The 55,714-nt window shown below is 71.6% G+C and carries 54 protein-coding genes and 1 pseudogene (1 of these 55 cut by a window edge); 29 read left to right on the top strand and 26 right to left on the bottom strand.

The window, feature by feature from the left end; all coding sequences use genetic code 11:
- Positions 1-202, bottom strand: partial view of an acyl-CoA dehydrogenase family protein gene (locus tag ABZU53_RS16835; RefSeq protein WP_354855561.1) — the beginning only. Its footprint begins 959 nt before the window's first position; 202 of the gene's 1,161 nt are visible here — the first part of the coding sequence; it begins with the start codon at positions 200-202; its stop codon lies beyond the left edge, outside the window.
- A 32-nt stretch (positions 203-234) separates the two neighbouring features.
- Entirely contained in the window at positions 235-1,107 is an 873-nt protein-coding gene (locus ABZU53_RS16830; RefSeq protein ID WP_355066644.1) for an alpha/beta fold hydrolase, read from the bottom strand.
- 60 nt (positions 1,108-1,167) lie between these two features.
- On the opposite strand from ABZU53_RS16830, the gene ABZU53_RS16825 reads away from it, so the two are divergent.
- On the top strand, positions 1,168-1,482 hold the full coding sequence (locus tag ABZU53_RS16825; protein WP_355066643.1) for a hypothetical protein: 315 nt from the start codon (positions 1,168-1,170) through the stop codon (positions 1,480-1,482).
- A 51-nt stretch (positions 1,483-1,533) separates the two neighbouring features.
- On the opposite strand, the gene ABZU53_RS16820 is transcribed toward ABZU53_RS16825, so the two are convergent.
- Positions 1,534-1,752, bottom strand: coding sequence for a hypothetical protein (locus tag ABZU53_RS16820; protein WP_354855564.1), 219 nt, complete (start codon positions 1,750-1,752; stop codon positions 1,534-1,536).
- 113 nt (positions 1,753-1,865) lie between these two features.
- Here ABZU53_RS16820 and ABZU53_RS16815 point away from each other — a divergent pair, with 113 nt between their 5' ends.
- A complete protein-coding gene (locus ABZU53_RS16815; protein WP_355066642.1) occupies positions 1,866-2,123 on the top strand; it encodes a hypothetical protein in 258 nt (85 codons plus the stop codon).
- Positions 2,124-2,201: 78 nt separating this feature from the next.
- Here ABZU53_RS16815 and ABZU53_RS16810 read toward each other — a convergent pair whose 3' ends face one another.
- Positions 2,202-3,158 (bottom strand): YafY family protein, encoded by a 957-nt coding sequence (locus ABZU53_RS16810; protein WP_355066641.1) that lies wholly within the window; start codon positions 3,156-3,158, stop codon positions 2,202-2,204.
- 120 nt (positions 3,159-3,278) lie between these two features.
- Between ABZU53_RS16810 and ABZU53_RS16805 the strand changes: the two genes are divergently transcribed.
- Complete coding sequence (locus ABZU53_RS16805) at positions 3,279-3,677, top strand: VOC family protein (RefSeq protein WP_355066640.1); 399 nt, start codon at positions 3,279-3,281, stop codon at positions 3,675-3,677.
- Between the two features lie 95 nt (positions 3,678-3,772).
- Positions 3,773-4,405 carry a TetR/AcrR family transcriptional regulator gene (locus ABZU53_RS16800; protein WP_355066639.1) on the top strand — a complete coding sequence of 211 codons (633 nt, stop codon included), beginning with the start codon at positions 3,773-3,775 and terminating at the stop codon, positions 4,403-4,405.
- Positions 4,406-4,425: 20 nt separating this feature from the next.
- Here the strand turns inward: ABZU53_RS16800 and ABZU53_RS16795 are convergent, their stop codons facing one another.
- On the bottom strand, positions 4,426-4,935 hold the full coding sequence (locus tag ABZU53_RS16795) for a pyridoxamine 5'-phosphate oxidase family protein (RefSeq protein ID WP_355066638.1): 510 nt from the start codon (positions 4,933-4,935) through the stop codon (positions 4,426-4,428).
- A gap of 137 nt (positions 4,936-5,072) precedes the next feature.
- On the opposite strand from ABZU53_RS16795, the gene ABZU53_RS16790 reads away from it, so the two are divergent.
- Positions 5,073-6,551, top strand: coding sequence for an NAD(P)/FAD-dependent oxidoreductase (locus tag ABZU53_RS16790; RefSeq protein WP_355066637.1), 1,479 nt, complete (start codon positions 5,073-5,075; stop codon positions 6,549-6,551).
- 7 nt (positions 6,552-6,558) lie between these two features.
- Here ABZU53_RS16790 and ABZU53_RS16785 read toward each other — a convergent pair whose 3' ends face one another.
- Positions 6,559-7,380: a zf-HC2 domain-containing protein gene (locus ABZU53_RS16785; RefSeq protein ID WP_355066678.1), complete on the bottom strand. Its 822-nt coding sequence runs from the start codon at positions 7,378-7,380 to the stop codon at positions 6,559-6,561.
- Positions 7,381-7,452: 72 nt separating this feature from the next.
- On the opposite strand from ABZU53_RS16785, the gene ABZU53_RS16780 reads away from it, so the two are divergent.
- From ABZU53_RS16780 to ABZU53_RS16745, 8 genes are all read left to right on the top strand, one after another.
- Entirely contained in the window at positions 7,453-8,493 is a 1,041-nt protein-coding gene (locus ABZU53_RS16780; protein ID WP_355066636.1) for an SAM-dependent methyltransferase, read from the top strand.
- Between the two features lie 382 nt (positions 8,494-8,875).
- On the top strand, positions 8,876-8,965 hold the full coding sequence (kdpF, locus tag ABZU53_RS16775; RefSeq protein WP_036390805.1) for a K(+)-transporting ATPase subunit F: 90 nt from the start codon (positions 8,876-8,878) through the stop codon (positions 8,963-8,965).
- Positions 8,965-10,620, top strand: coding sequence for a potassium-transporting ATPase subunit KdpA (gene kdpA, locus ABZU53_RS16770; protein ID WP_355066635.1), 1,656 nt, complete (start codon positions 8,965-8,967; stop codon positions 10,618-10,620). Before kdpF ends, kdpA begins: the two co-directional genes overlap by 1 nt.
- Positions 10,621-10,640: 20 nt before the next feature.
- Positions 10,641-12,836, top strand: coding sequence for a potassium-transporting ATPase subunit KdpB (gene kdpB / locus ABZU53_RS16765; RefSeq protein ID WP_355066634.1), 2,196 nt, complete (start codon positions 10,641-10,643; stop codon positions 12,834-12,836).
- Positions 12,836-13,717: a potassium-transporting ATPase subunit C gene (locus ABZU53_RS16760; protein ID WP_355066633.1), complete on the top strand. Its 882-nt coding sequence runs from the start codon at positions 12,836-12,838 to the stop codon at positions 13,715-13,717. The genes kdpB and ABZU53_RS16760 overlap by 1 nt, the downstream gene beginning before the upstream one ends.
- Positions 13,718-13,790: 73 nt before the next feature.
- Positions 13,791-16,343 (top strand): DUF4118 domain-containing protein, encoded by a 2,553-nt coding sequence (locus ABZU53_RS16755; protein WP_355066632.1) that lies wholly within the window; start codon positions 13,791-13,793, stop codon positions 16,341-16,343.
- Positions 16,340-17,020, top strand: a complete 681-nt coding sequence (locus ABZU53_RS16750; protein ID WP_354855575.1) for a response regulator — start codon at positions 16,340-16,342, stop codon at positions 17,018-17,020. The genes ABZU53_RS16755 and ABZU53_RS16750 overlap by 4 nt, the downstream gene beginning before the upstream one ends.
- A 100-nt stretch (positions 17,021-17,120) precedes the next feature.
- Positions 17,121-17,396: an FAD-dependent oxidoreductase gene (locus ABZU53_RS16745; RefSeq protein ID WP_355066631.1), complete on the top strand. Its 276-nt coding sequence runs from the start codon at positions 17,121-17,123 to the stop codon at positions 17,394-17,396.
- 279 nt (positions 17,397-17,675) lie between these two features.
- Here ABZU53_RS16745 and ABZU53_RS16740 read toward each other — a convergent pair whose 3' ends face one another.
- Positions 17,676-18,110 (bottom strand): universal stress protein, encoded by a 435-nt coding sequence (locus tag ABZU53_RS16740; RefSeq protein ID WP_355066630.1) that lies wholly within the window; start codon positions 18,108-18,110, stop codon positions 17,676-17,678.
- Positions 18,107-18,541: a hypothetical protein gene (locus ABZU53_RS16735; RefSeq protein ID WP_355066629.1), complete on the bottom strand. Its 435-nt coding sequence runs from the start codon at positions 18,539-18,541 to the stop codon at positions 18,107-18,109. Before ABZU53_RS16735 ends, ABZU53_RS16740 begins: the two co-directional genes overlap by 4 nt.
- Positions 18,542-18,739: 198 nt before the next feature.
- On the opposite strand from ABZU53_RS16735, the gene ABZU53_RS16730 reads away from it, so the two are divergent.
- On the top strand, positions 18,740-19,495 hold the full coding sequence (locus ABZU53_RS16730) for a dienelactone hydrolase family protein (protein WP_354855580.1): 756 nt from the start codon (positions 18,740-18,742) through the stop codon (positions 19,493-19,495).
- Positions 19,496-19,526: 31 nt separating this feature from the next.
- On the opposite strand, the gene ABZU53_RS16725 is transcribed toward ABZU53_RS16730, so the two are convergent.
- Together ABZU53_RS16725 and ABZU53_RS16720 are read right to left on the bottom strand one after the other, a co-directional pair.
- Positions 19,527-20,633 (bottom strand): L-dopachrome tautomerase-related protein, encoded by a 1,107-nt coding sequence (locus tag ABZU53_RS16725; protein ID WP_355066628.1) that lies wholly within the window; start codon positions 20,631-20,633, stop codon positions 19,527-19,529.
- Between the two features lie 100 nt (positions 20,634-20,733).
- Entirely contained in the window at positions 20,734-21,615 is an 882-nt protein-coding gene (locus tag ABZU53_RS16720) for an SMP-30/gluconolactonase/LRE family protein (protein WP_355066627.1), read from the bottom strand.
- A 141-nt stretch (positions 21,616-21,756) separates the two neighbouring features.
- On the opposite strand from ABZU53_RS16720, the gene ABZU53_RS16715 reads away from it, so the two are divergent.
- Complete coding sequence (locus ABZU53_RS16715; RefSeq protein ID WP_355066626.1) at positions 21,757-22,287, top strand: GNAT family N-acetyltransferase; 531 nt, start codon at positions 21,757-21,759, stop codon at positions 22,285-22,287.
- A 57-nt stretch (positions 22,288-22,344) separates the two neighbouring features.
- On the opposite strand, the gene ABZU53_RS16710 is transcribed toward ABZU53_RS16715, so the two are convergent.
- From ABZU53_RS16710 to ABZU53_RS16700, 3 genes are all read right to left on the bottom strand, one after another.
- On the bottom strand, positions 22,345-22,824 hold the full coding sequence (locus ABZU53_RS16710) for a helix-turn-helix domain-containing protein (protein ID WP_355066625.1): 480 nt from the start codon (positions 22,822-22,824) through the stop codon (positions 22,345-22,347).
- A gap of 150 nt (positions 22,825-22,974) precedes the next feature.
- Positions 22,975-23,382 carry a RidA family protein gene (locus ABZU53_RS16705; protein ID WP_355066624.1) on the bottom strand — a complete coding sequence of 136 codons (408 nt, stop codon included), beginning with the start codon at positions 23,380-23,382 and terminating at the stop codon, positions 22,975-22,977.
- On the bottom strand, positions 23,379-24,260 hold the full coding sequence (locus ABZU53_RS16700; protein WP_355066677.1) for an NAD(P)-dependent oxidoreductase: 882 nt from the start codon (positions 24,258-24,260) through the stop codon (positions 23,379-23,381). Before ABZU53_RS16700 ends, ABZU53_RS16705 begins: the two co-directional genes overlap by 4 nt.
- A gap of 28 nt (positions 24,261-24,288) precedes the next feature.
- Here ABZU53_RS16700 and ABZU53_RS16695 point away from each other — a divergent pair, with 28 nt between their 5' ends.
- Positions 24,289-25,200, top strand: a complete 912-nt coding sequence (locus tag ABZU53_RS16695) for a LysR substrate-binding domain-containing protein (protein ID WP_354855587.1) — start codon at positions 24,289-24,291, stop codon at positions 25,198-25,200.
- Between the two features lie 33 nt (positions 25,201-25,233).
- Here the strand turns inward: ABZU53_RS16695 and ABZU53_RS16690 are convergent.
- Positions 25,234-25,740, bottom strand: a pseudogene (locus tag ABZU53_RS16690) (aldo/keto reductase); the annotation flags it as partial.
- A gap of 20 nt (positions 25,741-25,760) precedes the next feature.
- On the opposite strand from ABZU53_RS16690, the gene ABZU53_RS16685 reads away from it, so the two are divergent.
- The 3 genes from ABZU53_RS16685 to ABZU53_RS16675 all read left to right on the top strand — a co-directional run bounded on the left by ABZU53_RS16685 (position 25,761) and on the right by ABZU53_RS16675 (position 27,566).
- Positions 25,761-25,985: a hypothetical protein gene (locus tag ABZU53_RS16685; RefSeq protein WP_355066623.1), complete on the top strand. Its 225-nt coding sequence runs from the start codon at positions 25,761-25,763 to the stop codon at positions 25,983-25,985.
- Positions 25,986-26,078: 93 nt separating this feature from the next.
- Positions 26,079-27,110: a medium chain dehydrogenase/reductase family protein gene (locus tag ABZU53_RS16680; protein WP_355066622.1), complete on the top strand. Its 1,032-nt coding sequence runs from the start codon at positions 26,079-26,081 to the stop codon at positions 27,108-27,110.
- Between the two features lie 282 nt (positions 27,111-27,392).
- Positions 27,393-27,566 carry a hypothetical protein gene (locus ABZU53_RS16675; protein ID WP_354855591.1) on the top strand — a complete coding sequence of 58 codons (174 nt, stop codon included), beginning with the start codon at positions 27,393-27,395 and terminating at the stop codon, positions 27,564-27,566.
- Between the two features lie 72 nt (positions 27,567-27,638).
- Here the strand turns inward: ABZU53_RS16675 and ABZU53_RS16670 are convergent, their stop codons facing one another.
- Both ABZU53_RS16670 and ABZU53_RS16665 read right to left on the bottom strand, forming a co-directional pair.
- Positions 27,639-28,439: an RNA polymerase sigma factor SigF gene (locus ABZU53_RS16670; protein ID WP_354855592.1), complete on the bottom strand. Its 801-nt coding sequence runs from the start codon at positions 28,437-28,439 to the stop codon at positions 27,639-27,641.
- 244 nt (positions 28,440-28,683) lie between these two features.
- Positions 28,684-29,727 (bottom strand): ice-binding family protein, encoded by a 1,044-nt coding sequence (locus tag ABZU53_RS16665; RefSeq protein ID WP_355066621.1) that lies wholly within the window; start codon positions 29,725-29,727, stop codon positions 28,684-28,686.
- Between the two features lie 313 nt (positions 29,728-30,040).
- On the opposite strand from ABZU53_RS16665, the gene ABZU53_RS16660 reads away from it, so the two are divergent.
- Both ABZU53_RS16660 and ABZU53_RS16655 read left to right on the top strand, forming a co-directional pair.
- On the top strand, positions 30,041-31,255 hold the full coding sequence (locus ABZU53_RS16660; RefSeq protein WP_354855594.1) for a PP2C family protein-serine/threonine phosphatase: 1,215 nt from the start codon (positions 30,041-30,043) through the stop codon (positions 31,253-31,255).
- A gap of 68 nt (positions 31,256-31,323) precedes the next feature.
- Positions 31,324-32,391 carry a DUF2855 family protein gene (locus tag ABZU53_RS16655; RefSeq protein ID WP_355066620.1) on the top strand — a complete coding sequence of 356 codons (1,068 nt, stop codon included), beginning with the start codon at positions 31,324-31,326 and terminating at the stop codon, positions 32,389-32,391.
- Between the two features lie 8 nt (positions 32,392-32,399).
- On the opposite strand, the gene ABZU53_RS16650 is transcribed toward ABZU53_RS16655, so the two are convergent.
- A complete protein-coding gene (locus ABZU53_RS16650; RefSeq protein ID WP_355066619.1) occupies positions 32,400-33,200 on the bottom strand; it encodes an SDR family oxidoreductase in 801 nt (266 codons plus the stop codon).
- 317 nt (positions 33,201-33,517) lie between these two features.
- Between ABZU53_RS16650 and ABZU53_RS16645 the strand changes: the two genes are divergently transcribed.
- The 3 genes from ABZU53_RS16645 (at position 33,518) to ABZU53_RS16635 (ending at position 36,237) form a co-directional block, all read left to right on the top strand.
- Positions 33,518-33,700, top strand: a complete 183-nt coding sequence (locus ABZU53_RS16645; protein ID WP_354855611.1) for a hypothetical protein — start codon at positions 33,518-33,520, stop codon at positions 33,698-33,700.
- 81 nt (positions 33,701-33,781) lie between these two features.
- Positions 33,782-35,617, top strand: a complete 1,836-nt coding sequence (locus ABZU53_RS16640) for a sigma-70 family RNA polymerase sigma factor (protein WP_355066618.1) — start codon at positions 33,782-33,784, stop codon at positions 35,615-35,617.
- Positions 35,614-36,237, top strand: coding sequence for a DUF305 domain-containing protein (locus ABZU53_RS16635; RefSeq protein WP_355066617.1), 624 nt, complete (start codon positions 35,614-35,616; stop codon positions 36,235-36,237). Before ABZU53_RS16640 ends, ABZU53_RS16635 begins: the two co-directional genes overlap by 4 nt.
- 4 nt (positions 36,238-36,241) lie before the next feature.
- Here ABZU53_RS16635 and ABZU53_RS16630 read toward each other — a convergent pair whose 3' ends face one another.
- Genes ABZU53_RS16630 through ABZU53_RS16620 form a run of 3 tightly spaced genes read right to left on the bottom strand, consistent with a single transcriptional unit; the run spans position 36,242 to position 41,884 of the window.
- Positions 36,242-39,109, bottom strand: coding sequence for an FAD-binding and (Fe-S)-binding domain-containing protein (locus ABZU53_RS16630; RefSeq protein ID WP_355066616.1), 2,868 nt, complete (start codon positions 39,107-39,109; stop codon positions 36,242-36,244).
- 25 nt (positions 39,110-39,134) lie between these two features.
- Entirely contained in the window at positions 39,135-40,307 is a 1,173-nt protein-coding gene (locus ABZU53_RS16625; RefSeq protein WP_355066615.1) for an anhydro-N-acetylmuramic acid kinase, read from the bottom strand.
- 11 nt (positions 40,308-40,318) lie between these two features.
- The gene (locus ABZU53_RS16620) at positions 40,319-41,884 is read right to left on the bottom strand and encodes a sodium:solute symporter (RefSeq protein WP_355066614.1); all 1,566 of its coding nucleotides are present in this window, start codon (positions 41,882-41,884) and stop codon (positions 40,319-40,321) included.
- 188 nt (positions 41,885-42,072) lie between these two features.
- Here ABZU53_RS16620 and murQ point away from each other — a divergent pair, with 188 nt between their 5' ends.
- Positions 42,073-42,966: an N-acetylmuramic acid 6-phosphate etherase gene (murQ, locus tag ABZU53_RS16615; RefSeq protein WP_355066613.1), complete on the top strand. Its 894-nt coding sequence runs from the start codon at positions 42,073-42,075 to the stop codon at positions 42,964-42,966.
- A gap of 40 nt (positions 42,967-43,006) precedes the next feature.
- On the opposite strand, the gene ABZU53_RS16610 is transcribed toward murQ, so the two are convergent.
- The 5 genes from ABZU53_RS16610 to ABZU53_RS16590 all read right to left on the bottom strand — a co-directional run bounded on the left by ABZU53_RS16610 (position 43,007) and on the right by ABZU53_RS16590 (position 49,359).
- Entirely contained in the window at positions 43,007-44,257 is a 1,251-nt protein-coding gene (locus ABZU53_RS16610) for a GAF domain-containing protein (RefSeq protein WP_354855603.1), read from the bottom strand.
- Positions 44,258-44,439: 182 nt separating this feature from the next.
- Positions 44,440-44,646 (bottom strand): hypothetical protein, encoded by a 207-nt coding sequence (locus ABZU53_RS16605; RefSeq protein WP_355066612.1) that lies wholly within the window; start codon positions 44,644-44,646, stop codon positions 44,440-44,442.
- On the bottom strand, positions 44,604-45,005 hold the full coding sequence (locus ABZU53_RS16600) for a YbaB/EbfC family nucleoid-associated protein (protein WP_355066611.1): 402 nt from the start codon (positions 45,003-45,005) through the stop codon (positions 44,604-44,606). Before ABZU53_RS16600 ends, ABZU53_RS16605 begins: the two co-directional genes overlap by 43 nt.
- A gap of 190 nt (positions 45,006-45,195) precedes the next feature.
- Positions 45,196-47,652: a ricin-type beta-trefoil lectin domain protein gene (locus ABZU53_RS16595; RefSeq protein ID WP_355066610.1), complete on the bottom strand. Its 2,457-nt coding sequence runs from the start codon at positions 47,650-47,652 to the stop codon at positions 45,196-45,198.
- A 336-nt stretch (positions 47,653-47,988) separates the two neighbouring features.
- Positions 47,989-49,359: a lectin gene (locus tag ABZU53_RS16590; protein WP_355066609.1), complete on the bottom strand. Its 1,371-nt coding sequence runs from the start codon at positions 49,357-49,359 to the stop codon at positions 47,989-47,991.
- 554 nt (positions 49,360-49,913) lie between these two features.
- On the opposite strand from ABZU53_RS16590, the gene ABZU53_RS16585 reads away from it, so the two are divergent.
- Entirely contained in the window at positions 49,914-50,276 is a 363-nt protein-coding gene (locus ABZU53_RS16585) for an STAS domain-containing protein (protein ID WP_355066608.1), read from the top strand.
- A gap of 1 nt (position 50,277) precedes the next feature.
- Here ABZU53_RS16585 and ABZU53_RS16580 read toward each other — a convergent pair whose 3' ends face one another.
- Positions 50,278-51,201: a PP2C family protein-serine/threonine phosphatase gene (locus ABZU53_RS16580; protein WP_355066607.1), complete on the bottom strand. Its 924-nt coding sequence runs from the start codon at positions 51,199-51,201 to the stop codon at positions 50,278-50,280.
- 168 nt (positions 51,202-51,369) lie between these two features.
- Here ABZU53_RS16580 and ABZU53_RS16575 point away from each other — a divergent pair, with 168 nt between their 5' ends.
- The 3 genes from ABZU53_RS16575 (at position 51,370) to ABZU53_RS16565 (ending at position 54,841) form a co-directional block, all read left to right on the top strand.
- Positions 51,370-51,903, top strand: coding sequence for a SigE family RNA polymerase sigma factor (locus ABZU53_RS16575; RefSeq protein WP_354863016.1), 534 nt, complete (start codon positions 51,370-51,372; stop codon positions 51,901-51,903).
- On the top strand, positions 51,890-53,125 hold the full coding sequence (locus ABZU53_RS16570) for a hypothetical protein (protein ID WP_355066606.1): 1,236 nt from the start codon (positions 51,890-51,892) through the stop codon (positions 53,123-53,125). The genes ABZU53_RS16575 and ABZU53_RS16570 overlap by 14 nt, the downstream gene beginning before the upstream one ends.
- Before the next feature lie 312 nt (positions 53,126-53,437).
- Positions 53,438-54,841, top strand: a complete 1,404-nt coding sequence (locus tag ABZU53_RS16565) for a glycoside hydrolase family 6 protein (protein WP_355066605.1) — start codon at positions 53,438-53,440, stop codon at positions 54,839-54,841.
- Positions 54,842-55,714: the final 873 nt, after the last annotated feature.

The raw sequence follows: 55,714 nt of genomic DNA, 5'->3' as shown, positions 1-55,714 counted from the left end.
CGCCGTACTCCTCGGGGACCGACAGGCCGAGCAACCCCAGCTCACCGGCACGCCGGTAGTGCTCGCGGTCCGGGTGCCCCTGGGCCAGCAGGCGGTCCGTGTGCGGCAGCACCTCCTTGGTGAAGAAGGTGCGGGCCAGGTCGGCGAGGTCGTCGTGCTCAGGTTCGCGCCAGGGCGAGGGGGAGCCATCGAGCGTCGGCATGTGCACCACCCTCGCGCGCTGTTGGCGGCATGTCAATAAGTCTGGATCAGCAGCCGGGCACAGGCTTCCGGGTCGTCCGCGAAGGGCAGATGTCCGCAGCCCGCCAGCGGCACGTGCCGGGCCGCCGGCAGCGCCGCGCGGGCCCGCCGGGCCTGACTGGGGTACGGCAACACGAGATCGCGCGTACCCCAGGCGACCGTCACGGGGATGTCGTCGAGCGCGCCGGCCGTCCCTCGACGGAGCTGCCATCCGGCGAACGCGGCGCGGGCCACCGCGAAGCCGGGCGCGTCAGCCAGTGCCGCCGCCGAGTCGACGCACTCGTCGGGGTCGAGGTGACCCGGGTGGCCGTAGAACAGGCCGCAGAACGCCACCCGCCCGGCCCGGCTCGCCAGCAGCCGGGGCAGTGCCGGCCGCAGCCCGCCAGCCGCCGACCGGGCCCCGCCGACCGCCAGTTGACACCAGCGTCGCCCGACCGGCCCCCAGAACCCGATGGGCGAGAACGCGGTCACCGAGTGGGCCAGCCCGCGTCGCCCCAACTCCAACGCGATGCCGCCACCGAGCGAGTTGCCGGCAACGGCGGGCCGGCGCACGCCCAGCGCGTCCAGGAACGCGGCGACCCGATCGGCCAGGTGCTCCACCGACCCGGGGGCCGCCTGCGCCAGCGGCTCGGGTGGCGTCGGCGGCTTCGGCGGCTTTGATGGCTCCGACGGCTTCGGTGGCTCGGGCCACGGTGGTGAGGCGCCGAAGCCGGGCAGGTCCAGCGCGATCACGTCGCGGTGTCGGGCCACCTCGTCGAGCACCGGTTCCCACACCTGCCACCGACTACCGATGCCGTGGATGAGCACCAGCGGCGGTCCATCACCATGCCGCGAGTGAGCGAGCCAGTCCGGGTCCCCACGGTGCATCCACCCACCCTCACACGCCGGGCTCACATTCAACTCCTGCCGATGGGCGAGGATCGTGCCATGAGTGCCACACCGCCGGCTCTGCTCGACGGAGCCCGGGTCACGATGTTCGCCAATCTGGGACGAGAGCAGTCGCCGACCGGTGCGACGCGCCACTCCGTCGGCAACTTTGCTGACGTGGTTGTACGCCTCGCGATCGCCGGCTACGACGGCGATACCGACCGCTACCTCTTCTACTGCAACCGGAAGTGGGAGGTTGTGGCAGACACGTGTCATCCGACGGAGAGGGAGGCCGTCGCCCAGGCGGAGTTCGAGTTCCGGGGCGTGACGTTTCTGCGAGTGCCGCCGAGCGAACCTGGTGACCCGACGGCGTGAGGCGGCCGTCCCGAGCAGATCCGCGGGTGCGTGAAGGTGGCGCCGCGTGACCTACTCCGGCTCGTCGCCATCGGTAGGGCGCGGTGGGCGGTGCTCGGCGATCCACGCCTCCACGTCGGCGCGCAGCCAGACCGTGGTGCCATGCAGCCGTTGAAACGGCGCGGGGAAGGTCGGATAGCGGATGAGCTGACGCATCCGGGTCCGGCTCACGCCGCCGAGCAACTCCTGTAGCTCGTGCGGGCCGACCAGCGGACCCGGGACCTCACCCATCACTCGACGGTAGGGCGATCAGGAATGCCGAATTGCGTCTACCTACTTGCGCAGCCCGTTCGAGTGGGCGAGGGTAGAGCCACGACAAGAAAGATGACGAGAGGGGCCGGCCGATGGATCAGGCGACGGAGTTGGCATGGCTTCGGGAGCGGGTCGGGGGATTGGAGACGGCGCTGCACTGCGCACGGAGAGAGTTGTTCGATCTCCGTTGTCGGCTGACGTTGATCGGCCGGGTCGTCCAGGACATCGACCGGGTGCAGCGAGCCCCGGGCGTCGCAGTGGGTGCGATCAACGCAGCCCTGTACTCCGAGACGTCCAACCTGCGGCATCTCGGCCGGCACCTGATCCGGCGTCAGCGCGGAATTCAGTGATCAGTTGATGCTCAGCAGCTCAGGAACGGCGCTGATAACTGGTGAGCATCAAGTGATCAAGGTGAGGGTGGCGGCTTGCTAGTTGCGGGCCGACTCACGTCGTGCCGAGGCCGCCAGCCGCTCGGCGAGTGCGACGACGCGGTCGCGGAGCTCGTCCGGGCGTTCGATGACGAACGGCAGGTCGAGCGCGGCGAGCACGCCGGGCAACCAGTCGAGGCTCTCTGCCCGGATCCCCACGTCCTGCCAGCCTTCGTCCGCACCCTCTCGCACCTCGGCGATGCTGGCCGGTAGTCGTCTGCGGATCTGCTCGACTGTTCCTTGTATCCGCAGCGACACCGCATGCTGGTACGGCGCTTGTGCCATCGAGGTGAGAAGGCGCCCGGCCGGATCGTTTCCGGCGGGCGGCTCGAACGAGCCCGGCAGCGGTCTCGCGTCCGCGATGCGGTCGAGTCGAAGGGTGCGGTCCTCGCCGATCTCCGGATCGACCCCGGTGACATACCACCGGCCGGCATGGTTGACCAGCCCGAACGGATGCAGCACGCGGACGCTACGCCTGCCGTCGCCCGAGGTGTAGTGCAGCGAGATCGGCCGGTGATGGCGGACCGCCTCGGCGACGGCGAGTAGTACCTCGGTCTGCGGTGCAGGGAAGTCACCGGGTTCGGCGGTGAAGGCAAGGGACTGGAGTGCGGCGTCCAGCCGGTCCGCGGTCCGCGACGGTAGGACGCGGCGGATCTTCGCGGCGGCTGTTTCGCCCGCCGCGCCTGTTGCCGTCGCCAACCCGGCACGGCGGCCGGCGATCAGGCCGAGTAGGACGGCCAAGGCTTCGTCGTCGCTGAGCATCAGCGGCGGCAGTCGATAGCCGGCGGCGAGCCGATACCCGCCGTAGCGACCGCGCACCGACTCCACCGGCAGGTCCAGGTCGACCAGATGACTCACGTAGCGCCGCACCGTGCGCGGTTCGACACCAAGGCGCTCGGCAAGCTCGGCCATCGTCCGGACGCCGCCGGACTGCAGGAGCTCCAGCAGTGCGAGCACCTGGGCTGTCGGTCGTGCCACGGTCCGAACTTTATCAAAATACTGGACCAAATCTGTCCAGTATTTGCCCTAGCGTGATCTCCACAGACCGGTACCGACCGTACTGAGCAGGGAGAAGACATGGACTTCGTCTCCATCCGCATCATCACCGACGAGATCAACCGCCTGGTCGGCTTCTACGAGAAGATCACCGGCGTGCAGGCGGCCTGGGGCAACGAGGACTTCGCCGAGTTGCGCACCGCCCACGGCACGCTGGCGATCGGCAGCACCCGCACGGTCCCACTGTTCGCGCCAGGCTCCGCCCGCCCGGCCGACAACCACAGCGTCATCATCGAGTTCCTCGTGGAAGACGTGGACGCGCTCTACGAGAGACTGAAAAGCGTGGTGGAGGACTTCGTGAACGAGCCCACGACCATGCCCTGGGGTAACCGAGCCCTGCTCTTCCGCGACCCCGACGGCAACCTGGTTAACTTCTTCACTCCGGTGACCCCCGAGGCGATCGAGAGGTTCCGCCGTTGATCGGTCGGCGCGGCCTCGAGGCCGGCGGCTCCGACAAGACATGGGGGACGTCGATGCCGAAGCTGGCGGCGTGAGCTGCCGATAGGGTCGGGCAGATGAGTGTCGAGACGGCTCCGCGCCGCCGCAGGTTGGAGCCGGACGCCCGGCGCGGGCAGATCCTGGCCTGCGCGGTCCGGCTGTTCGGCGAGCGGCCGTACGCGGACGTGTCGACCACCGACGTCGCCCGGGAGGCGGGTGTCGCCCGGGGCCTGGTCAACCACTACTTCGGCACCAAGAAGGACCTTTACCTGGAGGTCGTCCGGGTCATGGTGACCATCCCCGAGGTTGCCCTGGAACGACTGCCCAAGGGTGACCTGCGGACCCGGGTGGATGCCAGCGTCGCGTGGTTCCTCGACGTGGTGTCGCGGCACAGCACCTCGTGGCTGGCGGCGGTCACCGCCCGGGGGATGGGCGGCGACGCCGACGTGGAACGGGTGCTCGCCGAGGCCGAGGAGGTCGCCGCCGACCGGATGCTCGTCGCCGTCGGGCTGGCCGAGGAGGCCGAGGACCACGAGGAGTTGCGGGGGATGGTCCGGGCGTACTGCGGGCTGGCGACGTCCACCGCCCGGGAGTGGCTCCAGCGCGGGGCGTTGACCCGGCCGCAGGTCCACCTGCTGCTCACCACCACCCTGCTGACCATCGTCGAACAGGTCGTCCCACAGGTCATCGCGGCCAGCGACCCGTCCTGACCGCAGCCGGCGAAGGCTTTTCAGCGACGCCAGAACTGGCGGGGCGCGAACCCGTCCCGTCGCAGCCAGTGCTCGGTATAGACGATCCGTTCCGCCTCGATGACCACGAGGGTGTCCTCGGGCGGCTCGGACAGCGGTCGCCCCCGCTCGGCGTGCTCGTTCTCCCAGCGGAACGCCGACCAGTAGTGCGCACGGTCCGGATCCTCCGGGCCGAGCACCCTGGCCGTTCCGAACAGTTGAGCTCCGCGGCTGCTGGCCAGCCCGACGAGCGGCGCGAAGATGCCGACGGACACGCGCGGGTCGGCAGCGATGTTGCGCATCTTCGGCGAACGCGGCGCGGCGGTGAAGAGCACCGCGAAGCCGAGCGGGTAGTACCGCACCGGCGTGGCCAGCGGCCCGTCCGGACCCGTGGTGGCGAGCACGCACATGTTCTGCGACGACAGTAGGTTGTGAATGCGCTCTTCAAGTCGTTCACGGTCGAGCCGCTTCGCCGGCGTGGGTCCAGCCAGCCACGGATTCGTCAACGGCATGAAACCCTCGCGACCATGGCGAGCACCCGACCCACGTGGCCCCGCCGGGCGGCCACAGGATCGGCGGGGTGCGCTCGCATCGTTGGCGAGCCGCCAACAAGCTGTTACGGTCGGCCGCACCGCCGAGGGAGCCCGCCATGACCGAAAGCGCAGCGACCGCCCGACGTCCCGGTCGGGTGCGGGTGGCGATCATCGGCTCCGGGTTCGGCGGGGTGGCGGTGGCCGCCGCGCTGCGCCGCACCGGCGACGCGGATGTGGTGCTGCTGGAGCGGGCCGACCGGATCGGCGGCGTCTGGCGCGACAACACCTACCCGGGCTGCGCCTGCGACATCCCGGCGCCGCTCTACTCGTACTCCTTCGCGCTGAACCCGGACTGGTCGCGGCGCTTCCCGCCGCACTCGGAGATCCTGGATTACCTGCACCGCTGCGTGACCGAGCTGGGGCTTACCGACAGCGTGCGGTTGCGTACCGAGGTCACCGACGCGTCGTGGGACGAGGCCGGCGCGTGCTGGCGGCTGCGTACCGCCGATGGCGCCGAACTGACGGCGGACGTACTGGTCCCGGCGGTCGGGCAGCTCTCGCGGCCGGTGGTGCCGACGCTCCCGGGCGCGCAGCGGTTCGCCGGGCCGGCGATGCACACGGCCCGGTGGGACCCGACGGTACGACTGGACGGCGCCCGGGTGGCGGTGATCGGCACCGGCGCCAGCGCGGTGCAGTTGGTGCCGGCCATCGCGGGCCGGGCGGCCCGGGTCACCGTCTTTCAGCGCACTCCGCCCTGGACGCTGCCCAAGCCGGACCGCCGGCACGGGCGGCTGGGCCGGGCGCTCTACCGGCGGGTGCCGGCGCTGATGCGGGTGCCCCGGGCGGCGTTCTGGTCGGTCACCGTGCTCACCGGGCTGGCGGTGACCGGCAACCGGGTCGCCGCGGCGGTGCTGCGGGGTGTCTCGCGGGCGCAGCGGTGGTGGCAGGTACGCGACCCGCAGCTGCGCGCCCGCGTCACGCCGGTCGAGCCGATGGGCTGCAAGCGGGTGTTGTTCACCAACGACTGGCTGCCCGCCCTCGGTCGGGACGACGTCGAGCTGGTCACCGAGGCGATCGTCGAGGTGACCGAGGACGGCATCCGCACCGCCGACGGCCGGGTCCACCCCTGCGACGTGCTGGTCTACGGCACCGGCTTCGCGGCCACCGACTTCCTGGTGCCGATCCGGGTCACCGGACGCGCCGGCCGTCAGCTCGGCGAGGAGTGGCGCGACGGCGCGTACGCGTACCTCGGGATGGCCGTGCCCGGCTTTCCCAACCTCTTCCTCATGTACGGCCCGAACACGAACACCGGCAACACGTCGGTGATCTACTTCCATGAGGCGCAGGCCCGGCACATCGCGCAGGCGGTCAGCCTGCTCGCCGCCGGTGGCGAACCTCTGGAGGTACGCCCCGAGGTGGCCGCCGACTACGACGCGGAGCTGCAACGCCGGCTCGCCGCAAGCGTGTGGACCGCCTGCCGGAGCTGGTACCGCACGGCCACCGGCCGGATCGTCACCAACTGGCCGGGGATGGCCGCCGAGTACCGCCGCCGTACCGCCCGGCTGGATCCGGCCGACTACGGCCGCGTGACGTGATCGATGCTCAGGCGGCGCGGCGGCCGGTCTGCGCGGCCGGGGCGGCGTAGCGGTCGGCGGCCTGCGCGGGGTACGCCCCGGAGTGCACCACCCGCAGTGGCCGTTCGGTCTCGTCCGCGCCGAACCTCCAGCGCGACGGCGTCGGCTGACGCTGTGGCGCGGGTCCGCCGGGGCGCAGCCCGGGCCGGGACAGCAGGGCGGTGATCAGGTAGCCGACCACCAGGAACCCGTGGCTGACCAGGCGTTCCCCCTCCACCGAGCCGGTGGCGAGGTCGTTGACCGAGAGCAGCAGGAGCGTGCCGACGAACGCGCTGAGCATCGGCAGGAGACCCGCCGGAGGGCTGCGGCGTACCGCCACGAAGAGGAAGCCGGCCCCGACCGCCACGTTCCAGGCGGCCGACTCGTGCCACAGGTGCTGGCCGGCGGCGTGCACGTGGTCCGCGCTCGCTCCCCGGCCCACCTGGGCCAGGCCGAGCACGAGCTGGACCGCGCCGAGCAGCCCGAGCGCCGCGCGCAGCCCGACGACCAACCCGGCGCGGCCGGGCAGGCGGGGTCGCCAGCGCGACCGGCCAGCCGGCGTGTCACCGGCGTCGGCAACCGCGTCGCCAGCGGCGCTGCCACCGACGGCGGCCAGGATCGCGTCGGTCCGGTCGGGCACCTCGGTGACCAATCGGGTACGAACGCGGCGCGTCACCGCGACCGCCGCCGCGAACCAGGCCCGGCACTGGGCGCACTCGTCCAGGTGCCCCTGCGCCGCCGCCCCTTCGGCGGCGGTCTCCTCCCCGTCCAACTGCGCGGACAGGACCTCCCGCCACTGCTCACACCCCATGTGTGGGTAGTCGGTCCGCAGGCCGCTCCGGTTCCCGGCGACCGTCACGCGTTGTGGAATACTCGCCGGATCATGACGCGCTACGGCCTGCTGATCCTGCCCGCCACCAACCGGGTGTACGCCCGCTCCGCCATCGACCTCACCCGGGCCGAGCTGGAGATCTTCGGCCGGTCGGCGCTCGACGGCCGGATCGGCGAGCTGGACACGGAGGTCGTCGGCGGGGCGACCTACGTCACGTTCAGCGGTGACGGGCTGACCGAACGGGACCTGGCCGTCCTGGGCAACCTCTCCGCCGGGTACGCGCTGTTCGAGATCGTCGGCGACCTGCTGCGCCCGGTCGAGTGGAGCCGGCTGGACCGCTACGACGACGATCTGCTCACCATCCAGAAGTACCCCGGCAAGACCAACGAGCAGTTCACCAAGCTGCTGCTCAACGTCACCCTGCTCGCGTCGGACTGGGCCGGCGAGCTGACCAGCCGCCGGTTCCGGGTGCTCGACCCGCTCTGCGGTCGCGGCACCACCCTCAACCAGGCGCTGATGTACGGCTTCGACGCCGCCGGGATCGAGCGCGACCAGAAGGACGTCGAGGCGTACCGCGCGTTCGTCACGACCTGGCTGAAGCAGAAGCGGGTCAAGCACCGGGTGCTGGAGTCGGGGCCGGTGCGGCGGGAGCGCAAGGTGGTCGGCCGGCGGGTGCGCATCGAGTTGGCGCCGACCCGCGAGGAGCACAAGGCGGGCCGTACGCAGTTGCTCGACGTCGTCAACGCCGACACCACCCGCGCGGGGGAGTTCTTCCGACCGGAGACCGTCGACCTGGTGGTCGCCGACGCGCCGTACGGCGTGCAGCACGGCAGCCGTACCGCCGATCAGGGTCTGACGCGTGACCCGCTGGCGCTGCTCGCGGACGCCGCGCCGGTCTGGGCCCGGCTGCTGCGCCCCGGCGGGGCGCTGGGCATCTCGTGGAACACCCACGTCGCCAGCCGCGACGACGCGGCGGCGGCCCTGGCCGACGCCGGTCTGACCGTTGTCGACGCGGAGCCCTACCGCGCGCTGCGGCACCGGGTGGACCAGTCGATCATGCGCGACGTGCTGGTGGCCCGCCGCCCGGCCTGACTGGCGCCCATCCCCTTCGGGCCCTTTGCTCTGCTTCAACCGGCGCAACAGTGTCGGTGCCTCGCTGTCGCCTCCGTTGAAGCAGAGCAAAGGGTGGACAGCCACCCCTCGTCTCCCCGGCTGACGCGCCTCTGTGCCGCATTTCACCTGTTCATGGGCAGGTGTGAAAACCGCGTCAAGAAAAGGTTCGCCGCCGTCATGGTCGCGTTATGACCCCTGCCGTCCGGCGGGTGGTGGGGCTTTGATTGCCCGGCGCGACCGGAAGGCGGTCGCGACGAACCTTTCCGGTTAGAGGAGTCAGCGTGTCTGACGTGGTGTTCGTGGTCCTCACGGTGGCGCTGTTCGCAGTGCTCGCCCTGGTGGTCCGGGCGGTGGAGAAGCTGTGAACGCCGTCAACGCCGTTGGTCTGGTGCTCGCGATCGTCCTGGGCGCGTTCCTGGTGTTCGCCCTGCTGTTTCCGGAGCGCTTCTGATGACCATGACAACAGCGGGCGTCATCTTCGTGCTGACGCTGGTGGCGGCCCTGGTCGCCGTCTACAAGCCGTTCGGTGACTACATGTTCCGGGCGGTCTCCGGGACGAAGCAGTCGCGAATCGAGCGGGGGATCTACCGCCTGGTCGGGGTCAACCCGGCCGCCGAGCAGACCTGGGGCGTGTACGCCCGCAGCGTGCTCGCGTTCTCCGCGGTCTCGATCCTGTTCCTGTACCTGTTCCAGCGGGTGCAGAACCACCTGTGGCTGTCGCTGGGCTTCGACCCGGTGGTGCCGCACGGCGCGTGGAACACGGCCGTGTCGTTCGTGACCAACACCAACTGGCAGTCGTACTCGGGTGAGTCGACGATGGGCCACCTGGTGCAGATGGCCGGTCTCGCCGTGCAGAACTTCGCCTCGGCGGCGGTCGGCATCGCGGTGGCGGTCGCGCTGGTACGCGGCTTCGCCCGCAGCCGCACCGGGCAACTCGGCAACTTCTGGGTCGACCTGACGCGGATCGTGCTGCGCATCCTGGTGCCGATCGCGGTCCTCGGGGCCATCGTATTGATGATCGGCGGGGTGGTGCAGAACCTCTCCGGCGGCACCGACGTGAGCACGCTGACCGGCGGCACCCAGACCATCACCGGAGGCCCGGTCGCGAGCCAGGAAGTGATCAAGGAGCTGGGCACCAACGGTGGCGGCTTCTACAACGTCAACAGCGCCCACCCGTTCGAGAACCCCACGACCTGGACGAACTGGTTGCAGATCTTCCTGATCCTGCTGATCCCGTTCAGCCTGCCCCGGGTGTTCGGCCGGATGGTCGGGCAGAACCGGCAGGGTTACGCCATCGCCGCGGTGATGGGCATCCTCGCGTTCCTCAGCGTCGCCATCACCAACATCTTCGAGCTGGCCGGCCATGGCACGGTCCCGCAGGCGGTCGGTGCGGCGATGGAGGGCAAGGAGGTGCGGTTCGACGTGTCGAACTCGGCCACCTTCGCCGCCGCCACCACGCTCACCTCGACCGGAGCGGTCAACTCGTTCCACGACTCGTTCACCTCGCTCGGCGGCATGATGACGATGGTCAACATGATGCTTGGCGAGGTCGCGCCCGGCGGCACCGGTTCGGGCCTCTACGGCCTGCTGATCCTCGCGGTGATCACGGTGTTCATCGCCGGCCTGATGGTCGGCCGCACCCCCGAGTACCTGGGCAAGAAGATCGGGTCGCGGGAGATCAAGTTCGCCTCGCTGTACTTCCTGATCACGCCGATCCTGGTGCTGGTCGGCACGGCGGCGGCGTTCGCCACCGGCAACAACTCGACGGCGCTCAACGTCGGCCCGCACGGCCTCTCCGAGGTGCTGTACGCGTTCACCTCGGCCAGCAACAACAACGGTTCCGCCTTCGCCGGCATCACGGTGAACACCACCTGGTGGGACACCGCGTTGGGGCTGTGCATGCTGCTGGGCCGGTTCCTGCCGCTCATCTTCGTGCTCGCGCTGGCCGGCTCGCTGGCCCGCCAGGCACCCACCCCCGCGTCCGAGGGCACCCTGCCGACCCATCGACCGCTGTTCATCGGCATGGTCGTCGGCGTCACGGTGGTTCTCGTCGCGCTGACCTTCCTGCCCGCGCTCGCGCTCGGCCCGCTGGCAGAAGGGCTCTGACCATCATGAGGAACGAGGACATGTCCGTCACGTCCGCCCCGACAGAGCAACTGCCAGGCACCCCGGCAACGCAGGGCAACCGGGTCGGCGGGGGCCTGCTCGACCCCCAGCAACTCATCCGGTCCCTGCCGGACGCCGTACGCAAGCTCAACCCGACCACCCTGTGGCGCAACCCGGTGATGCTGATCGTGGAGATCGGCGCGGCCTTCACCACCGTCCTGGCGGTGACCGACCCGTCGGTGTTCGCCTGGGCGATCACCATCTGGCTCTGGCTGACCGTGATCTTCGCCAACCTGGCCGAGGCGGTCGCCGAGGGCCGGGGCAAGGCCCAGGCCGCCGCGTTGCGACAGGCCAAGCAGGACACCATCGCCAACCGGCTGGTCGACTGGAAGCCGGGCGCGCGGGCCAACACCTACCGCGACGAGGCGGTGCCCGCGCCGCAGCTGCGCCAGGGCGACATCGTGCTGGTCGAGGCGGGCGGCATCATTCCCGGCGACGGCGACATCGTGGAGGGCATCGCGAGCGTCGACGAGTCGGCCATCACCGGCGAGTCGGCCCCGGTCATCCGGGAGTCCGGCGGGGACCGCAGCGCGGTCACCGGTGGCACGAAGGTGCTCTCCGACCGGATCATCGTGAAGATCACCCAGAAGCCGGGGGAGAGCTTCATCGACCGGATGATCGCCCTGGTCGAGGGCGCCAACCGGCAGAAGACGCCGAACGAGATCGCGCTGAACATCCTGCTCGCCGCGCTCACGATCATCTTCCTGCTGGCCGTGGTCACCCTTCAGCCGCTGGCGATCTTCTCCAAGGCGTACCAGGCGGCCGCGCCGGACAGCGGGGCGATCACCGGTTCCGGTGTCACCGGTGTCGTGCTGGTCTCGCTGCTGGTCTGCCTGATCCCCACCACCATCGGCGCGCTGCTGTCGGCCATCGGCATCGCCGGTATGGACCGGCTGGTGCAGCGCAACGTGCTGGCCATGAGCGGCCGGGCCGTCGAGGCGGCCGGCGACGTCAACACCCTGCTGCTGGACAAGACCGGCACCATCACGCTGGGCAACCGGCAGGCCGCCGAGTTCGTCCCGGTCGAGGGGGTCGACGCGGCGTCCCTGGCCGACGCCGCGCAACTGTCCAGCCTGGCCGACGAGACCCCGGAGGGGCGCTCGGTCGTCGTCCTGGCGAAGAACGAGTTCGGGCTGCGCGAGCGCGAGCCGGGCGTGATGCCGCACGCCACGTTCGTGCCGTTCACCGCGCAGACCCGGATGAGCGGCGTCGACCTGACCCCGGACGCCAGCGTCGACGGCGGCGCGTCGGGCACGGCCCGCCGGGTCCGCAAGGGCGCCGCCGCCGCGGTCATGAAGTGGGTACGGGAGAACGGCGGCCACCCGACCGAGCAGGTCGGCGAGATCGTGGACGGAATCAGCAGCACCGGCGGTACGCCGCTGGTCGTCGCCGAGCACGTCGACGGTGAGCCGGCCCGCGCCCTGGGCGTCATCCACCTCAAGGACGTCGTCAAGTCCGGCATGCGGGAGCGGTTCGACGAGATGCGCCGGATGGGCATCCGTACCGTGATGATCACCGGCGACAACCCGCGTACCGCGAAGGCCATCGCCGACGAGGCCGGGGTGGACGACTTCCTGGCCGAGGCGACGCCGGAGGACAAGCTCGCGTTGATCAAGCGGGAGCAGGAGGGTGGCCGGCTGGTCGCGATGACCGGTGACGGCACCAACGACGCGCCGGCGCTCGCGCAGGCCGACGTCGGGGTGGCCATGAACACCGGCACGTCGGCCGCCAAGGAGGCCGGCAACATGGTCGACCTCGACTCCGACCCGACCAAGCTGATCGAGATCGTGGAGATCGGCAAGCAGTTGCTGATCACGCGTGGGGCGCTGACCACGTTCAGCATCTCCAACGACATCGCGAAGTACTTCGCGATCATCCCGGCCATGTTCGCCGGCCTCTACCCGAGCCTGGACGCCCTGAACATCATGCGGCTGGCCAGCCCGGAGTCGGCGATCCTGTCCGCGGTCATCTTCAACGCCCTGGTGATCATCGCGCTGATCCCGCTCGCCCTGCGCGGCGTGCGGTACCGGCCGGCCGCCGCGTCGAAGCTGCTCAGCCGCAACCTGCTGGTGTACGGGCTGGGCGGCATCATCGTGCCGTTCATCGGGATCAAGCTCATCGACCTGCTCATCCAGTTCATTCCGGGGATTTCGTGATGCGCCTACCCACCTGGCTCGCCCAACACCTCGCCGCCCTGCGTGCCCTGCTCGTCTTCACGGTGCTGCTCGGGCTGGTCTACCCGCTGGCCCTGGTCGCGCTCGGTCAGCTGCCCGGCCTCAACCACAAGGCCGACGGCTCGCTGATCACCGTGGGCGGCAACACCGTCGGCAGCTCGCTGATCGGCCAGTCCTTCACCGACGCGGACGGCAACCCCGTCCCGCGCTACTTCCAGTCTCGCCCGTCGGCCGCCGGTGACGGCTACGACCCGACGTCCACCTCGGCCAGCAACCTCGGCCCGGAGAGCGTGGTCGACACCGTGGCCACCGACCCGGAGGAGTCCAGCGAGAGCCTGCTTACCCAGGTCTGCGGGCGCAGCAAGGCCGTCGGCGAGCTGAACGGCGTCGACGGCCGCCGCCCCTACTGCACCGACGACGGGGTGGGCGCGGTGCTCGCGGTGTTCCGTGCCGACGGTCTGACCGGCCCGGTCACCCGGGTGGTAAGCGTCAACCAGGTCGCCCCGGCCACACCGTTCGTCACCTCGTACCAGGGGGTGACAGTGGAGCTGGCCCAGCCCGGCGAGGACTACATCGCGATCGGCGGGGTCATCACCCCGATCCGGGGCGACGCGCCGGCCGACCCGGCGGTGCCCGCCGACGCGGTCACCGCCAGCGGCAGCGGCCTCGACCCGCAGATGAGTCCCGCGTACGCCGAGCTGCAGGTGAACCGGGTCGCGCGGGAGCGCGGCGCGGACCCGGCGGCGGTCCGCAAGCTGGTCGAGGAGCACACCGACGGGCGTGGGCTCGGGTTCATGGGTGAGCCCGGAGTCAACGTGCTGGAGCTCAACATCGCCCTCGACCGGCAGTTCGCCGCGCGCTGAGCACCCCCGCGGGCGGGGCCGTGCCGACCGGGCACGGCCCCGCCCGCGACTTTGACCAGGGAGGATGGTTCTCGTGCCACGCGGAGAACTACGCATCTATCTGGGGGCCGCTCCCGGCGTCGGCAAGACGTACGCCATGTTGGAGGAGGCCCAGCGGCGGGCCGCGCGGGGCTCCGACGTGGTGATCGGTTTCGTGGAGACCCACGGCCGCCCGCACACCGCCGCGATGCTCGGCGATTTGGAGCAGGTGCCCCGCCGCGCGATGACCTACCGGGGCGCCGAGTTCACCGAGATGGACGTGGACGCCGTGCTGGCCCGCCGGCCGGAGATCGCGGTGGTCGACGAGCTGGCGCACACCAACGTGCCCGGTTCCCGCCACGGCAAGCGCTGGCAGGACGTCCAGGAGCTGCTCGACGCGGGGATCGACGTGCTGTCCACGGTCAACGTGCAGCACCTGGAATCGGTGAACGACGTCGTCGCGCAGATCACCGGCACCACCCAGCGGGAGACCGTGCCCGACGAGATCGTCCGCGCCGCCGAGCAGGTCGAACTGGTCGACATGACCCCGGAGGCGCTGCGCCGCCGGATGGCGCACGGCAACATCTACCGCCCCGACAAGATCGACGCGGCGCTCGGCAACTACTTCCGGGTCGGCAACCTCACCGCGCTGCGCGAGCTGGCGCTGCTCTGGCTGGCCGACAAGGTCGACGAGCAGCTCGACCGCTACCGCAGCCAGCAGGGCATCGCCGCCACCTGGGAGGCCCGCGAACGCGTCGTGGTGGCGCTGACCGGCGGCCCGGAGGGCGAGACGCTGATCCGCCGGGCGGCCCGGGTCGCGGCCCGCAGCAAGGGCGCCGACCTGCTCGCCGTGCACGTGGCCCGCAGCGACGGTCTGGCCGGCGCCGATCCGGCCCAGCTGGCCCGCCAACGGGTGCTCGTCGAGAGCCTCGGCGGCACGTACCACCAGGTGCTCGGCACCGACGTGCCGGCCGCGCTGCTCGACTTCGCCCAGGGCGTGAACGCCACCCAGCTGGTGCTCGGGGCCAGCCGGCGGGGCCGCCTCGCGCAGATCTTCGCCCGGGGCGTCGGGGTGACCACCACCGCGCTCTCCGGCTCGATCGACGTGCACCTGGTCACCCACAAGCAGGCTGGCAAGGGCCGTCGGGCGGCGGCCGTGCCGGCGGCGCTGTCCCGCCGCCGCCGGCTGCTCGGCTTCGGCCTGGCCGTGCTCGGCATGCCGCTGCTCACCCTGCTGCTTGAGGCCCTGCCCGACCTGACGCTGACCAACGACATTCTGCTGTTCCTCGCCGGGGTCGTCGGGGTCGCGCTGGTCGGCGGGGTGTGGCCGGCGCTGATCGCCGCGCTCGGTGGGTCGCTGCTGCTCAACTGGTTCTTCACCCCGCCGTACCGCACGCTGACCATCGCCGAGGCCGACAACCTGCTCGCCCTGGCCGTCTTCGTCGGTGTGGCGCTTGCCGTGAGCTGGATCGTCGACGTGGCCGCCCGGCGTACGCGGGAGGCCGCGCGGGCTGCCGCCGACGCGCAGACCCTCGCCGCCGTCGCCAGTGGCGTGCTGCGCGGCGAGCGCCCCCTGCCCGCCCTGCTGGACCAGCTCCGGGAGACCTTCGGGCTGCGCGCGGTGAGCGTGCTGGAGCTGGCCGAGGAGGCGAACGGCCGTCCCGACCGGTCCCGCGAGGAGCACGCCTGGTGCGTCGTCGCCAGCGTCGGCGACCAGCCCGCCTGCACGCCCGACGCCGGCGAGACGGCAGTACCCGTCGACGACCGGATCACCGTCGTGCTCAGCGGCCGGCGCCTGGAGGCCGCCGACCGGCGGATCGTCGAGGCGTTCGCCGCCCAGGCCGCCGTCGCGCTGCGCCAGGAACGGCTCGCCGAGGAGGCCGCCACCGCGCGGCCGCTCGCCGCCGCCGACCGGATGCGCACCGCGCTGCTCGCCGCGGTGAGCCACGACCTGCGTACGCCGCTGGCCTCGGCGAAGGCGGCCGTGACCAGCCTGCGCAGCCACGACATCGAGTTCGACGAGGCCGACCGCGAGGAGCTGCTGGAGACCGCGGAGGAGTCGCTGGACCGGCTCGCCCGGCTGGTCGGCAACCTGCTGGACATGAGCCGCCTCCAGGCCGGCGTGCTGGGCATCTCCGCCACCGCGATCGGCCTGGAGGACGCCGTACCCCTGGCGTTGGACGAACTTGGCCCGTCGGCCGCGACTGTCGCCACGGACATCCCGGCCGACCTGCCCGCGGCCACCGCCGACCCGGGCCTGCTGGAACGGGTGCTCGTCAACGTCATCGCCAACGCGCTGCGCTACAGCCCGCCCGACCAGCCGCCCACCGTCACCGCGAGCGCGCACGCCGGCCAGGTGGAGCTGCGGGTCATCGACCGGGGGCCGGGCATCCCGGAGGACCAGTGGGAGCACGTCTTCCTGCCGTTCCAACGCCTCGGCGACCGGGACAACCAGACCGGCGTCGGCCTCGGGCTCGCCCTGTCCCGGGGGCTGGCCGAGGCGATGGGTGGCAGCATCACCCCCGAGACCACGCCCGGCGGTGGGCTCACCATGGTGCTGCGGCTGCCCGCCGCCGCGCAGAGCAGCTCGGAGGAGCCGCAGGAATGACGCGCATCCTGGTCGTCGACGACGAACCGCAGATCCTGCGGGCCCTGCGGATCAACCTGCGTGCCCGCCGGTACGACGTGGACGTCGCCGCGACCGGGGCCGCCGCGTTGAAGGCCGCCGCGAGCCACCCGCCCGACCTCGTGGTCCTCGACCTCGGCCTGCCCGACATCGACGGCGTCGAGGTGATCCGCGGCCTGCGCGGCTGGACCGCCGTGCCGATCATCGTGCTCTCCGGCCGGGCCGGCAGCGAGGACAAGGTCGCCGCGCTCGACGCGGGCGCGGACGACTACGTCACCAAGCCGTTCGGGGTGGAGGAGCTGCTGGCCCGCATCCGCGCGGTGACCCGGCGGCTCGGCGCGCCCAGCGAGGCCGTGCCGGCGCTGCGGATCGGCCGGCACACCGTCGACCTGGCCGACCACCGCGTGTGGCGCGACGACGACACCGAGGTCAAACTCACCCCCACGCAGTGGAGCGTGCTGGAGAAGCTGCTGCGCCACCCCGGCAAACTGGTCAGCCAGCGCCAGCTCCTCCAGGACGTGTGGGGGCCGGAATACCAGAACGAGACCAACTACCTGCGGCAGTACCTGGCCCAGCTGCGCCGCAAGCTGGAGGACGACCCCGCTCGGCCCCGCCACCTCATCACCGAGCCGGGGATGGGCTACCGCTACCGCCCCTGACCCGTTGACACCCGCCGGCAGAGATTGAAGAATTTCGTTCGCAGCGGCAGCGGCGTGCTTCTGTAACCGTCCCCCTCCGGTTACCCCTCGGGAGCCTGCCGTGTCCCTGCCCCTGTCCCGTCGCCGGCTGCTGACCACCGGCGGCGCCGGCCTCGTCCTGGCCGGTCTCACCGACCCGTTCCGCGCCGGCCCCGCACGAGCCGCCGTCACCACCGCCGACCTGGTCGTCTACGGCGCCACCTCCGGCGGGCTGGCCGCCGCGATCACCATGCGCCGGCTCGGCCGCACCGCAGTGGTGGTGGAGCCCACCAGCCACGTCGGCGGGCTGAGCACCGCCGGGCTGGGCGCCACCGACACCGGCGTCCAGCCGGGGTGAGCTTCACCGTCGGGCGCGAGTCCAACGACACGTACGGCGAGACGATCAACAGGGTGCAGTCCGGCAACACCCACCAGTTCGCCTACCCCGTCGACCCGTACGTGACGGCCGGCTCGCCCGCGAGCGGCCTGTTGCCGGGCATCTCCGCCGCGCCGCTCGCCCCGCGGGGCAGCGCCGACGACCGGATCCAGGCGTACTGCTTCCGGATGTGCCTGACCCAGGCGGCCAACCGGATCCCGTTCGGCTGGGAGGACGACCCCGCTCGGCCCCGCCACCTCATCACCGAGCCGGGGATGGGCTACCGGCACGTCGTACGCAGTACCGGGTCACGTGTCCGCGTGACCGGCCGAACCGGCCGCGGCCGGGGCTGCCGACGACGAGCAGGTCGGACTCCCGGTCCGCGTGGTCGATGAGCACCTGTCCGGCGTACCCCTGGGTGGTCACCAGTCGAACCGTGACGTCCCGAGGGATGCCGCCCATCGTCGCGTCGAAGACGCCGCGCAGGTAGACCAGGGCGGCCCGGTCGCATTCGTCCTGCCAGCGCCAGGTCAGCGTGCCGGGCCGCCACGTGGGTGCGAAGACCCACGCGCGTACGGCGTCCACCTGCGCGCCCTCGCGGCGGGCGAGCTGGACGGCCCGACGCAGCGCCTGCATTCCGGCGAACGACCGGTCGACGCCGACGACGATCCGGTGGGCAACGGCGGGGCGGCTCATGCGGCGGGCACCGCCCACACCGGGGCGTCGTCGTGCCGGTCGGCCGGCGCGGACAGGTCGAGCGCGCGGAGGATGTAGTTGGCCTCGGCCACCTCCACTCCGGCACGCAGGCGCAGGTCGGCCACGGCCCGGTGCAGCACGGTCATGCTCTCCGCGGAGAGCCGCACCACGGCGTCGACGTCGGCGGCGATCCACCAGGCGTCGACGGCACACGGCTCGTGCCGCAGGTACTCCACCAGGTGGCTGCCGGGCGCGGACGGGCCGAGCCGGACGCTGACCAGCGCCTCGTGCCGGCGTTCGGGCGCGCCCGCGGCGGCGGCTGCCCGGCCGGCCGCGATGGACGCGGGTTTCGGGCCCGGGGCCGGCTCGATCGGGTCGGTGTCGGGTGGCAGGTTCCCGCGTTCCCAGCGTGTCATCCGCCAAGGACTCATGGACCCATCGTCACCGCCCGTCGGCCGCCCAGCGCCCGTCGATACGCCGTTTCGACGGGCCAGCGCCGATTCTTGACGCGCCGTTCGCGCGGTGTCCCGGCCTGGAGTGCCGGTCCCCGACTGGCGGACCGGTGTCGGGCACGCCGGCGCGGCGAGTAACGTGCCAGACGGACCAAGATCGGCGTACGAGGAGGCTCGGTGCAGACGACGACGGTGGACATCCCGACCGGCGATGGGATCGCGGACGCAAGCCTCACCCGCCCGGACGGGGACGGCCCGTTTCCGGCGGTGCTGCTATTCATGGACGCCTTCGGGCCTCGGCCCCGCCTCGTGGAGATGGCGGAGCGGATCGCCGAACGCGGCTACCTGGTGCTGACGCCGCACCTGTTCTACCGGGCCGGCCGGGCGCCGCTGTTCGACCTGTCCCGACTCGGTGAGGCGGACCAGCGCGGCGCGCTCTTCGAGAAGATCATGCCGCTGGTCGGCGCGTTGACCCCCGACGTGATCAGCCGGGACAGCGCCGCGTACCTCGACTACCTGGCCGCCCGCGACGACGTCCGGCCGGGCCCGGTCGCCATCACCGGCTACTGCATGGGCGGCACCAACGCGCTCCGGGCCATCGAGGCGCACCCGGACCGGATCACCGCGATGGCGAGCTTCCACGGCGGGCGGATCGTCACCGACGCGCCGGACAGCCCACACCTGGGCGTCGGCTCGATCACCGGCGAGGTGTACTTCGGCCACGCCGACGCCGACCAGTCCATGACGCCCGAGCAGATCGCCACGCTGGAGAAGGCGCTCGACGCCGCCGGGGTGCGCTACCGCTCCGAGGTGTACGCGGGCGCGCACCACGGCTACACCATGGCCGACACCCCGGCGTACGACGAGCAGGCCACCGAGCGGCACTGGGCGGCCCTGTTCGACCTGCTGGACCGCACCCTGCCGGCGAGCTGACGCGGCCTACCCGCCGCCCGGGTGGGCATGCCTACCCGCGGCGCAGCAGCACCGGGCCGGCGTCGATGCGGGTGCGGAACAGCGCGTACGGCTTGCGTCGCAGGTCCTGGCCCCGCTGGTACCGCGGCTGCCGGTGCAGTTGGTTGGCGGTCACGTAGAGGTGCCCGTCGGCGGCCACCGACATGGTGTCCGGCCAGAGCAGCCGCGGGTCGTGCACCAGCGTCTCGTACTCGCCGTCCGGCAGTCGACGCAGCACCGCGTTGTGCTCGTACGCGGTGAGGTAGAGCCGCCCGGCGTCGTCGCTCTCCAACCCGTCCGACGCGGTGCCCTTGTCGCCCTCGTCGACCACGGTCGCGGCGACCGCCTCCTGGGTGGCCGACGGGTCGGCCAGCGCCTCGGTGGAGACGCTGTGCAGGCGTCGGGACGCCAGCGGGCAGTAGTAGAGCCGGGTGCCGTCGGCGGAGATGGCGATGCCGTCGGAGCCCATGCCCACCGGCTTCGGCGGCCCGTCGGCCGGCCGTTCCAGGAACGGCCGGCCCTCGACCACCGGACGGAACGACGTCAGTGGCTCCGCCTTGGTGGACGGGTGGTCGTGCAGCCGCCGCCAGGAGGCCCCGCTGGCCAGGTCCACCACGATGATCCCGTTCGGCCCGGCGAACGCGGAGTCGGTGATGTAGGCGACCCCCGACTCGCCCCGCCGCAGGTCGAAACGGATGTCGTTGAGGTACGTCGTCGGCAGCGCCACGTCCGCCGGAAAGGTGATCACCTGAGCGACCGTGTCGGTGTCCAGGTCGATCCGGACCAGCTTCGGGCCGCCCGGCTTTGTGGGCTGGAACATCGGGCTGCCGGTGTCCAGCACCCAGAGCCGGTCGGCCGGGTCCACCACGATGCTCTGCACCGACACGAACGCGCCCGCGTCGTCGTCGCCGGACGGGTCGTTCCACGCCTGGTCGGGGTAGGGCACCTCCCGACCGTCGCGCACCTCGACGACGGTGGCCGGCACCTCGTCACCCCACTTGGGGAAGTTGACGAAGATCCGGCCCCGGTGCGAGACGCTCACCCCGGTCGGCATCGGCCCGGTGAACGTGTGTACCAGCTCCAGCTCGCCAAGCGGCTCGTCGCCGACCGGCCCGTTCATGACATCCACCCCACGGTGCTCATCGGCTCGCTCCCCACCGGTCGGCTGTCACCGCACTCGGGTGCGGTTGTTCCCGCCCGGGCGTCCGACATGCCTCCGATCAGCTCACTGGTGCGCCGGCCCTCGCGGCGGGCAGACCGGGCACCGGGACGTCCACCGCGAGCAGCGCGCCGTCCTGCGGGCCCGCCGCGTCCAGCCCCACCCGGGCGGTGCCGATGAAGAGTCGCCGCAGGTCGGGGCCGCCCAGGCAGATGCCGGCCGGTTGCCTGGCCGGCAGTCGGATCTCCCGGTCGAGGGTGCCGTCGGGCCGGTAGCGGCGTACCGCGGAGCCGCCCCACAGCGCGATCCAGAGGTGGCCGGCCGCGTCGAGCGTCATGCCGTCCGGGCCGCCGTCGGCGGGGGACAGCCGCAGGAACGGCTCCCGCCCGTGCAGGGCACCGGTGGCGGGGTCGACGGTGAACCGGTCGATCTCGCCGCGGGGCGTGTCGGCCAGGTACATGGTGGTGCCGGTCGCGTCGAACGCCGGCCCGTTCGGGATGGTCAGCCCGGTCACCGCGGGGACCGGCTCGGCGCCCGGGGTGAGGCGGAACAACGTGCCGCCGCCCGGCGCCATCGCGTACGTCATGCTGCCGGCCCAGAAGCGGCCGTGCGGGTCGGCGACCGCGTCGTTCATCCGGGTCGGCTCGGGCGCGTCGTCGACCAGCTCGGCGACCGGTCGGGGATCGCCGGTGACGGGGAGCAGGGTGACGCCGGTCCCGGCGGCGGCCAGCCATTCGCCCGGTCGGTCGACCACCGGGGCGACCGCGCCGAGCGGCACGTCCAGGCGGCGCAGCTCCCGCAGCGGGGTCGGGGCGTCGCCGTCGGTCTCCAACAGTCGCCCGGCGAGCAGGTCGACCAGGACCAGCCGGTCGTCGACCCAGCGCAGGCCCTCACCCAACTCCAGCCGGTCGGTGCTCCAGACGGTCGGCTCGGTCAGCTCCATGGTGCTCCTTAAAAGGATCGTCAGCGGACCGTACCGCCGGGGCCGTGGTCGAGCAGCGCCAACTCAGCCCGGTCGGGCAGACCCTCCCAGTCGCCCCGGGCGGCGACCGCCGGCGGCCACCCCCACGATTACAGTTCCGCCATGGACGACACCACTCGCGGCATACGGATCAGACGCGGTGGCCCGGCTGACGCAGCCGCCGTACTGACCATGCTCGACTCCGCGGTGACCTGGATGAACGCGCGGGGCAACACCGAGCAGTGGGGCACGACACCGTTCTCGGAGAAGCGCGGCGGGGTCGAGCTGGTCGATCGGTACCTGACCGAGAACCTTCCGTACATCGCGGAACTGGACGGAACGCCAGCCGGCGCTCTGGTGTTGGATTCCGGGCCTCATCCGCAGACACCGATCACTCCCGCGGAAGAGCCCGAGCGGTACGTCCGTCTCCTGGTCTCCGACCGACGATTCGCCGGGCGACACCTCGGGTCGGCCCTGCTGGCGCACGCCGTGCAGGAAACCCGGCGCGCCGGCGTGCGGTTGCTCCGGGTCGACTGCTGGGCGGGCGGCGGCGGCGAGTTGGTGGCCTTCTACGAACGCCACGGGTTCACCCGCACCGAGACCTTCCGCGCGGGAGCCTGGCCGGGGCAGGTGCTGGCCCAGCGGGTCGACTGACCGGCACGTCGCCGGCCCCCGACGCGCCCCCAGGTGTCGGTCGCCTGGCCGGGGGTGTCAGTTGCGGCGGATCAGCCCTGGCCCGGCGGTGATGTCGATGTCGCCGCTCTCGATGTCGTGCCCGGCTGCGCAGCGGAGCACCGCACGGACGGGTTCGCCGCAGTCGTGGTGGGTGGCGAGGATGCCAGGGCCGGCTTCGTCGGCGCTCCAGGTGTCGCCCCAGTTGCGCAGCGCGGTGATGACCGGCAGCAGTTCGTGACCCTTGCGGGTGAGGTGGTACTCGTGGCGGGTGCGCTGTCCCGGCTCCCGGTACGGGATCCGTTCGAGCAGCCCGGCGGCGACCATCTCCTTGAGGCGGGCCGCCATGGCGGGCTCGCCGATTCCGACCCGGCGGACGAAGTCGTCGAAACGGCGCGTGCCGAGCAGCGCCTCGCGCATGATCAGGATCGTCGAACGGCTGCCCACGATGTCCATCGCCCGGGCGACGGAGCAGTTCTCCATCGACCAGGATTCGCGGTTGTCCCGTAGGTCCTCCATGCCGCCCACTCTACCTGGCTTGCGCCGAAGCTAGCCAGGTGATTCACTGGGGACTGCTGACTTCTGCAAATGCAAGCCAGCGCCGCCCCCACCAGCACTGAGGCCGGAGCGCCGACTGCGCCGATCACCATTGAAATCAGCCGATCGCGGTCAACCCGTGGTCACGGCCGCGGTGACCTCGACCTCCAGCACCGCGCCGTCGAGAAAGAGCCGGCTCACCTCGACTGTGGTGCTGGCGGGCCTGGTCTGCCCGAAGTGGCGGTTGCGGACGTCGGCATAGCCGGCCAGGTCGCCGAAATCGGTCAGGAACGTCCGGACGTGCAGCACGTCGGCGAAGGTGGCGCCGTGCGCCGCGAGCAGCGCTCCGATCAACTCGAAGATCCGTTCTGACTGCGTTCGCACGTCGCCGGGTGCGACCACCGCGCCGGCGTCGTCCACACCAACCTGACCGGAGAGCATCAGCAACGCGCCCCCTGGCAGGTCGAGGCGGGCGACGTGCGCGAACCGGTCGCCGAACGGCGCGGCGACGGTCGTCGGATTGTCCAGGGTCAGGTTCACTTCTGCTTCTCGGGTTCGGCGCTGTCAGCGAGACGGGCGATGTCGCCCTCGGGATGGGGCGCGGCCGCCAACGCCGACGCGGCGGCGCGCAGCAGGGGCGCCGGCGCGTCGCCGAGCACGTCGAGGGCGAGCCGGGCGTCCTTGGCGGCCAGGGCGGCGGCGAACGCGGCGTCCGTGGTGGTCGCCCGGGCGATCGCGCCGCCGAGCGGCCCGGTGCCAAGTGCATCGATCGCGGTACGTCGGTCGACGCCGACGGCGTCCGCGACGGCGAGGGCGTCCGCGACCGCGGTGACCGCGGTGATCAGCGCGGTGTTGAGCACCAGCTTCAACGCGGCGCCCCGACCGGAGTCGCCGCAGCGGCGGACCGTACCCAGCGTCTCCAGCAGCGGGGCGACCCGGTCGACGATCGTCTTCTCCCCGCCGGCCAACACCACGAGCTGGCCCGTCTCGGCAGCGCCGGCACTGCCGGCGACCGGGGCGTCGACCAGTGGTACTCCCGCCGGCAGCAGCGTGGCCAGTTCGGCCACGGCCCGGGGACCGATGGTGGACATCTCGATCACGGGGGTGCCCGGCCGCAGCGCCAGTGCCGCACCCGAGTCGACCAACGTGTGCCGAACGGCGACCGCGTCGGTGAGCATGGTGATCACCACGTCGGCGTCGCGGACCGCCTCGGCTGGGCTGCCGGCGACTCGCGCTCCGGCGTCGACGAGCGGCACCGTGCGTTCGGACGTGCGATTCCAGACGGTGAGCCGATGCCCGGTGGCCAGCAGTCGACGGCCGATCGCGGTGCCCATCGTGCCCGTACCCAACAGAGCGATCTCGAACATGTCGGCAAGGCTAGGGGACGGGAAGCCATGCCACCAACGACTCTTATGCATCGCTGCCATGCTGCGGGAGCATGTCACGATGCAGCTGAACGCGCTCCAGGTCTTTCGTGCCGTCGCCGAGCACGGCTCCATCACGGCTGCGGCCCGCAGCCTGCGCTACACCCAGTCGGCGGTGTCCCGACAGATCGCCGCGCTGGAAGCCGAGACCGGGTCGCCGTTGCTGGACCGGCTGCCGCGCGGTGTCGCCCTGACCGAGCAGGGCCGTTGCCTGCTCGGCCACGCCGAGGCGGTGCTCGACCGGCTGGACACCGCCCGGCGGGACCTGGCGGCGCTGCGCGACCTGTCCGCCGGGCGGTTGCGGGTCGGCGCGTTCCCCACGGCGGTCGCCGCGCTTGTGCCACGTGCTCTGGCCAGCTTCAAGTCCGACCATCCCGAGGTGGCCCTGTCGCTTGTCGAAGGGCTCACACCGAAGCTGCTGGAGCGCCTGGTCGACGGTGAAGCCGACGTCGCCGTGGTGAGCGCCGCGTCGGACCAGCCGCTCGACCGCGACCAGTTCGACCTGCACCACCTCGTCGACGAGACGCTTCTGGTGGCCGTACCGCGGGCGCATCGGCTCGCCCACCGGCGGACCATCCGCCTGCGCGACCTGGCCGACGAGTCGTTCATCGCCGGCTCGGCGACCGCCGAGGAGACTCTGCTGCGAGCGACCCTGCCGGCGGGTTTTCGCCCGCGGATCGACATTGTCGCGGCCGAGTGGACCGGCAAGCTGGGCTGTGTCGCGGCCGGTCTCGGCGTCGCGCTGGTGCCGGCCCTGGCCGTACGCGCCGCTCCATCCGACCTGACCCTGCTCCGCCTGCACCCCGACGACGCCTCCGTCCGGCGGATCTTCGCCGCGACAGTCGCCGGGCGGAGCCGACCACCGGCGGTGCGGCGGTTCCTCACTCATCTGGACCGGGCGGCGGGGGCGGGCCTGAGCGAGGCGGGCGGGTGACGCGGACCGCCGCACGACGGTCCGCGTCCGGCGTCACCCGCCGATGGTGTCGAGTTCCGCGATCGCGTCGGCCGGCAGCGTCAGATCGGCCGCGGCGAGGTTCTCCCGCAGGTGTGCCAGCGTCGACGTGCCCGGAATCAGCACGGTGGTGGGGGAGCGCTGCAGCAGCCAGGCCAGGGCGACCTGCTGTGGCGAGGCGCCCACGGCGTTGAGGATGTCGGACTGCAACGGCGTGAATCCGCCGAGCGGGAAGAACGCCGCGAACGCGATGTTCTCCGCCGCGCACCGGTCCACCAGGGCGTCGTCCTGCCGGTTGGCGAGGTTGTAGAGGTTCTGCACCGTGACCACCGGGGCGATGGCCTGGGCCTCGGTGAGCTGGTCGAGCGTGACGTTGCTGAGCCCGAGGTGTCGGATCAGCCCCTCCTGCCGCAACTCGGCGAGGGCGCCGAACTGCTCGGACAGGGGATCGTCGCCGGTGCCCTCCGCCACACCGACCCGCAGGTTGACCACGTCGAGGACGTCCAGACCGAGGTGTTGGAGGTTGTCCCGGACTGTTTCAGGTGCAGGCGCAGGCCGTCACGGACGTCCCCGAGATCGCCGAGGCGGTGCGCGCCGGCTACCGGCAGGTCGCCACCTTCGTGGGGAGTCGGTCCGGCGCCAGCGACGCGCAGGTCCAGCAGTTCTTCGCGTACGGCCAGCTCTGCCACCTGATCGTGACCGCCGGCCTGGAGCAGGTGCCCGAGCCGTGGGCTCGTGCGCTGACCGCAGGCATCCGCCACCCCTGATCCCGACGACCGCACCACCGGGCCGCTTCCTGGCGGCCCACTTTTTCCACCCAACATGTGTGTGAGTGCACACTTACAAACAGGGAGAACGCGATGACAACCGACGAGATGATCACCGAAGTGTTGCTGCCCGGCGTGGTGGAGCCGGACGGGCTCCAGGTCAACCGACGCGCCATGCCCGTTCCCGCCGCGGGCCAGGCGCTCGTCGAGGTCGAGGCCACCGGCATCTCGTACGCCGAGCAGAGCATGCGCCGCGACCTCTACCCCGGCCAGCCGGCCTTCCCGTTCGTGCCCGGCTACGACCTCGTCGGCACCGTCCGGGCGGTGCGACCGGGAGGCGACGGCTCGCTGGTCGGCACCCGGGTCGCAGCGGTCACCAAGACCGGCGCCTGGACCACGCACGCAGTGGTGAGCGTCGACGACCTCACCCCGGTCCCGCCGGGCCTGGACCCGGCCGCGGCCGAGACCGTCGTCGTCAACGGGGTGACCGCCTGGCAGATGCTGCACGGCGCCCGCCTGCGGGCCGGTCAGACGATCCTCGTGCACGGCGCGAACGGCGGCGTCGGGACCGTGCTCGTTCAACTCGGACGCCACCTTGGGCTGCGGGTCATCGGCACCGCCGCCCCGCGACACCACGCGGCGCTGCGGGAACTCGGCGTCGAACCGCTGGACTACCGCGACCCCGACCTGGCCGCGCGGGTCCGCGCGCTTTCTCCCGGCGGCGTCGACGCCGTCTTCGACCCGGTCGCCGGCCCGGGCGTACGCACGTCGTACCGGCTGCTCGCCCCCGGCGGCAAGCTGGTCGTCTACGGCAACGCCTCCGCCCTGGGCTCCGCACGCTCGATCGTCTGGGTCTTCGTGAAGCTGCTGGCCCGCCTCTACACCTGGAACGCCCTGCCGAACGGTCACCGGGTCGGGTTCTACAACTTCTGGTCCGGCCGCCGCACCCGCGCCGCCGCGTTCCGGCGTCGGCTGCGTACCGACCTCGGCATCGTGCTCGACCTGCTCCGCCAGGGCGTGATCGTGCCGCAGATCGCCGCCCGTTACCCGCTCACCGAGGTCTCCGCCGCGCTGGTCTTCGCCGAGGCCCGCAGCCGGCCGGGCAAGGTCGTGCTGGAGCCCTGACCAGCCAGCGTGCCGGGGCCCGGATGCCGTGCGCGTGCAGCCGCACTGGCCGGGGCGTAGGCTGGGTATGTCGCCCGGGGCCCCCGGTGGCCGCAGGATGTCGCCGCCACCAGCCCGCCAGGGCATTACCGATCGCCGTCACCCGTCGCCGCGGCGTGCTGGCCGTTGTCGCCAGCCACGTCCCCGCCGTTCGGATTTCACCGCACAGCGCTCGGCATCCCACCCGCGCTTTCGCACCGCCGTCCACCCGTAATTCGGGCGGCTCAATCAGGGGAGCACCAGATGAGGATCGCCAGGCACCGGATCGTCAGCGCGCTACGCGATCGGGGTCAGCAGGCCAGGGCCGACTGGGTCGAGCGTGAGCTGCCGGAGCGGGTCGACCCGGCCAAGCACTCCGGGCTGCTCGCCACCCTGAATCTCGACCCCGCCGACCTGGCCGACGCGCCGGCCTCGTAGGGGCTGTGCCGCTCGGGCCGGTCGCCCCGGCCCGAGCGGGTCGAGGTGGTCCGCCGCGGCGGTCGGGTGGAATCAGGCGAAGTCCTCGGAGAGGTGCCCGCGCAGCGTGGCCAACGATCGGGTGATCAGCCGGGAGACGTGCATCTGGGAGACGCCGATCTGCTCGGCGATCTGGGCCTGGGTCAGGTTGCCGTGGAACCGCAGGCTGAGGATCCGGCGTTCGCGTTCGGGCAGCGTGGCGAGCGCCGGGCCGAGGGCGACGCGGAGGTCGACGAGGTCGAACTCGTGGTCCCGCTCCCCGAGGGTGTCGCCGAGTTCCATGCTTCCGTCGATGCCGGTGGGTGTGGACAGTGAGGTCGCCCGGTACGCCCGGGCTCCCTCCAGCCCTTCCAGCACGGTCTCCTCGGAGACGTCGAGGTAGCTCGCGATGTCGGCAACCGTCGGCGAGCGGCCCAGGGTGTGCGTCAGTGTGCTGTTGGCGGCGCTGATCGAGAGCCGGAGTTCCTGAAGGCGGCGCGGCACCCGCACCGACCAGGTGCGATCCCGGAAGTATCGCTTGATCTCGCCGACGATGGTCGGGATGGCGTACCCGCTGAAGTCGACGCCCCGGGTCGCGTCGAAGTGGTCGACGGCCTTGATGAGGCCGACCATCGCGGTCTGCGTCAGGTCCTCGTCGGGGGCGCCGCGACCCGAGTAGCGCCGGGCCAGATGGCGGGCGAGCGGCAACCACGCCTCGATGGCGCGGTCCCGCAGGGCCGGTCGGCGCGGGTCGTCGGCCGCGGTGGTGGCCAACTCGACGATCAGTTCGTCCGTGCCGGCGGCGTTCCGTCGGCTGACAGCGGTGCCGACCGTGGGTTCGACAGTCGTGAGCATGGGCTGGTCCTCTCCGTGTCTGCCCGTCGACCAGGACGACCGGAGAGAATCCGATGCGCTGTCGACAGGACCACAACCACGGGCCTCGCCGCCGCGTCATGTCGTTTCAGGTGCGGTGTGCACGTTACCTGAAAGTGCGAGCAATGACTAGCTGAAAGTATGAGATTGGGCAGCTAGACGCGCTGCAATGGTGCGCCTGGGGGGTGGCCCCGGCGGCCGGTCAACCGGCCGCCGGGGCACCTGTTCAGGACTCGAGCTGTCGGCGTCGGCGCAGAAGGAGCAGCAGGGCTGCGCCGCTGGCGACGGCGATGCTGCCGACCGCGGTCAGGGCGGGCAGCAGGCCGCCGCCGCCCCTACCGCCGGTGACGGGCAACTCGGTGCGGGTGGGGACCAGCGTTGGCTGGCCGGTCGGGGTGCCCGTGGGCTGCCCGGTCGGTGTCCCGGTGGGCTGCCCGGTCGGTGTCCCGGTGGGCTGCCCGGTCGGGGTGCCGGTCGGGGTCCCGGTTGGCGTGCCGGTTGGCGTCCCGGTCGGGGTGCTGGTGGGCGTGCCGGTCGGTGTCCCGGTCGGGGTCGACGTGGGGGTTCCCGTCGGCTGAAGGCAGACGGGTGCGTTGATGGTGTTGGTGTCGAGGGTGACCGCCCCGGTCTGTGCCAGGGCGCGGCCCTGGAGGGTGGCGCCGGTGTTCATGGTGATCGAGGTCTGGGCCAGGATGTTGCCCATGAAGCGGGTGCCGGTGCCGATCGTGGCCGAGCTGCCCACCTGCCAGTAGACGTTGCAGGGCGAGGCGCCGTTGATGAACACCACGCTGCTGTTCGAGGCGGTGATGAGGGTGGAGTCGATCTGGAAGATGAACACCGCCGCCGGGTCGTTCTGACTGTTGAGCGTCAACGTCCCGGTCAGCTGTGCGGCGCCGATCCGGTAGACGCCCGGAGTCAGTGTGGTGCCGCCCAGCTCGGCGGGCAGGTTGGTGAACGGCGTCCGGCCGGCGGCGTCGTTGTACGCGGTGGTCAGATCGTTCTTGGCCTGCAGTGCCACGGCGTCGCCGAGGTGGATCTCCCCGCCGACGATGCCGGGCGGAAAGCCGGGTGCGGTGTTGCCGGGGCTGACGCCGAGGCTTTGCGCCAGGAAGCTCGGCCCGGTGTTGGTGGCCGTCGAGCCCGCCAGCACGGAGAAGTTCGCCGCCGTTCCGAGGTTGACCGGCGCCTCGGCCGCGCTCGCGCCGGTGCCGCTGAAGATGAGGACGGCGACTGCCGCTCCGCCGGCGGCGACGGCCGTCAACGCGGACATGACCGCGCGTCGAGGTCGGCGCAATAGTGTGGTTGTCACGATATGCCCTTTCACGAATGCGTCTCACCGGACGCCGGCCGAGTCGGCGGTTGACAGCCGCACTCCGAACCGCAGATGGGACGCATTGGACTTTTGCACATCTAATGCCTCAAAGTTCCCTTAACGCTCAATATGGCCGCAGCTGACCGGCATTCGCCTCTCGGTGGCGCACCGAGGCCGGGCGGCTGCAGGGAGTCCCTCGTCTCGTGCGGGCTCCGTACGTTGGCAGTTCGCCGCCGGGCTTCTACGGTGGTCAGGACACGGGAGGTGGAGCTTGGTCGACGCCGGCGACGCGGCGCGTTGGTTGCAGCTCAACGCACCCCGGGGCGGGCCGGACGAGTTGGCGCTTCTGGTCACCCGGGCCGCGCCGGCAATCGGTGCCACCGAGATCGTGATCTATTTGGCCGACTACAACCAGTCCTGTCTCGTGCCCCTGCTGGGCGCCGGCCTCGCCCGGGACGAGCTGACGATCGACACGACCCTGGCCGGTCGGGCGTTCACCACCCTCGAGGTGCAGCGTGCCGCCGACAACCCGGATCGGCTCTGGGTGCCGCTGCTGCTCGGCTGCGAGCGGCTGGGTGTGCTGGAGGTCGTGTCGCCGGCCGCCGCCGACACGGCGCTGGACGGGCCGGCCTGGGAGTTGGCGGTCAACGTCGCCCAGGTCCTGGTGAACCGCCGGCTCTACGGCGATGTCGTCGAGCGGATGCGGCGACGCCTGCCGATGCAGGTCGCCGCCGAGATCGTGTGGGGGCTGCTGCCGCCGCTGACCTTCGCGACCGACGACCTGGTGGTCACCGCGATCCTCGAACCGTGCTACGACGTCGGCGGCGACATCTTCGACTACGCGCTGAACGGCGACGTGCTCAGCCTCGGGCTCTTCGACACCTGCGGGCACGGCATCAAGGCGAGCACCCTGGCCTCGCTGGCGGTCAGCGCGTACCGCAACGCCCGCCGGTCCGGCCTCGACCTCGTCGACACGGCCATCAGCATCGACCGGTGGGTGCGCTCCGAGCACCCCAGCTACTTCGCCACCGCGCTGCTCGCCGAACTGGACCGGCGCACCGGTCGGCTCCGGATCATCAACGCGGGGCACCCCGGCGCCATGCTGCTGCGCGACGGCAAGGCCATCCGGGAGCTGCCGGGGCCGACCGCGCTGCCGCTCGGCCTGGGTCACCTGTCGCAGGCACGACCCCAGGTGTACGAGGAGGAGCTGCACCCCGGCGACCGCATCCTCGCCTACACCGACGGCATCACCGACGCGAAGAGCATCGACGGGGAGCGGTTCGGGCTGGACCGGCTCGTCGACTTCGTCAACCGTGCCCTCAACGACGGGCTGCCCAGCCCGGAGACGATGCGCCGCCTGGTGCGCGCCGTCCTCGCGTACCAGGACGAGCAGCTCGACGACGACGCCACGGCCCTGTTCCTGGAGTGGCAGCCCCCGCACCTGCCGTTGGGGCACCTGCGGCACGTCACCGCGCCCCAGCCCTGACCGCCGAGTGGGATTTTGCACTTCCAGTGCACTTGTCTTTAGAATTCGGGGCTGTCTAGCGTCACACCATGGCTGACTCGTGGACCTTCGCCGTGGCCCGTGCCGACCTCCGCCAGACCACGCTCGCCGACGCCGAGGCGCCCGCGCTGCCCGACGGCGCGGCGCTGCTGCGCGTCGACCGCGTCGGCCTCACCGCCAACAACGTGACCTACGCGGTGCTCGGCGACGCGATGCGCTACTGGGAGTTCTTTCCGCCCGGCCCCCGCGGGCTCGGGCCGCAGTGGGGGCTTCCGCCGCTGTGGGGCTTCGCCGACGTGCTCGCCTCGACGGTTGCCGGGGTCGAGGTCGGCCAACGGGTCTACGGTTACCTGCCGCCCGCCGGCCACCTGGTGGTCCGGCCGGACCGGGTCGACGCGTCCGGGTTCCGCGACGCGAGCCCGCACCGGGCCGAGCTGCCCTCGCCGTACAACGCGTACCGGTCGACCACTTCAGACCCGGTCTACCAGGCCGGGCAGGAGGACCTGCTGATCCTCTTCCGGCCGCTGTTCTTCACCTCGTTCATGTTGGCCGACCAGGTCGTCGACAACGACTTCTACGGCGCGCGGTCGATCGTTCTGTCGTCGGCGTCGAGCAAGACCGCGTACGCTGCCGCGTCCGAACTGCACGGTCGCGGCCCGCGACTGGTCGGGCTCACCTCGCCCGGCAACGTCGCGTTCACGCGGTCACTCGGCTGCTATGACGACGTCGTCGCGTACGACGACATCGACGCCCTCGACGCGGTCGCCACCGTGTACCTCGACCTGTCCGGAGCGCCCGCGACCCGGACCGCGCTGCGCGCTCACCTCGGCGACCGGCTCGTCCGGGACATCGCGGTCGGGCTCACCAACCAGACGCCGAACGCGGACGCCGCCGGGGAGGTCTTCTTCGCGCCGGTGCAGATGCGCAAGCGCAGCCGGGACTGGGGCCGCGACGGGCTCGACAGGCGGTTCACCGACGCCTGGCAGCGGTTCGTCCCGGCGGTGAGCGGGTGGCTCGACGTGCGGGTCGGCAACGGTCCCGAGGCACTGCGACACGCGTGGCTCGACGTCCTTGCCGGTCGTACGCCGCCTCGGGTCGGCCACGTCGTCCAGCTCTGAGCCGGCCGTTACGGGACGATCGCGTCCACGTAGCCGCCGTCGACCCGGACCGCCGCGCCCGTCGTCGCGGAGGCGAGCGGAGAGGCGAGGTAGACGACCATGTTGGCGATCTCCTCGGGCTCGATGAGCCGCTGGAGCAGCGACTGCGGCCGGTGCAGCCGCATGAACTCCCGCTGCGCTTCGTCCCACGGCAGGCTGTCGCCGACGAGTTCGGCCACGAAGTCCTCCACGCCCCCGGTGTGGGTCGGCCCGGCCAGCACCGAGTTGACGGTCACGCCGGTGCCGGCGGCGGCCTTCGCGAACCCGCGCGAGACGCCGAGCAGAGCCGTCTTCGACACGCCATAGTGGATCATCTCGGCGGGGATGGCGACCGCCGAGTCACTGGCGATGTACTGCACCCGCCCCCAGCCGCGTTCCATCATCCCGGGCAGGTAGGCGCGGGTCAGCCGGACGCCGGCCAGCACGTTCACCTCGAAGTAGCGACGCCACTCGTCGTCCGAGATCTCCAGCGCCGGAGTGGGGCCGAAGACGCCGAGATTGTTGACCAGGATGTCGACGCTGGGCAGGAGGTCGAGCGCGCGGGCCGTACCGTCGTCGGTCGACACGTCGGCGTCCACCTCGACGACCTCGGCGCCGGGGACCTCGCCGCGCAGCGCCGTGGCCGCGCGCTCGACCGAGGCGGCGGTACGGCCGTTCACGGCCACCCGGGCCCCCGCGCGGGCGAGCCCGACCGTGATGGCGGCGCCGATTCCCTGGGTCGAGCCCGTCACCAGCGCGGTCCTGCCGGCGAGATCGATCTGAACCGTCATGGCTGTCCTGTCCGTTCGCACCACACCGAACCCTGGTCGGGGGACGGCTTCCGCAATCTCGACCGTAGCCGTGCCGGCTCGACCCGGCAGGGTGAGTCGGACAGTTCACGTCCCCGCCTCGGCTGAGGCGGAAACCGCTGGTCATCCGCCGGTGGCGTTGGTCCAGCACACGCCGGTCGTCCCCGGCCGCTAGGCTGTGGGTGCGGGCACCGATGGCCCATCGCCGGGCCCGCCCCTCCGCCTCCCACGGCTTCGAAGCTGCCGATGACTGAGTCGAGCGCTGCCGTGCACATCTTTTGGAGCACCTCGTGCCCGATATGACCTCCGCCCGCAACCCCTTCACCATCGAGGGGGGCAGGGTCGTCGACGACGAGCGCAGTCCGGCCGCGGACGTCAGTGCCGCGTCCATGACCCGCCTGCGTACCCCCTTCGCGGCCGAGGCCGAGTCCGGCGCGCCGGCCGACCGGCCCGGCCGACCGGAGGAGAAAACCGTAATCTGACCCGCCGCCGCTCGTCTCCGATCACGAGGCGGTCAGCGCGCACGCGCGCCGACCGGACCGAGCGCAGGAGGAGTGGGACCCATGTCGTCAGCCGGTCGGGCAGCACCCGATCCCGGGCTGGTCGTCGCGGCTCGACAGGGCGACCGGCGCGCTCTCGACGACGTCGTGGCGGCCTCGCTTCCGCTGGTCTACAACATCGTCGGGCGTGCGCTCCGCGGCCACGCCGACGTCGACGACGTGGTCCAGGAGACGTTGGTACGGGTGATCCGGCACCTGCCCGCGCTCAACGACCCGGCGGCGTACCGGTCCTGGCTCGTGGCGATCACCATCCGTCAGGTGCGCGACTGGGACCAGCGTCGCCGCATCGCCCTCAACCGGGACGCCGGGCTCGACGCGATCCACAACGTGCCCGACCCCGCCTCCGACTTCGCCGGGATGACGATCCTCCGGCTCGGCCTCACCGACCAACGACGTGAGGTCGCCGAAGCGACCCGCTGGCTCGACCCGGACGACCAGGAACTGCTCTCGCTCTGGTGGCTGGAGGAGACCGGCGAGCTGACGCGTGCCGAGATCGCCGAGGCCGCGAGTCTGTCACCGGGACACGTCGCGGTGCGCATCCACCGGATGAAGGAGCAGATCCAGAGCGCCCGGGGCGTCGTCCGCGCCCTGCGTGCCCGCCCTGGCTGCCCGGACCTGCGCGCGGTGGCGGCCGAGTGGGACGGCACTCCCAGCCCGCTGTGGCGCAAGCGGCTGGCCCGACACATCCGTGACTGCGCGTTCTGCGGGCACCTGGGCACCACGTTCCTGCCGATCGACAGGCTGCTCGCCGGGATGCCGATGCTGCCACTGCCGGCCGGCCTCAGCGCCCACGTCCCGAGCGCGACCGTGCCCCCGGCCGCCGCGCCGGCCGTCGGACCGCATCCCCCGGGCGTCGCCGAGCTTGCGGTGCACGCGCCCCGTGGTGTGGTTCCTTACCTGGCCGCCGGAGTGGTTGCCGCGGTCCTCGCGATCACCACGGTGGTGGTGGTGCTGCCGGACGATCCGGCCGCCGGGCCCTCCTGGGCCGTCCCGCCGCCCGCGGCGCCCACCACCGTCGCCTCCGCGTCCGCCTCCCCGAGCAGCGCGCCGTCACCGAGCGCGCGCCCCACGTCGAAGGCCCCGGTCGCACCGGCGGCGGTCAGCTCCGCGCGCAAGGGCGTCGGGGTGTGGAACTTCGCCGGAGCGAGCCAGGCGTTGGCCAGCTCGAAGGCCGGCTGGTACTACACCTGGGGCACCCAGCACCCGGGGATCAGCACTCCGCGCGGCGCGACGTTCGTACCCATGATCCGCAGCGCGGAGAACGTCACCGCCGCGGAGCTGGCCCGGGCCAGAGCCGCCGGGCCGTACCTGCTCACCTTCAACGAGCCGGACCTGCCCGAACAGGCGAACATGACAGTCGAGCAGGCCCTGGACCTGTGGCCGCAACTGATGGCGACGGGCAGCAGGCTGGGCAGCCCGGCGGTCGCCTGGGGCGGCCCGGACCCGCAGGGTTGGCTGGACCGGTTCATGACCGGCGCCGAGGCTCGAGGTCACCGGGTGGACTTCATCACCCTGCACTGGTACGGCGCCGACTTCACGACCGCGGCGGCGGTGAACCAGCTCCGGCAGTACCTGCAGGCCGTCCACCAGCGGTACCAGAAGCCGATCTGGCTGACCGAGTTCGCTCTGATCCGCTACGACGGCGGGCGTCAACAGTTTCCGAGCCAGGAGCAGCAGGCGGCCTTCCTCACCGCGGCTGCCGGCATGCTCGGCCAACTCTCCTACGTGCAGCGATACGCCTGGTTCGGCCTCCCCGCCACCGACAAGGACCGGTCCGGGTTGTTCAGCGACGGCACCACGGCGACAGCGATCGGCCGCGCGTTCCAGGCCGCGCGTTGAACAGGCTGTCCGGGCGGGCCGGGCGGGCCGGGCGGATCGTCGGCGTCGTCGCGACGCTGGCCGCGACGACGCTGGCCGTCGGTCTGACCCGGGATGCGGGCCGCACCGACCGGACCGCCGCGCCCGCGTCAGCCGCTCCCGCGCCGACTCCGCCGGTACTGCTCAACGGCACCGATGACGCCTTCATCCAGCTGCTGCTCCCGATGAACGAGGGTGCGCTCGCGTTGATCGACGCCCTCGACGATCGTCCGTCGGCCGCCGACCCTGCGCTGCGCGCCGTCCTCGGCGACATCCGGGCGGCGCACCGGGCCGAGTCGGTGGAACTGCGCAGGCTGCTGGCCGCCGGCAACATGCCGGAACAGAACATCCATGCGGGGCATCAGATGCCCGGCATGGTCACCGAGGCCGCTCTCGCCGAGCTGCGCGCCGCTCCCGAGGCCGAGGTGCGGTCCCGGGCCGTCGGTCTGATCCGGGCGCACCTCGCGCAGACCGTCGTGCTGTGCCGGGGCGAACAGACCGCCGGAGGCAGCCCGGAGGTGAAGACCCTCGCCGGCCGGATCCAAAAGGCGCGGGCTGCCGAACTGAACGCTCTGGGACGGCAGCGGGCTGAGCAGCAGTGACGGGCTAGGCCGGCGGCTCGATCGCCTCGACGAGCACCTGGAGCACGTGCCGGTACGACTGCCCGGTGGCCCGGCTCATGCCCATCTCGCAGGTGCGGTTGCAGGAGGCGTACGCGTCGTGGTCGCGTTGGTTGACCTCGGCGGCCTGCGCGGCGGTGGCGCCGCTGGTGACCTCCGGATGCAGCAGCCCCCGGTCTCCGGCGAACGCGCAGCATCCCCAGCTGTCCGGCACGGTCACGGTGTCGGCGACCGCCCGGGCCACGGTGTGCAGGTCGTCGATGCCGCCGAGGTGCACGGTGGAGCACGTGGGGTGCAGGGCCAGCGAGCCCAGCCGCCGGGGTTCGGGCAGCGCCGGCAGGAGGTGTTCGGCGGTGAAGGTGACGCTGTCGACGAAGCGCAGAGCGGCGTACCGTGCCCGGTCTTTTTCGGCCAGCGCGGCGGTCAGCTGGGTCAGCCCGTGGGTGCAGGACGACGCGTCGCACACGATGGGCAGGCGGCCCTGGTCGCTGGCCGTCCACAGCGCGGCCAGGGTCCGCTCGGCCATCTCGCGGTGGCCGGCGGGGTAGCCCTTGGACTGCCAGGGCGTCCCGCAGCACAGCCCCGCCGTCTCGGCCGGCACGACCACCGGCACCCGCGCCAGCTCGCACAGGCGCAGGAACGCCGCCGCCGAGCCGCCGGACGGGCCGTCCTCCGGTGCGAAGACGCTGCCGATGCACGCCGCGAAGAACACCGCCCGTGCGTCCGGCGCGCTGCGTGGCTCGGGGCGGGGCCCGCCGGCGCGCGGCATGTCGGCGCTCCACTGTGGTACGAGTTCGGTGGCGCCGAGTGCACGGATCACCCCGGTGGCGGCGCGGGTCAGCGGTGTCGGCACGGCGTGTGCGGCGTTCAGCCCGACCCGGACGCCGGCCACGGCGCCCTTCCAGTGCCGGGCGACACCGCGGGCGGTGCGCTGGGCGAGTGGGCTGTGCCGCTCCGCGCGCAGCCGCTTCATCGCCGCGCCGGTGTCGATGCCGACCGGGCAGGCGGTGACGCAGAGGCTGTCGGCGGCGCAGCTGTCCACCGCGGCGTAGTCGTAGTCGGCGGTCAGCTCCCGGCGGCGTTCCTCGTCCCCGGCGGCCGCGGCGAGGGCGATCTGCCGTTGCAGGACGATGCGCTGTCGGGGCGTGGTGGTGACGTCGGCGGTGGGGCAGACCGGTTCGCAGTAGCCACACTCCACGCAGGCGTCCAGCTCCGCATCGACTGTCGGGACGGCCTTGAGCTGCCGCAGGTGCACCGTCGGGTCGTCGTTGAGCAGCACGCCGGGGTTGAGCAGGCCGCTCGGGTCGCACAACCGCTTCAGCTCGCGCATCACGTCGTACAGCTCGTCGCCGTACTGTCGCCGGACGAAGGGCGCCATGGCGCGACCGGTGCCGTGCTCGGCCTTGAGTGTTCCCCCCTCGGCGAGCACGAGGTCGACCATGTCGTCAGTGAACCGGGCGTAGCGGTCGATCTCGGCCGGTGTGTCGAAGGACTGGGTCAGCATGAAGTGCAGGTTGCCGTCGCGGGCGTGTCCGAAGATCACCGCGTCGGGGTAGCCGTGCCGCTCGAACAGGCGGATCAGCCCGTCGCAAGTGCCGGTGAGGCGCGGCATCGGCACGGCGACGTCCTCCAGCAGGGCCGTGGTGCCGGGCGGGCGGGCGCCGGCGACCGCCGTGTAGAGGCCCTTGCGCAGGTGCCAGAGCTTGGCCCGCTCGCGCGGGTCGTGGGTCAGCTCGGTGCCGGTGACGGCGGGCAGCCGGTCGAGCACGGGCTGGGCGTCGGCCAGCGTCGCGGCCAGCCGCTCCGCGGTGTCCTCGGCGAACTCCACCAGCAGCGCGGCGTGCCCGACGACCGTCAGCCCGCGCAGGGCCGGGCTCGCGTCGGGGTCGCGCTGGCTGACCCGCAGCGCGGCGGCGTCGAGCAGTTCGGCGGTACGCGCGCCGGCGGCGAGCAGGGCGGGCAGCGCGTCGGTGGCGGCGCTGAGACCGGGCAGGATCAGCAGGCCGGTGGCGGCATGTCGGTGGATCTCGACGGTCCGGAAGACGGCCTCGGCCACGAAGCCGAGCGTGCCCTCGCTGCCGATCATCAGGTGGGCCAGCATCTCGACCGGGCTGTCGTGGTCGAGCAGCGAGTTCAGTCCGTACCCCATGGTGTTCTTCATGGCGAACAGCCGCTCGATCGTGGCCCGCGACCCCGGCGTCGCGCGCACCCGGTCGCGCAGGCGCAGCAGCCCGGCGTGCAGCTCGGGCTCGGCGGCGCGCAGCCGGTCGTCGGCGTCGCGCGCGGCGGAGTCGACGACGGTGCCGGACGGGAGGACGAAGCGCAGCGACTCCATGGTGCGGTACGCGTTGTCGGTGGTGCCGCAGGTCATCCCGCTGGAGTTGTTGGCCACCATGCCGCCCACCGTGCAGGCGGACTCGCTGGCCGGGTCCGGTCCGAGCCGGCGGCCGTAGCGGGCCAGCCGGGCGTTGGCCTGCCGGATCGTCAGGCCCGGCTGGAGCCGGATGCGGCGGCCGTCGTCGAGCACCTCGGCGTGCCGCCAGTCGGTGCGCACGTCGACCAGCACGCCCGCGCCGCCGGCCTGCCCGGCGAGGCTGGTGCCGCCACCGCGCAGGGTCAGCGGCACGCCGGCCTCCCGGGCGCCGACCATCAGCGCGCCCACCTCGGCCGCCGAGGCCGCGCGGACCACGGCCTGCGGCTCGAACAGGTACGGCGAGGCGTCGTGCGCCGCCGCCAGCCTCCGGGGCAGCTCGGCGCTGGCCCGGGTCGGATCGTCGAGGCGCGAGCGCAGCAACTCGGCGACCTCGCGGGCGCGGACGCCGGCGGCGCTCGGCACGGGAACGACGGTGCTCATGGGCGATCCTCCCGGGAAGGGGTGGTCAGTCGGCGACGATCAGCATCCGCTCGGGGGCGGTGTCGACCGGCGCCGGCAGCCGCAGCGGTTGGCGGCCGGGGGTGATGCTGCCGAGCACCGAGGCGTGCCGTGCGCCGGTGCCCGAGGGCAGGGTGCCCGGCAGCCCGTGCACGGTCAGGTAGCCCAGCAGCGCGAAGGCCAGTGCCTCCTTGGCGTCGGACGCGACACCCACCTCGTCGCTGGACGTCAGGTGGACGTCCGGCAGCTCGTCGCTGATCATCCGCAGCAGCGTCGGGTTGTGCGCGCCGCCGCCGGAGACGACGAGGCGGGTGACGCCGTGCTCGCGGCAGGCGTCGGCCACCGTGACCGCCGTCAGCCGGGTGAGCGTGGCCAGCACGTCGTTCGGCTCCGGCGTGGGGGCGTCGGCGAGGGCGGCGAGCAGGTACGGCAGGTGGAACAGCTCCTTGCCGGTGCTCTTCGGGCCGGGCTGCCGGTAGTACGGCTCGTCGAGCAGCCGCCGCAGCAGGACCGGGTTGACCTGCCCGGCTGCCGCGCCGCGCCCGTCCCGGTCGTACTCCTCGACGCCGCCGCTGAAGTGGCGGACGGCGGCGTCGAGGAGCGCGTTGGCCGGCCCGGTGTCGAACGCGAGGGGATCCGCGTCCCGCGCGACGACGGTGATGTTGGCGATGCCGCCCAGGTTCAGCGCGGCGGGGACGCCGGGCAGGCCGCGCAGCAGCAGCGCGTCGAACAGGGCGACCAGGGGTGCGCCCTGGCCACCGGCGGCGACGTCGCGGCTGCGCAGGTCGGCCACGACCGGAAGGCCGGTGGCCTCCGCGATCCAGGCCGGCTGACCGAGCTGGAGGGTGCCGCGGACCGTTCCCGCCTCAACCCAGTGGTGCATGGTCTGCCCGTGCGAGACGACCAGGTCGGCGCGGCCGCCGCAGAGTTCCGCGACCGCCCGCACGCCCGCCTCGGCGAAGGTCTGGCCGATGCCGGTGTCCAGCACGCAGATCGCCTCGGTGGTGGTCGTCGCGGGTGGCAGGGCCGCGGCGATCCGGGCGCGCAGCTGGTCGGGGTACGGGTGGCTGAGCCGGCCCAGCGGTCGCATCCGCAGGGTGTCGCCGCTCAGGTCGAACTCGGCTGCGGCGGCTTCGATGCCGTCGTAGGAGGTTCCGGACATCAGGCCGATCACGCGCATCGCGTCCTCCTTCACGCCCGGCCGGTGGGTGCCGTCGCGGCGTCGTCGTCGACCTCGTCGCGTCGTCCATGGTCGTACGGCGTCTCCGGGGCCGGGTGGAACCGGCTCGACACCGCGCCGACGACCAGGGTGATCAGGACGCCGATCGGCACCAGCCACTGCGCGGCGATGGCGGTCGCGGTGGTGGTACCCGCCGTCGTCACATCGATCTTGACGAAGCGGACGATGTAGGTCATCACCGCCACGGTGACGAGGAAGGCGATGAAGGCGTCGACCTGGTTGGCCCGCTTGACCAGACGGCCGAGCAGGAAGGCCCCGAGCAGCGCCCCGTAGGTGTAGCCCGCGATGGTCAGACCGGTCAGGTAGACGTTTCCGGTGCTGGAGCTGAACGCGCAGGCGAAGATCGCCATCAGCACCGCCCAGACCAGGGTCATCACCCGGGCGAGCCGGAGCATCGCGTCGTCGGACGGGACCTTGCGCGAGAAGCTGTGGATGAAGTCGGCGACGGTGGAGTTCGACATCGAGTTCAACGCCGACGACAGCGAACCCATCGCGGCGCCGAGGATGCCGGCCACCAGCAGACCTGAGATGCCGACCGGCAGGGCGTGCAGGATGAAGCTCGGGTAGAGGTTGTCGCTGCTGGCCAGGCCGAGTTCCTTGAAGGTCTGACCCTTGTTGTACGACCACAGCAGCGCGCCGACCAGGGAGAACGCGGCGAACTGGATGACCACGAAGACGCCCGAGGAGATCATCGCCTTCTGCCCGTCGCGCAGCGTGCGGGTGGACAGGATGCGCTGGACGATCAGCTGGTCCGACCCGTGGCTGGCCATCGCGAAGATGGCACCACCGATGATCGCGGTCGGCAGGGCGAACGGGCTGGTGAGCACGTGCGCGAGGGTGAAGTTGGTGTCGAAGAGCTGGAACTTGCCGGCGTCCAGCGCCTGCGAGTAGCCGTCGAAGCCGACGGCGTGGCTGAGCACCGCGATGGCCAGGATCGCCCCGCCCAGGTACAGCCCCATCTGGATGGCGTCGGTCCAGATGACCGCCTTGATGCCGCCGAGGTAGGTGTAGACCACCGTGATGAGCGTGAGGACCACGATGATGGCCTGGTAGCCGACGTGCAGGCCGAACTCGTCGAGGAGCAGCTTGATGGGGATGGCCGAGGCGAACAGGCGGACACCCTCGGCGAGCAGGCGGGTGAAGACGAACGTGACCGACGCCAGACCCTGAAGTTTCAGGCCAAACCGCTCACCGAGGTACTGGTAGGCGCTGACGAACCCACCCCGTTTGTAGAGCGGGATGAGCACCGTGGCCACGACGACGCGACCGATGACGTAGCCCAGGGCCAGCTCGACGTTGCCGAACCCCTGACCGCTGTAGGCGCCACCCGGCACGCTGATCACGGTCAGGACGCTGGTCTCGGTGGCGACCACGGAGAACGAGACGGTCCACCACGGCAGCCGGCCCTCGCCCACGAAGTAGTCCTTGGCGGATTTCTGCTTGCCGGACAGGCGCAGTCCGACGAAGGCGATCACCACGAGGTACAGCACGATCACGACAAGGTCGAGTTGGCGCACGGTTCACTCCCCACCCAGCGGGTTGTCAATAAGTGACGTTGGCCCACACTAACGCGAAACTTTTTGCCAGCGTCCGTCCGGGCTGGTTACGCTGTGGTTTCAGCCTGCTGATAGAGGGCGCGTTGGCCCAGCAGGACGCGCCCGGTGGCACTCGGCGGCTGAACATCAGCGAGAGGAACGAACACCGGATGGACCTCAGCACCCTCGGCACCGAGACCCGCAACGACAAGACCAGCGACCTCGACCGGATGTCTCCCACCGAGTTGCTTCTCGCGATGAACGACGAGGACCGCTCGGTCGCCGACGCCGTCCGTCGGGCCGTGCCGGACATCGCCGCCGCCGTCGACGTCATCGTGGCGTCGCTACGCCAGGGCGGACGGCTGATCTACCTCGGCGCGGGCACCAGCGGCCGGATCGGCATGCTCGACGCCGTCGAGATCCCACCCACCTTCGGTACGACGCCCGACCGGGTCATCGGTCTGCTCGCCGGAGGGGCACGAGCGTTCGGCGTCGCCGTCGAGGGCGCCGAGGACGACCCGACCCGCGCCGTCGCCGACCTCGACGCGGTCGGCCTGACCGCCCGCGACACGGTGGTCGGGCTCGCCGCCAGCGGCCGTACCCCGTACGTGGTCGGCGGGTTGGATCACGCCCGCGCGCGCGGCGCGGCGACCGTCTCCGTGGCCTGCAACACCGACGCCGTGATCAGCCGGCACGCCGACGTCGCCATCGAGGTGCCCACCGGCCCCGAGGTGCTCACCGGCTCCACCCGGCTCAAGGCCGGCACCGCCGAGAAGCTCGTCTGCAACATGCTCTCGACCGCCACGATGGCCCGGCTCGGCAAGGTCTACGGCAACCTCATGGTGGACATGAACGCCACCAACGCCAAGCTCGTCGACCGGGCACGCCGGATCGTCGCCGAGGCCGCCGACACCGACCTCGACACGGCCGCGCGGGCGCTCGCGGCGGCGCACGGGCACGCCAAGACGGCCATCGTGCTGCTGCTCGCCCACTGCACGGCCGAGGAGGCCGCTGCACGGCTGCGCGCCGCCGACGATGACGTCCGGGCGGCCGTCGCGGCCTGACCGCAACGCGTCGCGCGTCGTCGCTGGCGTGCCCCGGTGGTCAGCGGTTCAGGTAGGCGGCCAGGCCGCCGAGCTCCTCGCTCGCGATGAACACCGACCGCACGTTGAGGATGGCCTCCTCGACGTGGGCCTCGCAGCCCCACGCCGCATCACCCCACGAATCGGCGATCTTGATCTTCGCTGGTGCGGCGCACCCCTGGTCGCCGCCGAGCTGGCAGTGCTCGGGGTGCGGTCGGGCGGCCTGTGCGGCCGCGGCGGCGCGCATCCGGTCGGCGAGTTCCGCGGCGGCGGTGGCGCGCTGCTCGGCCTCGGCGCGCAGCTGCCGCTCCGCGCGTACCGCCTTGGCCAGCTCCTCATGCGCGGCCTTGGCGCGTGCTTCGGCGGCCGTCTTCGCCTGCTCGACGTGGTGGCGTTCGATGGCCAGGGCCGCGGTGTCGGCGAAGACCCGGGCCAGAGCGAGATCGGCGTCCTGCGGGACACGCGGGGTGCGGTGGTACATGGCGAAGGTGCCCAACAGGCTGCCGTCGCGGGCCAGGATCGGCATCGACCAGCAGGCGGCGAGGCCGGCCCGCTCGGCCAGGTCGCGGAAGTCGTCCCAGAACGGGTCGTTGGCGATGTCGGTGACGATGACTGGTTCCCGCCGGTGCGCGGCGGTGCCGCACGAGCCGACGCCCTCGCCGGTGGCGATCCCGTCGATGGCCTGGTTGTAGAACTCGGGCAGGCTCGGTGCGGCGCCGTGGCGCAGGTGCCGGCCGTCCGGATCGGCGAGCAGCACGGAGACGAGCACCTGCTCCGGCGCCAGGTTTTCGATGCAGCGGGCCATCCCGTCGAGCACCTCGGCCAGGGGCGCCTGGCGGGCGATCTGCTCCAGCATGGCGCGGTGTTCGGCCATCAACCGCTGGGCGTGCTTGACCTGCGTGGTCTCCACACCGATCACGCGGATCCCGGTCACGGTGCCGCTGGCGTCGCGGCGTGGCTCGTAGGTGAAGTCGAAGAACGCCTCCCGCGCGTGCGGACCGGTCCCCAGCACGACCCGGGCGTCCCGACCGGTGTAGGGCTCACCCGTGCGGTAGACCTCGTCCAGCAGAGCGACGAAGCCCTGACCGGCCAACTCGGGCATCAGCTCGGCGATCGGGACCCCGGTGCGCGCCCGTTCCTCACCGATGGTGGCGAAGAACGCCGGGTTCGCCGTCTCCACCACATGCGTCGGCCCCACGAGCGACGCGAAAACGGCGATGGACTGCCCGAACAGCGCCCGCAGATCCTCCTCGGCCGTCTCCCCGGCACTCACCGCAGTCGACCGCTGGCCCGATACCGCCGTCATGCCGTGGTCGCCCCTCTCCTGTACGACTTCGTCGGATGGCTCATGGTCCGCCGCCCGCTGACGGTCGCCAGAGTACGGGGAAGACCGCGAAGCCGCCGTGCAGCGTACCGATGCTCAGGCGGCGGCTGTCGTACCGGTGCGGCGGCGGCTCAGCCGCTCTCGTCCACGAACTTGTAGTAGCTCATCCGGAAGCGTTGCAGCAGGGCGCGCATGAAGTCCGGACCGGCCTCCGGCGGCACCCGCTCCGCGCCGACCGGCACACCGTTGTCGTAGAAGTCCTGTGCGAGCGCGCCCCACTCGGGGTCGACGATGGTCAGCGACACCGCCTGGCCCGGCTGCCAACGGAACTCGGCCACCCGCCGGTTGGTGTGCTGGGCGAACGTGCGGAATCGGCGCCGACGGTCTCCGCCGCGGCCTCCGCCACCTGCGGTGCCAGGCGCCCCTGCGCCCGGCGCATCACCGCCAGCACCTCGGCGGCGATCTCGTCCGCCCGCCACCGCAACACCCGGTCGTCGAGTCGAAGGTCGGTCATGGCGCCGGACGCATCGACGGTCACCTGGACCGCGCCGTCCGCACCGTCGGCGGTCGCCGACAGCGCCGCCACCCGCTCGGACAACTCCTGCGCCCGGGCGGCCCGCTCGGAGATGCCCGCCGACCAGGAGGCGACGAACCGCTCGGTCGCCGCGCCGAAGTCGCCGCTGGGAAACTGCGCCATCAGACCTCCCCGTGTGACGGCTGCCGGCCGCCTCGGGGGTGACACCGGGGGCGCGGCCACCACACGATACGTCCTGACCCTCCGACGTGGAGTCCGCGCGGCGGCTGTCCGCACGGACGGCGGCCGGCCGCTCAGTTGAGCGGCCGGCCGTCGCGAATCGGGTACGGGTCCTCGTGCGGACTCCTACCGCTCAGCCGCGAATCCACTGCTGATTGCTGCCACCGGTGCAGGTCCAGATCTGGACGGCGGTGCCGTTGGCGGTGCCCGCGCCGTTGACGTCCAGGCAGAGCCCCGATCCGACCCCGGTGATCGTGCCGTCGGCGTTGACACGCCACTGTTGGCCGCTACCGCCGTTGCAGGTCAAGATCCGCGCACGGGTCCCCGCGGCGGTGCCCGGCACGTCGAGGCACTTGTTGCCGTAGACGGTCAGCTGGTTGCTCGTGGTGAGCGTCCACTGCTGGTTGGCGCCGCCGTTGCAGTCCCAGATCTGCACCACCGAACCGTCGGCCTGGCTGGCCCCGTTGACGTCCAGGCACCGGTTGGAGCCAGCGCCGCGGATCGCTCCGGTCGCGCCCGGCTCACCGGAGTTGCCGACCGGCGTGATGGAGAGGTTGTCGAACTGGGCGGTGACTCCCTGACCCGTGCCGTACCCGATCTGGCCGGCGACCCAGGTCGAGTCGGAGACCGTTCCGACGGTGGTGCCGTCGATGGCCGCGGTGAGGGTGCTCCCGTTGAGCGTCAGCGACAGGGTGTGCCAGCGCCCGGTGCCCAGCGCCGAGGTGTTTCCGCTGGCCAGCGTGCGCCAGTTGCCGCTGGTGTTGTTGCTCCGGATGGACCACGCGCCACCGTCGGTCACCCGGAAGTAGTACCCGTTGAGGTTCTGCGGCCCCTGGTGGTTGTACGTGTTGGCGCGTCCGATGAGCTGCGCGTAGCCGGACTTCTCCAGCATGACGTCCGAGGAGACCGTGTAGTTGCGCCACGACAGGTCACCCAGCAGCGTGTACGGCTCGGCCTGGCCGGACGTCCAGAAGATCGGCGTCTGCTCCGACATCTGGCGTACGCACTGGCCTGCGCGACCACCCCCGCAGCCGGCGATCTCGAACGAGCCCTGCTGGTCCATCAGGTACTTCGCCTCGCGCCCGACGGCGTAGCTGTCGAAGGTGTCGTTGTACGGCAGCTTCAGGTTGCCCGCCGCCGGGCTGGCCGCCGTGCTCTTACCCTGCCCGGTGGTGGTGGTGATGCTGTAGACGTAGCCGGGCTGGACGGTGAGCGAGAAACGCCCGCCGCTCGGCGTGATGTCGCTGCCCCTGACGAAGTGGTCGGCGGTGTTGTTCGACCGGACGTTCGTCGACCAGACGTGCACGGCGCCGGTGGACAGCCCGCCGGTGACGGTGAAGTCGAGGGTCTGCGCTGAGCCGGCGTCCATCGTCTCGATGATGGTGCTGTAGTCGCTGTTGTTGGTGGACTTCAGCGACACGTAGCTGCCGTTGTTGCGGTTGCCGCCGAGGTAGCCGGTCGATCCGTCGAGGTAGCGCCAGCCCGGGGCGGTGAACTGCGTGGTCTGCGCCATCACCCACGTGCTCTTGCCGATGGAGTAGGCACCGGACCAGGGCTGCTGCGCCACCGCCACACCCGTGGTCGCCCAGGGGATGTTGGGCGTGATGGCGGCGATGGCGGGCCAGTTGATGTAACCGGTCATCTTGCCGTCGATGTAGCCGCGGTTGATGCCGCGGGCGAGGGCCTGCGCGCCGGCGTTGTAGTCGTCGGAGCCGTTCTCGCTGGCCCAGAGCGACTTGCCGGTGGACACCGCGTTGCTGGAGCTGGGGCAGCTGGACTGGGCGCTGCGGTATCCGCAGACGTAGTGGCTGCCGAAGACCTGTACGGCGTTGGCGAACGCCGGATCCCGCAGCGATTCGTCGGCGGCGGCCCAGCCGAAGTCGTCCGAGGCGACGATCTTCACGCTGCTGTAGCCGCGGGAGTTGAGGGCCGAGCGCAGGTTCTTGTACCAGGTGGCGTTGTAGCCCTTCTCGTTCCACCCGCCGAGGTAGTTGATGGTCAGCCCGTGGGTGGCCGCGCAGTCCAGCCAGGCCACCAGGTAGTCGATCGAGTCGTTGGACCAGAAGTTGCCGTTCCCGATCCAGCCCGGCGCTCCCCAGGCCAGGCCCGCCAGGGCGATGTTGGCGTTGCGCGCCCGCGCCTGCTCCATCAGCCACCACTCGTAGCCCCGGTTGCAGTTGATGGCGCCCCGGGTGTGCTCGTGGCTGGGCTCCGCCCCGGAGGTCGAGTTCGTGTCCCCGCCGATCTCCGTCTTCAGTAGCTGCATGGCGGCGCCGCGGCCCGGCTTGAACAGGTAGTCCAGGATGTCACTGCGCTGGGGCTCCGGGTAGTCGATCAGCAACCTGCTGTTGCCGCCACCGCCACTGACCGCGCCGATCCCGTCGAGCGCCCGTCCACCGGATCCGCCGTTGATCGTGATGGCGGTTGCCGCCTGGGCGGGGGAGGCGAACCCGGTCAGCACGGCCGCCGCCAGGACCACCCCTCCCAGCGCCGAAGCGGTCAGCCGACGCGGACGTCGCGTGCTTCGCCATGACCAGCGGCGCGGCCCGCCCTCGCCAGTGCTGCGCCGATGACTCCCTCTACCGAACATCTGACTCGCCTCCCCAACCGCTTTCGACCCCGAAGCCGTACGGCAGGTGTCGAGCTGTCGTACCGCGGAGGCCGCTTATCGAAGATCGTTAATAAGCAGACGTCGTATGTTAGGCACCGCATCGATCGGCGGTCAACGGCAGCGGCCAACCACAAATGCCGCGATCTTGGGCGGCGGGATCGTCGGAGCCTCACAAAAGGTTCGATGAATGCTGCGCCGAGCGTTCACCGGCAGGGCGGGCCGGCGCGGCGGCGGAACCGGTAGTTCCGTCGCCGCGCCGGCCCCGTGGTGGGCGCAGCGATTTCTATCGGTGCGTCCCCGAGGTGTCCGCCGGGCTCAGCTCCGGCTCCATCGTTGGTTGGCCCCGCCGTTGCAGTCCCAGATCTGGATGCGCGTGCCGTTGGCCGTACCGTTGCCGACCACGTCCAGGCACCGGCCCGAACCCACTCCGGTGATCGAGCCGTCGGCGTTGAGCCGCCACCGCTGGTTGGACTGGCCGTTGCAGTCCCAGATGATCACCGAGCTGCCGTTCGCGGTGGCGGCGCCGTTGACGTCGAGACACTTGCCGCCGAAGACGCGCAGCTCCTGGGCGGCCGTCGAGGTCCAGCTCTGGTTGCTCTGGCCGTGGCAGTCCCAGATGATCGCCGCCGTGCCGTTGGCCTGCGAGGCGCCGTTGACGTCCAGGCACCGCCCGGAGGCGGTGTTGCGCAGGGCCGACGTGCTGCTCGGAGGCGGGGTGGTCGGACCGCCGGTGGGTGACGCGGTCGGGCTCGGCGTCGGATCGGTGCTGCCGAACTGGGTGAAGAACCTCCACACCTCGCCCTTGGTCCAGGTCCTGGCGCCGCTGTCCCCGCCGCCGTCCACCGGGCCGGGGGTGTGCCCGCCGTCGAAGGCGGCCCACACCACGGGATAGCCGGCACGGCATCCGGAGTAGGTGGTGGTGATGTGGGTCAGGCTGCCCGCTCTCGGCTCGGGCGGGCTCTGTGGGGTGCAGCCGTTGTTCCGCACGAACGTGTCACGCAGGGACCGTCCGGCGGAGATGTTGAGCACCGGGTCCCCGATGCCATGGATTCCCATGTACGCGATCGGCTGGGTGCCGCCGCTGCACCCGCTGAGCTGCCCGCCGGAGTAGACCGCTACAGCGCGGAAGACACCCGCTCGCGAACAGGCCAGCGAATAGCTCATGCCTCCGCCGTAGCTGAAGCCGAGCGCGAAGAGTTGCGTCGTGTCGACACAGAGGTCGGCCTCGATCAGGCTGATCATGTTGTCGACGAAGGTGACGTCCTGGCCGCCGGGGTTGGCCCAGCCGTTACCGTTGCCCTGCGGGGCCACGAAGATGGTGCTGTTGTTCGCCTGCTGCCGCAGTCCGTAGTACGACCAGGCCGCGCCGTCCGAGCCGCCGCCGTCGACGTCGTTGGCGGTGCCGCCGTTCCAGTGAAATCCGAAGATCAACCGGTACGGGTGGTTCCGGTCGTAGTTGTCGGGGATCCTCAGGATGAAGCTACGGTTCTGGCCGCTGCTCTGGATGGAGCGTGAACCGCTGGTCAACGTGGGCGCTTTGCCGCACCCGGCGGTCGCGGCGGCCGCTGTGACGTTCGCGGCCGACGCGGTGGCGCTCAGGCCGCCGGTCATTCCCGCCACGCCCACGGTCGCGACGACGAGCGCGGCCGTCGCAAGAGAACCAAGGAGGGGTCTACGTCTTGTCATGAGGGGGCTCCCGCCATTCGGCACGAACTGATTCAGGTGAAGGGGCGCGCGACGACCACTCCTGGTCACCCCGCCGACACCGCTCGTCGCCGAGGAACCGCGGGAAGACGCGATGTGCCCACGCCGACGCCCGGCTCGTCGCCACAGGTACCCGCCACTGGTCTCGCCGCCCATGCGGGACCAGTTGGTCGTTGAATCGTCGGTGGCCACATCGTTCGCCCGAACACCACACGACCGGCCGTCGGAGAATGCCGGAGATGCCCGACCCGCGGTCGAATCGATTCGCTCCGACGCTAGATCCGACAGTGAAATATGTCAATGCCGTGTCCAACGGGTTGCGGCCCGGGGCGTCCGGTCAGCGGTACGGGGCTGCTCGTACGTCGGCGAGGTGTTCGGTGATGCGGAGCAGCACCTGGCCTGGTGCGTCGGGAACGACGGCGGCCGTGTCGGCGAGTGCGCTGGTCAGGGGCGGTCCACGGCCGCCGATGGCCGACGGCGGTTCGCCCCTCGGCGAAATAGGGTAAGGGGGAGGTCAGCGGCGTGGGGAGGTTGTAGTGGATTTGCTGTTGTCGGTCCGGCCGGGCCGCGGCTGCACGGTGCTCGAGGTGCGCGGCGAGCTGGACATGGCGACGTCCCCACAGTTGCGCGAAGGCCTGCAAGGGTTGGCTGATGCCGGGGAGCGCCTGGTGGTGGTGGACCTGGCCGGGGTGGGATTCATGGACTCCAGCGGGCTGGGCGCGCTGGTGGTGATGTTCAAGGCGTTACGGGATGTCGGGGGTCGGTTGTGCCTGGCCGCGGTGCAGCCCGCCGTACGCAGTGTCCTGTCGATCACATCGGTGGATCGGGTCATCGGCATCTACGACAGCGTGCCGGCGGCTGAAGCGGATCTCCGTCCCGCCGACGCGACCGGCCGCTAGTTCACCCGGCGCTGGCGCGTTCCTGGTCGGCGCCAGCGCTGGTCCGCCGGTCCTCGCTGTGTCCGCCGTGCCAGTCGACGACGAACAGGGTGGCGTCATCGGCGAGCGTCGGTCCGCTGACCTCCAGCACGGCGTCGGCCAACGCCCGGACGGCCTCGCGGGGGTGCAGACCGGCGATCGAGCGCAACATGGCCGGCAGATCCAGGCTGGCCGCGTTGCGTTCCCGCACTCCGTCGGTGCCCACCACCACACGGTCGCCGGGGCGCAGCGCGACGTCGCCGGCGCAGTACGTGGCCTCGGCGAACATTCCCAGCGGGAAGTTGCCCGGCAGCGACAGCATGCGGGTGTCCCCGTCGCGTACCAGCATCGGCGGGATGTGCCCGGCGTTGAGCAGCGCGCACACGCCCGTGCGCAGGTCGAGACGGCCCAGTAGCGCGGTGACGAAACTGCCGGGCACGGCGGTGTGTTCGGCCACCTCGGCATTCGCGGCCTCGGCCTGCTCCACCAGGCCCACCCCGCGACGTCGACCGTTGCGCAGACTGCCCACCCCCAGGGTGGCCGTCAGCGCGCTGGCCACCCCGTGACCCATCGCGTCGGTGACGCTGAAGTGCAGCACGTCGCGGGCGAGGCTGTAGTCGAAGGTGTCCCCGCCGACGCTCGCGGCGGGCTCCAGCCAGCCGGACAGGGTGAACGCGCTGGCCTCACACGTGAACGAGCCGGGCAGCAGGCGGCGTTGGATCTCTCTCGACAGGGTGAACGGGGTCGTGCGTTGCCCCCACTCGAAAAGGTCGGTGTGCCGCCGGTTGGCGATCACCACGAACGCCAACACGTGCGCCGTGCGGCCGATCTCCTCCAGCTCCCGCGGATCCGGCTCGTTCGGCAGGACCATCTCGAGCAGGCCGATCGCCTCGCCGCGGTCGGTCACCGGCGCCAACACCGTCGCCCGGCAGCGGCCGAGGAAAAGGCCGCGCACGGGCGGCGGAGGCCCGCGCTGAGACGCGTCACGAATAGTGATCGCACAACTACTCCTCCGGGCGTGCAACTTCCCGGGCGACCGGATCCGTTCTACCTCCGTCACGAGGAGGCAGTCGACTTGAGAGCCGAAGACGAGCAGGCATTCCGTGAGTTCGTGACGTCGGAGATGGCGTCGCTGCGCAAGCTGGCGTACGTGACCTGCGGCGACTGGCACACGGCAGAGGACGCCGTGGCCAACGCGTTGGTCAAGCTCTACCCCCGCTGGAGGAAGCTGGACCGACCCGATCTCTACGTCAAGACGATGGTCTATCGGGCCGCGGTCGACGAGACCCGCCGGCCCTGGCGGCGCGAGCGGGCGGCTGGCGACGCCATGCCGGACGTCGCGCTGCGGGACCCGACCGGCGCGACCGACGAGCGGATGCGCCTGCGGGCGGCCCTCGACGCCGTTCCGCCCCGGCAGCGGGCCGCGGTGGTGCTCCGGCACTACCTGGGTCTGAGCCTGGAGGACACGGCCGGCGTCCTCGACTGCACGGTCGGCACAGCCAAGAGTCAGGTCTCCCGTGGCCTGGCGAAGCTGCGCGTGTCACTAGCCGGCGAACGCATCAATCTCACCGGAAAGTCGATTGAGGAGTGGACCAATGCAGTTGCATGAGTTCGTGGACGCCGTGACGGGCGAAGAGCCGCCGATGGCCCGCACCGCGGACGACATCATCGTGGCAGGGCGGCGGGCCGAGCGGCGTCGCCGGGCCGGGTTCGCGTCGGCCGGCGTGGCCGGTCTCGTCGTGGTCGCGGTCGCCGGCGCGTTCGTGCTGCCCACCCTGGGCGCCGAGCAGAATTCGCCGGCCCCGGTCGGCGCGGCGACGTCCAAGGTCGCCGAGGCCACGTGGTCCGACGCCGTGCCGTTCACCTTCACCTTTCAGGGGTACGACGCCGGCACCCTGCACGTGCAGGACCCGATCGTCGCGTCCACCGCCTACCAGATCGCCTCGGTCTACTCCGACGGCCACACCTCGAACGACAAGCCCCTCATCGAGGAAGAGGCCGCGGCGCTGGGCGGCGCCACCGAGCAGGACAAGAAGAAGGCCGCCGGGGGGAAGCCGAGCCTGTGGGCGTATCTGACCGTCTACCGGCCGGGCGTCTTCGACCCCGCGAAGATCAAGGGCGGCACGGACGTCACCGTGGCCGGGCGCAGGGCCGTGCGGGCGCTGCTGCCGGTCGGCCTCGACCCGCAGAACCAGGTGGACGCAGGCAACAAGCTGTTCGCCTGGGAGTACGCCGACAACGCCTGGGCGGCTGTCACGTCGATCTCCAGCGACGAGGCGACGCCGAGCTTCGAGGACCTGGGTGGCCTGGTCGAAGGCCTGAAGCCCAGCAAGCCGACGCCGGCTCTGGTGCCGTTCACGGTGGGCTACGTGCCGGGCGGCTACGTGCCGCTGCAGATCGGCACCCACGCGCTTCCCGGTCTCAGCGGCATCGCCGCGGCCCGTGCCGGTGACTACGGCGGCGCGACGTACACCAGGCCAGCCGCGCCCACCACGGGCCTGACCGCGCCCTACGACATGGTCGAGGGCGCCATCAAGGACGGGTTCCACATCTTCGTCACGCCCAGCACCAGCTCGAACCAGTCGCCGGAGCCCGGCGCGACGAAGTGCTACAACGTGTCCGACCAGCGCCGCCAGGGCACCGGCCCCGAAGACGGTGGCTTCTGCAACATCTGGAGCGCCGACGGGAAGGTCGTCGTCCAGGTCAGCACCAGCGGCCTTGGCAACGGACTGCCACGGGCCGAGCTGGAGAAGATCGCCAAGGGGGTCACGGTCGCCGACGTCGGGAACGAGTCGACCTGGACCCCCGCCGCGGACGCTCTGCAGCCGTAAACGATCGGCACCGGCCACCACGACAGCACGGATCGTCTCCCACCTGCCGCGCAGCAACGGCGGTGATCGCACACCAGGTGCGGTCACCGCCGTCGCGCGTTCGTGGTCGTCAGCGACAGCGGGCCGACCAGCCACCGCCTGATCGGGGGAGACGGCTGTCGCGTCGCAGTGGCCCTGCGCGAGCCGTGACGCACCCGGCCGCTGCCTCAACGACGAGCCCGCACTCTTGGCAGCGACGCCCGCCTCCGCTACCGTCCTTGGGAACGCTCCCATGAACTTAGATACATCAATGTGATCAGGAGGAAACACGTCGTGGCTATCCTCTCCCCCCGGCGCCGTAGATCGGTGGCCCTCAGTGTGGCGGCCATCGCGGGCACCGCCGCGGCCAGCGTCTGCTACGCCGTCGGCGGCGCGTCCGCCGGCACGGTGTCCGGGTCGCTCTACCGCGACCCGAGTTCGGCCGTCGTCCGCTGGGTCGCCGCCAACCCCGGCGACTCGCGTGCCGCCGTCATCCGCGACAAGATCGCCAGTCAGCCGCAGGCCCGCTGGTTCGCCAACTTCAACCCGTCGACCGTGCAGTCCGAGGTCTCCGGGTTCGTCGGCGCCGCCAACGCGGCCCAGCAGATCCCGGTGCTGGCGGTCTACGAGATCACCAACCGGGACTGCGGCGGGGCCAGCGCGGGTGGCGCCCCTGACCTCAACCAGTACCAGACGTGGGTCTCCAACTTCGCCAGAGGACTCGGCAACCAGACGGTCCTGATCATCCTGGAAACCGACTCGCTCGCCCTGCAGACGTGCCTGAGCAGCGGTGAGATCAGCGCACGCAACCAGGCGATCACGACGGCCACCCGGACCATCAAGTCGGCCAACCCCAACGCCAAGGTGTACCTCGACGGCGGCCACTCCACCTGGAACAGCGCGGGTGAGACGGCCAACCGGCTCCGCGCGGCCGGCGTGCAGTACGCCGACGGTTTCTTCACCAACGTGTCGAACTTCAACTCCACCTCCGGCGAGGCGAACTTCGGCCGCTCGGTGATCTCCGCCCTCAACGGCATGGGCATCTCGGGCAAGCGCCAGGTCATCGACACCAGCCGCAACGGCGGCGCCAGCGGGGACTGGTGCGGCGACGACAACACCGACCGGCGCATCGGGACGTACCCGACCACCAACACCGGCGACAGCAACATCGACGCGTACCTTTGGGTGAAGCCGCCGGGCGAGGCCGACGGCTGCCGCTACACGGCTGGTTCGTTCCAGCCCGACCTGGCCTACAGCCTGGCCAACGGCGTGCCCAACCCGGCGACCACCGCTCCGCCGACCACGGCCCCGCCGACGACGGCTCCGCCGACCACGGCCCCGCCGACGACCGCCCCGCCCACCACGGCCCCGCCGACCACCGCGCCCCCGACCACGCCGCCGCCGACCGGTAACCGATGCTCCGCGTCGGTGGCGGTCAACCAGTGGTCCGGCGGATTCACCGCGAGCGTGACGGTCACCGCCGGCTCTGCGGACATCAACGGCTGGACCGCGACGATCACGCTGCCCAGCGGCGCCGCGATCACCGGCACCTGGAACGCCCAGGCCAGCGGCACCAGCGGAACCGTCCGGTTCACCAACGTGGGCTACAACGGACACGTCGGCGCCGGGCAGTCGACCAACTTCGGCTTCCAGGGCACCGGCACCGGCCCGGCGACGGTCATCTGCGCGGCCAGCTGATTCCGCCTGCGACGGCCCGGCGTGGAGGACCACTCTCCGCGCCGGGCCCGGCCCCGTGCTGGGTACGGGCCGGACCGAGTACGGCGAGCAGCGGCAGCATCGACGCTGGCAGACCGACCGCCGTCCCGGCATGGATGCCGCGACCCGGATCATTCTCGGCGCCCTGCACATCGCGGGTCGCGACGGTGCTGATCCCGGTCATGCCCCGCTCCGCCGCCGGCTCCGACCTCACTAGGGTCGTCGACGACGACCGATGACCCTGAACCACGCCACCGCGGTTCAGGGGTAGTCGGCAGCGGCGGCCTGGGACGCGATTCGTCCGCCCCACGCGGCTGTCCGGCTTCGCCTCGATGACCGACACCGGCCCTGCGTTTCCGTCAGGGAGAGTTCGGGAGAGCGGTTGCGACAACTCACGTAGAGGTTAAGCAGGTCAGCCACTCTGATGGGTGGCGACCAACAAATCTAGGCCGAGAAGACTAGACATCCTCTGCGGTGTGGCATACTCTTCTTCGAGTCGAGAGAGCAAAGATCCGTCAAGACGCAGACGGGCTGTCCGGCCGTGAGATTACGACGGGCGGCGAGGAGCGGAACGTGATCCATCGTTCCCTCTATGGAAGAAGGCAGTAGGAACACAGCCCGGCGTGATGCGAGCCGGGCGCAGGTGGGGCCAAGGCTCTTTTTGGGGCTCCAGCTGTTGTTCGCCGTACGTGTGGGGGCCATGAAGTCGCGTGGGGCTCCAACACCGGCGGACCGTACGTCAGCAAGGTAAAGAAGTAGCAGAGGAAAGGGAGGGCCGTACACCGTTGGATCGCCCGCCGTCGGCCGTCATGTCAGGCCGGGCGGACACCGCAGTTTCCATCGAACGAGAGGTGG

Source organism: Micromonospora sp. NPDC005194, from assembly GCF_040608335.1.
In the GTDB taxonomy this organism is placed as follows: domain Bacteria; phylum Actinomycetota; class Actinomycetes; order Mycobacteriales; family Micromonosporaceae; genus Micromonospora.
Note: the sequence above shows the minus strand (reverse complement) of the source record. Positions and strands in the feature narration are given on the sequence as shown.

Excerpts from the sequence above, each read along its gene's own strand:
- ABZU53_RS16830 (WP_355066644.1), bottom strand. The coding sequence starts at position 1,107 with ATGCACCGTGGGGACCCGGACTGGCTCGCTCACTCGCGGCATGGTGAT.
- ABZU53_RS16825 (WP_355066643.1), top strand. The coding sequence starts at position 1,168 with ATGAGTGCCACACCGCCGGCTCTGCTCGACGGAGCCCGGGTCACGATG.
- ABZU53_RS16820 (WP_354855564.1), bottom strand. The coding sequence starts at position 1,752 with ATGGGTGAGGTCCCGGGTCCGCTGGTCGGCCCGCACGAGCTACAGGAG.
- ABZU53_RS16815 (WP_355066642.1), top strand. The coding sequence starts at position 1,866 with ATGGATCAGGCGACGGAGTTGGCATGGCTTCGGGAGCGGGTCGGGGGA.
- ABZU53_RS16805 (WP_355066640.1), top strand. The coding sequence starts at position 3,279 with ATGGACTTCGTCTCCATCCGCATCATCACCGACGAGATCAACCGCCTG.
- ABZU53_RS16800 (WP_355066639.1), top strand. The coding sequence starts at position 3,773 with ATGAGTGTCGAGACGGCTCCGCGCCGCCGCAGGTTGGAGCCGGACGCC.
- ABZU53_RS16795 (WP_355066638.1), bottom strand. The coding sequence starts at position 4,935 with ATGCCGTTGACGAATCCGTGGCTGGCTGGACCCACGCCGGCGAAGCGG.
- ABZU53_RS16790 (WP_355066637.1), top strand. The coding sequence starts at position 5,073 with ATGACCGAAAGCGCAGCGACCGCCCGACGTCCCGGTCGGGTGCGGGTG.
- ABZU53_RS16785 (WP_355066678.1), bottom strand. The coding sequence starts at position 7,380 with ATGGGGTGTGAGCAGTGGCGGGAGGTCCTGTCCGCGCAGTTGGACGGG.
- ABZU53_RS16780 (WP_355066636.1), top strand. The coding sequence starts at position 7,453 with ATGACGCGCTACGGCCTGCTGATCCTGCCCGCCACCAACCGGGTGTAC.
- kdpA (WP_355066635.1), top strand. The coding sequence starts at position 8,965 with ATGACCATGACAACAGCGGGCGTCATCTTCGTGCTGACGCTGGTGGCG.
- kdpB (WP_355066634.1), top strand. The coding sequence starts at position 10,641 with ATGTCCGTCACGTCCGCCCCGACAGAGCAACTGCCAGGCACCCCGGCA.
- ABZU53_RS16760 (WP_355066633.1), top strand. The coding sequence starts at position 12,836 with ATGCGCCTACCCACCTGGCTCGCCCAACACCTCGCCGCCCTGCGTGCC.
- ABZU53_RS16750 (WP_354855575.1), top strand. The coding sequence starts at position 16,340 with ATGACGCGCATCCTGGTCGTCGACGACGAACCGCAGATCCTGCGGGCC.
- ABZU53_RS16740 (WP_355066630.1), bottom strand. The coding sequence starts at position 18,110 with ATGAGCCGCCCCGCCGTTGCCCACCGGATCGTCGTCGGCGTCGACCGG.
- ABZU53_RS16735 (WP_355066629.1), bottom strand. The coding sequence starts at position 18,541 with ATGAGTCCTTGGCGGATGACACGCTGGGAACGCGGGAACCTGCCACCC.
- ABZU53_RS16725 (WP_355066628.1), bottom strand. The coding sequence starts at position 20,633 with ATGAACGGGCCGGTCGGCGACGAGCCGCTTGGCGAGCTGGAGCTGGTA.
- ABZU53_RS16720 (WP_355066627.1), bottom strand. The coding sequence starts at position 21,615 with ATGGAGCTGACCGAGCCGACCGTCTGGAGCACCGACCGGCTGGAGTTG.
- ABZU53_RS16715 (WP_355066626.1), top strand. The coding sequence starts at position 21,757 with ATGGACGACACCACTCGCGGCATACGGATCAGACGCGGTGGCCCGGCT.
- ABZU53_RS16710 (WP_355066625.1), bottom strand. The coding sequence starts at position 22,824 with ATGGAGGACCTACGGGACAACCGCGAATCCTGGTCGATGGAGAACTGC.
- ABZU53_RS16700 (WP_355066677.1), bottom strand. The coding sequence starts at position 24,260 with ATGCATAAGAGTCGTTGGTGGCATGGCTTCCCGTCCCCTAGCCTTGCC.
- ABZU53_RS16695 (WP_354855587.1), top strand. The coding sequence starts at position 24,289 with ATGCAGCTGAACGCGCTCCAGGTCTTTCGTGCCGTCGCCGAGCACGGC.
- ABZU53_RS16680 (WP_355066622.1), top strand. The coding sequence starts at position 26,079 with ATGACAACCGACGAGATGATCACCGAAGTGTTGCTGCCCGGCGTGGTG.
- ABZU53_RS16675 (WP_354855591.1), top strand. The coding sequence starts at position 27,393 with ATGAGGATCGCCAGGCACCGGATCGTCAGCGCGCTACGCGATCGGGGT.
- ABZU53_RS16670 (WP_354855592.1), bottom strand. The coding sequence starts at position 28,439 with ATGCTCACGACTGTCGAACCCACGGTCGGCACCGCTGTCAGCCGACGG.
- ABZU53_RS16665 (WP_355066621.1), bottom strand. The coding sequence starts at position 29,727 with ATGTCCGCGTTGACGGCCGTCGCCGCCGGCGGAGCGGCAGTCGCCGTC.
- ABZU53_RS16655 (WP_355066620.1), top strand. The coding sequence starts at position 31,324 with ATGGCTGACTCGTGGACCTTCGCCGTGGCCCGTGCCGACCTCCGCCAG.
- ABZU53_RS16650 (WP_355066619.1), bottom strand. The coding sequence starts at position 33,200 with ATGACGGTTCAGATCGATCTCGCCGGCAGGACCGCGCTGGTGACGGGC.
- ABZU53_RS16645 (WP_354855611.1), top strand. The coding sequence starts at position 33,518 with ATGACCTCCGCCCGCAACCCCTTCACCATCGAGGGGGGCAGGGTCGTC.
- ABZU53_RS16640 (WP_355066618.1), top strand. The coding sequence starts at position 33,782 with ATGTCGTCAGCCGGTCGGGCAGCACCCGATCCCGGGCTGGTCGTCGCG.
- ABZU53_RS16630 (WP_355066616.1), bottom strand. The coding sequence starts at position 39,109 with ATGAGCACCGTCGTTCCCGTGCCGAGCGCCGCCGGCGTCCGCGCCCGC.
- ABZU53_RS16625 (WP_355066615.1), bottom strand. The coding sequence starts at position 40,307 with ATGCGCGTGATCGGCCTGATGTCCGGAACCTCCTACGACGGCATCGAA.
- murQ (WP_355066613.1), top strand. The coding sequence starts at position 42,073 with ATGGACCTCAGCACCCTCGGCACCGAGACCCGCAACGACAAGACCAGC.
- ABZU53_RS16600 (WP_355066611.1), bottom strand. The coding sequence starts at position 45,005 with ATGGCGCAGTTTCCCAGCGGCGACTTCGGCGCGGCGACCGAGCGGTTC.
- ABZU53_RS16595 (WP_355066610.1), bottom strand. The coding sequence starts at position 47,652 with ATGTTCGGTAGAGGGAGTCATCGGCGCAGCACTGGCGAGGGCGGGCCG.
- ABZU53_RS16590 (WP_355066609.1), bottom strand. The coding sequence starts at position 49,359 with ATGACAAGACGTAGACCCCTCCTTGGTTCTCTTGCGACGGCCGCGCTC.
- ABZU53_RS16570 (WP_355066606.1), top strand. The coding sequence starts at position 51,890 with ATGCAGTTGCATGAGTTCGTGGACGCCGTGACGGGCGAAGAGCCGCCG.